Below are 54,976 nucleotides of genomic sequence, written 5' to 3'. Positions count from 1 at the left end.
CGTCTCCGTCGCAGCCGTCCTCGTCGGCGTCGCCGGCACCGGTGCCACCACCGGACCCGTCCTCGCCGCCGGCACCGCGGCACTCGTCGGTGGTGCCGTCTCGATGGCGCTCGGTGAGTACGTCTCGGTCAGCGGCGCGCGCGACGCCCAGCGCACGGGGCAGGCAGCACACCAGGCGCAGCTCGAGGCCGAGTCCGAGGACGCCGGCACCATCGCCGCCCACTACCGCGCGCTCGGTGTCGCTGACGACGTCGCCGCGTCCGTCGCCGCCGAACTCGCCCGTCCCGAGGTCCGGGACCGCCGCGCCGCCGCAGCACTGCGCGACGCCGAGGAGGAGGTCGTCAGCCCGTGGCGCGCGGCCTGGGTCTCGGCCGCGACATTCACCGCGGGCGCCGCGCTGCCCTTCCTCGCGATGCTCCTCGCCCCGACGTCGATCCAGATCGCGGTCACGGTGGTCGCCGTGCTCGTCGCACTCGCCGTGACCGGGACGACCGGCGCCGCACTCGGAGGTGCTCGTCGCGGCCGCGCCACCGTCCGCGTGGTGTTCGGCGGGGCGCTCGCGCTCGCCGCGACCTACGCCGCGGGGACGCTCCTCGGAGCACACGCGTTCTGACGCGCCCGGGCCCCGTCCCCGCGGTCCTGGGATCCGCGCACCTCGCGCGCGAGATGTTCGGATCGCGCAACCGGGACGGGCAACCGGCGGCGTGTTGCGGGACCTCGAACGCAAGCGAGCAAGCACGGACGCACCGCACGGGCGCACGCACGGACGCACGGACGCACGGACGGGAGGCCCGGACCGCGTGACCGACGTCGGTCACGCGGTCCGGGCCTCCCGTCCGGCGAGCGGCGGCCGGAGGCTACGGCGTTGCGGCCGGCTCCAGCACCGCCTTCGGCACCCGGTGCAGCGTCACCGCACCGACCGCGTCGAACGGGTGGAGCGGGTCCGGCGCACCGGAGCCCGTCGGCCCGCCGAGCTTCGAGTCACCCACGGCACTGAGCACCGCGTAGGCGTCGTCCCCGCTCCAGCCGTGCTCGTCGACCAGGAACGCGTAGGCGTCCTCGTACCCGCGGCGGATGCTCTCCTGGACGGGTTCACCGAGGCCGACGAACAGCCACTCGTCGGCGGTCTCGATGCGCGGGGCACGGAGAGCTGGTCCGCCCTTCACGAGGTCGACGGACACGACGGCGGTGCCCTGCGCCTCGATGGCGACGAAGGACGACTCGCCCTCGGCCATGATCGCGTGGATGTCGCCGATCGAGAGCAGCGCGCCGGGGACCCGGACCGGCAGGTACACCGTCGAGCCGGGGCGGGCCTCGGTGACGTCCATGTTCCCGCCCTCGGCGTAGGCCGGCATGATCGTCGAGTTCTCACCCTCGGCAGGGGCGGTCCCGATGCACCCGATCATCGGACGGACGGGGAACGCGTGCCGGTCGGTGACGTGCACGACGCCGTCCTCGATCGGGCAGCGGCGGGTGAAGACGCGGTCGCCCATCACGTGCTGCAGGGCGCCCGAGCCCGGCAGCGACACCGACCAGCCGTGTGTGGTGAGCTCGATGTCGTGGATCGTCACGGCGAGGGTGTCGCCCGGCTCCGCGCCCTCGACGTACACCGGGCCGGTGACCGGGTTGATCGGGGCCTGCAGCTGCGCCATGTCGTGGTGGTCGTCGAGCTCGGCGTAGACGGCGTCGGTCGTCTCGAACCCGATCGTCTCGCCGGTGCCGGGCGCGATGGTGAGCACGGGCTCGCGGTCGGCGGCGTAGCCGGGGCGGCCGAGGGTGTTCGGGAGGTGGTGGTCCGCGGTCATCGGTGGTCCTCGTCCTTCGTCACGGTCGTCGCGGCGGTGTGGTCGCCCTCACCCAGTGTGCCCGGCTCCTCCGAACCGACCTCGGTGGAGCGCCCCGTCGCCCGGTAGTAGAGGAACACGCCGGCTCCGACGACGAGCCAGATGATGCCGCCGACCTTCGCCTCGACGGCGGCGTTCAGCAGGACGTACCCGATGACCAGGAACCCGATGAGCGGCACGACCAGGTGGAGCAGCCAGTTGCGGGACTTCCCCTTCACGACGTGGTGCACGAACACCGACACGTGCAGGAGCATGAACCCGAACAGTGCGCCGAAGTTCACCAGCGACGAGATGGTGTTGATCTGACCGACGAAGAACAGCACCAGGATCGCGGAGAGCACCGAGACGACCAGGATCGCGTTCTGCGGGACCTGGCGGCCGTTGAGCTTGTGCAGGAACGCGGGCAGCTGCCGGTCGCGGCTCATCGAGAAGAGCAGGCGGCTCGTCGCTGCCTGCGCGGCCATGGCGTTCGCGATGCCCACCGCGAGCACGTTGACGGCGAAGAACGCGGTCGCCCAGCCGCTCGACGAGGCCTGCTCGACGACGGTGAAGAAGGCGTTCCCGGCCTCGCTGTCCGAGAACGAGTCGCGCCCGGCGGCGAGGGCACTGGCGAGCCAGGTCTGCAGGACGAACAGGAAGGCGACGATGACGAGCGCCAGGATCATCGCGAGCCCGGCACCGCCACGGCGGCCGGTGGACTCCTCGGACAGGGTCGAGATGCCGTCGAAGCCGAGGAAGCTCAGCACCGCGATCGACAGTGCCGACGCGATCAACGGCGCGGACACCTTCGACGGGTCGAACACCTGGTCGGTGCTGAACGAGGCGCCGGGCACCGTGCCACCGGTCAGCGCGACGATCGCGATGACGACGAAGACCGCGACGAACACGAGCTCGATGAGCAGGAAGACGCGGTTCGCCAGCTTGAGCGACGACACCCCGGCCAGGTTGATGACCGTGTTGATCACCACGAAGACGAGCGCCCACATCCACCGCGGGGTGCCGGGGAAGATGCCGACCATGCTCTCCGCCGCGAACACGTAGAGCAGCGTCGGGACGAGCAGGTAGTCGAGCAGGATCGCCCAGCCGGCGAAGAACCCGGCGGTGGGGTGGATGCCGCGGCCGACGTAGGAGAACACGCTGCCGGCGAGCGGGATCGACTTCGCCATCTGGGCGTACGCCAGGGCCGTGAAGATCATCGCCACGAGGCCGACGATGTAGACGAGCGGGACCATGCCGCTCGACGCGTTGTAGACGGTGCCGAAGATCGCCCACGGGGCGATCGGCACCATGAAGACGAGCCCGTAGACGAGCAGGTCGGTGGTGGAGACGGAGCGCTTGAGCTCCTGCTTGTAGCCGTAGGCCTCGAGCTGTTGCTGTGCGGAGAGTTCGCTCTGCTGCTGCGACATGTCGGTTCCGTTTCGGGGGAGGAGGGACGGTGCAGGGGATGGGGCGCCGGACGGGAGGCTCGTGACGGATGGGGACGAGCCTCCCGTCCGGTGCGCGGCCGGCCGGGGTGGTGCCGACGGTGCAGGGACGGTGTGGGGCGCGGCCGGTGGCCGCGGGTTGGTCAGACGGGAGGCTGGGCGTCGTGCTCGGCGAGGAACGCGCCGATGACGCGACGGAACTCCTCCGGCTGCTCCAGGTGGGTGCAGTGGCTCGCGCCGGGGAAGACGTGCTGGCGGGCACCCGCGATCCGCTCCACGAACGGCTGCCAGGTGGCGGGGGTGGCCTCGTCGTGCTCACCGGCGACGACGAGGGTCGGCACGTCGACCTGGTCGAGGCGGTCGATGACGGACCAGTCGCGGAGGGAGCCGATGACGTGGAACTCGTTCGGCCCGTTCATGGTGTGGTAGACGGTCGGCTCGGCCTCCATCTGCTCCTCGGACGCGACGAAGTCGGCCGGCATCGGGACGACGCGGCAGACGTGACGCTCGTAGAACACCTGCGTCGCGGCGAGGTACTCCGGGTCGTCGGTCGTGCCGGCGGTCTCGTGCCGGGTGAGTGCGTCCTGCACCTCCGCGGGCAACTGGGCGCGGAGCTCGGCGGCCCCGTCGACCCACAGCTGCATCGACGCCGGCGAGTTGCAGATCGACAGGCTCGCGATGCCGCCCGGCCGGCGGACCGCGATCTCGCTGCCGAGCATGCCGCCCCACGACTGCCCGAGCACGTGGTGGTCGCCGAGGCCGAGGTGGGCGACGAGCGCGCGGTACTCGTCGACGAACAGCTGCGGCTGCCAGGAGTCGGCGGGGGCGTCGGGCCGGTGGCTGCTCCGACCGCAACCGAACTGGTCGGAGTGGACGACCGTGCGGCCGGTCTCGTCGGCGAACGCCTCGAGGTTCCGCAGGTAGTCGTGCGCCATGCCGGGGCCGCCGTGCAGGACGACGAGGGGCAGCGCGCCCGCCACGGGGTGGTCGGGCTCGGTGATCCGGTACCAGGTCTCGCCGTCCAGGAACGGCATCGTGCTCTCGGTGATGCGGGACATGGGGTGAGCATGGCCCCTCGAAAGGTCCCAGGCAAGACCTTTTCTCCTCGTTTAACGTGGCCGTAACAGCACCGGGGCACGGTGGACCGTCGGAAGGGGTGCCGTGACGGATCGCGCGACGGAGACGCGGGTCGACGAGGTCGAGGACCGCCTCGTGACCGCGCTCGCCGTGGGGGAGTACCTGCCCGCGGCGCGTCTGCCACCGGAGCGCGAGCTCGCGGGGTTGCTCGGCGTCGGGCGTGTCACCGTGCGGAGCGCGCTCGCCCGCCTGGTCGACCGTGGGTTGCTCGAGACCCGACGCGGACGTGGTGGCGGCACGTTCGTCCGGACGCAGTGGCCGGCGAGCTCGTCCGAGTCGGTCGGCCGGACCCTGCTCGCCCGGTGGGCCGGCATCCAGGACACCGCCGACGCGATCGCGCTGCTGCACGGGGCCCTGGCCGCCGCCGCAGCCGAGCGGATCACCCCGGTGGAGGCGGCCGCGCTCCGGGACCGGCTCGACGCCTTCCGGCAGGCCTCGAGCGGCGCGGCGAAGCAGCAGGCGGACGCCGTTCTGCACCGGAGCATCATCGACGCGGCGCGCAACGACGTCCTCCGCGCGACCCTCGCGACCCTCGAGGCGCAGATCTCGATCGCGGCACCGGCACACCTCTGGGGGACCGAGGAGGGCATGGCGGACATGGAGGCACGTGCCACGCGGGACCACGAGGTCCTCGTCGAGGCGCTGTGTGCGGGGCGGGCGGTGGAGGCCGGCGAGGTCGCTCGCCGGCATGTCGGCATCGACGTGGAGTTGCTCGAACAGGCGATGCTGCGTGCGGGGCAGGTACCGACGGCGGATCCCGCACCACGGTGACGGACGGGAGGCCCGCGGCGGACTCGCCACAGGCCTCCCGTCGGCGGCGGCCGGTCACCGGTGTGCCGGTGAGCTCAGACGTCGCCGCCACGGGCCTCCCGTCGGCGGCGACCGGTCACCGGTGTGCCGGTGAGCTCAGACGTCGCGGCGTCGCGCGGCCACCATCGCGAGCGCGTTGACCACGACCACCTCGGCGAGGAGGACGCCCGCACCGCTCCACCCGTTCAGGTCGGAGCCACCCTCGGCCGTCGCCGGGGCCCCGGTCGCACCCGCCGGCGCGTCGGACGCGTACGCGTACAGCTGCGCGCCGGCCGCATCGGGCAGGTACCCGGCGGCCGTGCCGAGCCAGTCGATGCCCGCGAGCACGGACACCAGGCTGAGCACGATCGGCAGCACGAGCAGGATCCCGAGTGTGACGGCGATGCCGCCGGCACTGGAGCGGACGAGCAGACCGATGCCGAACGCGAGCAGCGCCACGAGCGTCACGTACACGGACGCACCGAGGAGCGGCATGAAGACCGCGGGGTCGGCGAGGTCCGGGTGGACCCCCTTGCCCGACTGCAGGGCGGTCGAGGCGGCCACGCCGATCCAGGTGGCGACGACGCTGACGAGGAACGTCGAGACGGCGAGCACGGTGGCCTTGGCGAGCAGGGCGCCGAGGCGTCCGGGGTCGGCGGTGAAGGTCGACCGGATCTGCCCGGTGGCGTACTCGCCCGAGATGATGAGGACGCCGAGCACCCCGACGACGAGGGCGGACAGGTACACGCTGATCGTGTTCATCCCGACGATCGCCTCGTTCGCGGCGGCGGTGGTCGGCGCGTCGCCCTCGGCCAGCGCGCCGATGAGGGTCGCCAGGCCGATCGTCAGCACGGCGATGACGGCGAAGCACCAGAACGTCGACCGGATGCTCCAGAACTTGATCCACTCGCTGCGGACCAGTCGCGGGAAACCGAGGCGCTTGCCCTCGAGCGAGCTCGGACCGCGGTGCCGGTGCTGCTTCGCCTCGTGGCGGTCGGTCTGCTGCGCGGCGCTCATCGCGTGCCCTCCGATCGGTACTCGACGTCGTCGCGGGTGAGGGCCATGTAGGCCTCCTCCAGGCTGGCGCCGGTCGGGGTGAGTTCGTGCAGGACGACGCCGGCGCGGGCGGCGATGTCACCGACCGTCGGTGCGTCCGGCCCGACCACGAGGAACGACCCGTCCTCGTGTCGGGTGACGGTGGCTGCCGGGCCGATCGCCGCGAAGAGCTGGTCCGGCATCGGCGTCCGGACGACGACCCGGGCGAGTGCCCGACTGCCGTCCGGGCCACCGGCACCTGCGACGAACTCCGCGATCGGGGCGTCGGCGAGCACCTTGCCGCGACCGAGGACGACCACGCGGTCAGCGGTCTGCGCCATCTCGCTCATGAGGTGGCTGGAGAGGAACACCGTCCGGCCCTCCGCTGCCATCCGGCGGGCGAGCTGTCGCACCCAGAGCACCCCGTCCGGGTCGAGTCCGTTCACCGGCTCGTCGAGGATGAGCGTGTGCGGGTCGCCGAGCAGTGCCGCTGCGATGCCGAGTCGCTGGCCCATGCCGAGCGAGAACCCGCCGACCCGCTTGCGCGCGACCGGTTCCAGGCCGGTCATCTCGATGACCTCGTGCACGCGCTGCTTCGGGATGCCGTGCGTCGCCGCGAGGGCGAGCAGGTGGTTGTGGGCGCTCCGCCCGGAGTGCACCGCCTTGGCCTCGAGCAGCGCCCCGACCTGGCGGAGGGGGTCGCGGAAGCTCTGGTAGGGCCGTCCGTTCACGGTCGCGCTGCCGGACGTCGGGCGGTCGAGGCCCATGATCATCCGCATGGTCGTCGATTTGCCGGCACCGTTCGGACCGAGGAAGCCGGTCACCATGCCGGGGTGCACGACGAACGAGACGTCGTCGACCGCGGTCTTCGGGCCGTAGCGCTTGGAGAGGTGCTGTACTTCGATCATCGCTGGCCACGCTAGGCGAGCCGGTCCCGTCGCTGCCTCCCCCTCGAGGGGGAGATCTGCGCCCGCGCCGCGGGCACGCGCGCGCTGCGGGTCAGGTCGCTCCTGGAACGATCGTTCCGACGCAGGTGTCATGTCACACGCTCGTCACACAGGGGAAACGGGCGGTGCGACCGGTGTCCGTAGCTTCCTTCCCAGGCAGACGCCGACCTCACCCTCTCCCACTCCGGAGGACGTCATGGCAACCGAAGTCGCGGCACCCGTCGCACCGCCCCACGCCCCCGTCACGTCGACCGCCCCCGCGGGCGCCGGCCTGATCAAGCCGGGGTACGACCCGGCCCTCACCAACGAGGACCTCGCACCGCTGCGGAAGCAGACGTGGTCGAGTTACAACGTCTTCGCGTTCTGGATGTCGGACGTCCACTCCGTCGGCGGGTACGTCACGGCGGGGTCGCTCTTCGCCCTCGGCATCGCGAGCTGGCAGGTGCTCGTCGCGCTGGTCGTGGGCATCCTCGTCGTGCAGGTGTTCGCGAACCTCGTCGCGAAGCCGTCCCAACGCACCGGGGTCCCCTACCCGGTGATCAACCGCGCGGTGTTCGGCGTGCTCGGCGCGAACGTGCCGGCGATCATCCGGGGCCTCATCGCGATGGCCTGGTACGGCGTGCAGACGTTCCTCGCCGCGCAGTCGCTGAACATCGTCTTCCTCAAGTTCATCCCGGGCGCCGCCGCACTCCTCGAACCGTCCTTCCTCGGCCTGGACGCGCTCGGGTGGATCTCCTACGCCGTGCTGTGGGTCGCCCAGGGCGCACTGTTCTGGATGGGCATGGACGCGATCCGGCGGTTCATCGACTGGGCCGGGCCCGCGGTGTACGTCGTCATGATCGCCCTCGCGGTGTACCTCGTCGCGCGCGCCGGCATCGGCAACATCTCGCTGACGCTGTCGGTCGGTGCGCCGATGTCCTTCGCGGAGAGCATCCCGGTGATGCTCTCCGCGATCGCCCTGGTCGTCAGCTACTTCTCCGGTCCCATGCTCAACTTCGGCGACTTCTCCCGGTACGGCCGGTCCTTCGCGGCCGTGAAGCGCGGCAACCTGCTCGGTCTGCCGGTCAACTTCCTGTTCTTCTCGATCCTGACCGTGCTGTGCGCGAGTGCCACGGTGCCGGTCTTCGGGGAGCTCATCACCGACCCGATCGCGACCGTGCAGGCGATCGACGCCCCCTTCGCGATCCTGCTCGGCGGGCTGACCTTCGTCATCGCGACCGTGGGCATCAACATCGTCGCGAACTTCATCAGTCCCGCCTTCGACTTCTCGAACGTGTCCCCGCGTCGGATCAGCTGGCGGGCGGGCGGCATGATCGCCGCGGTGGGGTCGGTGCTCCTGACCCCGTGGAACTGGTACGGCAACGACCAGGCGATCCTGTACACCCTGGGCGTGCTCGGCGCGTTGATCGGTCCGCTGTTCGGCATCCTCATCGCGGGGTACTACATCGTCGGGAAGCAGCGCGTGGCGGTCGACGACATGTACTCGATGGACCCCTCCGCGCGGTACTGGTACCGGAAGGGCTTCAACCCGAACGCGATCTGGACGCTCGTCCTCACCGGCGCGGTCTCGGTCGGCAGCGCGGTCCTCCCGCCGGCCCTCGGTGTCCTGCCCGAGCTGAGCACCTACAGCTGGTTCATCGGCTGCGGACTCGGACTCGTCGTCTTCTGGGCGCTGGAACGCCGCTCGCCGCGGATGCCCGTCCTCGCCGCGGACGACCCGACGGTGGACGACGGCGCGGCCCCGGGCCGCGCCTGACCGGCGGGCCTGTCGTCCACAGGGGAGCCGGCAGGGCACCCCAGTCGGTTCCCCTGTGGACAGCCGGGAGGCTCGCCGCCGCCCCGCCGAGGATCGTCACCACCCGGCACCACCAGCACCACCAGCACCACCGGCCAGCACCACCGGCCATCCCACCAGCTCCACCGGAAGGACCCGCGATGCGCATCCGGATCGTCAACCCGAACACCACCGCGACCATGACCGCCGCGATCGGCAGGGCCGCGGCCGCGGTCGTCGGCCCGGGCACGGTCGTCGAGGCCGTGCAGCCCACGATGGGGCCGGCCTCGATCGAGAGCCACTACGAGGAAGCGCTCGCCGTCCCGGGATTGCTCGAGCAGGTCGCCGCGGGCGAGCGCGACGGGGTGGACGCCACCGTCGTCGCCTGCTTCGGCGACCCCGGCATCGACGCCGCTCGGGAGCTCGCCAGCGGGCCGGTGATCGGGATCGCCGAGGGCGCCTTCCGGACGGCTGCGGTGCTCGGTCGGCGGTTCGGGGTCGTCACCACGCTCGCGCGGACGACCGGGCGCGCCCGTGAGCTCGCCGAGCGCTACGGGTACGCGTCGCTCCTGACCGAGGTGCGCGCGTGCGAGGTGCCCGTGCTCCGGCTCGAGGACCCGACCTCCGCCGCGCGGGACCTCGTCGTCGCCGAGTGCCGGCAGGTCATCGCGAACGGGGCCGACGCCGTCGTGCTCGGGTGCGCCGGCATGGCCGACTTCTGCGCCGCCGTCTCGGAGGAGATCGGGGCACCGGTCGTGGACGGTGTCAGCGCGACGACGCTCCTCGCCGAGTCCCTCGTCCGCCTCGGCCTGACGACCGGGAAACACGGCGAGTACGCCCCGCCACCGCGGAAGCCGTTCTCGGGCCTGCTGGCGTCCTTCGCGCTCGCCGACGCGCGCGAGCCGGTGGAGGTGGGCGCATGACGAGCCTCGGGTCCGTGACGGTGGACGAGGGCCTGGCGCCGGCCGACCTCGTGCTCCGCGCACAGCGCGCCTGGGTCGACGGTGCCTTCCGCCCCGCGGCGGTCGTCGTGCGCGACGGTCGGATCGCGTCCGTCGGACCGGTCGACGCCGGAGTCATCGCGGACCGCGACGAGACCGTGTCGGACGGGCACGTCCTGCTGCCGGGCCTCGTCGACACCCACGTCCACGTCAACGAGCCCGGCCGGACCGAGTGGGAGGGCTTCGCCTCCGCCACGCGGGCCGCCGCACTCGGAGGGGTCACGACGATCATCGACATGCCGCTCAACTCGATCCCGGCGACGGTCGACGTCCCCGCCCTCGCCGTCAAGCGGGCGAGTGCTGCCGGCCGGGTGGCGGTCGACGTCGGGTTCTGGGGCGGTGCGGTCCCGGGCAACGCCGGGTCCCTCGCCGACCTGCACGACGCCGGGGTCTTCGGCTTCAAGTGCTTCACGGCACCGTCCGGTGTCGACGAGTTCCCACACCTCGACCCCGGTGCGTTGCGGCAGGCGATGGCCGAGGTCGCGGCCCTCGACGCGCTGCTCATCGTGCACGCCGAGGACCCGGACCACCTCGTCGACCACGACGCCCTCGGCGGGCACTACGGCGACTTCCTCGCCACTCGACCGGCGCAGGCCGAACGATCGGCGATCGCCCGGGTGATCGACGGTGCCCGGGAGACCGGGGCCCGGGTCCACGTCCTCCACCTGTCGGACGCCGGAGCGCTGCCGATGATCCGGGCGGCGAAGGACGACGGCGTGCGCGTCACGGTGGAGACCTGCCCGCACTACCTGGCGTTCGAGGCCGGGTCGATCCCGGACGGGGCCACCGCCTACAAGTGCTGCCCGCCCATCCGCGACGACGCGAACCGTGACGCACTCTGGGCGGGACTCGTCGACGGCACGATCGACATGGTCGTGTCCGACCACTCGCCGTCGACCGCCGACCTCAAGGTCGACGACTGGGGTCTGGCGTGGGGCGGCATCGCCGGGCTCCAGGTCGGGTTCCGGGCGGTGTGGACCGAGGCCGTGCGCCGCGGCCTGCCGCTCGATGCCGTGGTGCCGGCGGTCACGACCGGACCGGCGGCGCTCGCAGGCTCCACCGACCGCGGTCGGATCGCGCCGGGTGCCCTCGCGCACTTCGCGGTGTTCGACCCGGACGCCGAGTCGACGGTCCGGGCCGACGCGCTCGCCCACCGCAACCCCGTCTCCGCCTTCGACGGGCTGTCGGTCCGCGGTCGGGTCACGGAGACCTGGCTGCGCGGGAGGCGGATCACCTCCACCACGGACGACGTCACGACCGTGGACGTGGTCGCCGGAGAGCTGGTGGACCGTGGCTGAGACGCTCGCCGCAGCCGACGTGCACCTCGGCGCCACGCCCGACGACGTCCTCTGGGGACGGCTGCCGAGTCGGGATGACGCACCGGTCCGCACCGTCGCGCCCGGGACCGTCGTGACGATCGACACCGTCAGCCACGAAGGCCTGCTGCCCGACCAGGGGTCCGATCCGGTGTCGTTCTTCGGGCGGCACGGGGTGGCCGCCGCGGACGTGCTCCCGGACGCGGTCGACATCGTCCGGCACCTGACGCGCGACGCTGCAGACGGTCCACACGTGGTGTCCCGTCCGGTCGCCGTGCACGGGGCCGAGCCCGGCGACGTGCTGTCCGTCACGGTCCTGGACGCCGTCCCGCGGGTGCCGTACGGCGTGATCTCCAACCGCCACGGTCGCGGAGCGCTTCCCGGGGAGCTCCCGCGCGGCGACGAGCCCGTCTCGGTCTTCGCGGACGTCGTGACCCGCGACGGGGTCGACTTCGGGCGACTGCCTGTCGTGGAGGGCGGGCCCCGGGTGGTCACGTTCCCACTCCGGCCGTTCCCCGGCATCGTCGGCGTGACCGTCGACAACGAGGTCCGGCCGCACTCCGTCCCGCCCGGGCCGCACGGCGGGAACGTGGACATCGCCCTGCTCACCGCCGGCGCCACACTGCACCTGCCCGTGCAGGTGCCCGGTGGCGGCGTCTCCGTCGGCGACCCGCATTTCGCACAGGGAGACGGCGAGGTCGCGCTGACCGCCATGGAGGCCTCGCTCCGGCTGACCCTGCGCCTCGACCTGGTCCCGCGGGCCACGGCGCTCGCGCGGTTCGGCGAGCTGGTCGGGCCCCTGGCGGAGACGACGGAGTACCTCGTCCCGACCGGCATGGACGCCGGCCTCGACGACGCCGTCCGTCGGTGCGTCCGGGCCGCGATCACGCTCCTCCGGGCACGGTGGGGGGTCGAGGAGCACCTGGCGTACGCCTACCTCAGCGCCGCGACCGACTTCCGGATCTCGCAGGTGGTCGACCTCGTGTGCGGCGTGCACGCGACCGTGCGGAAGAGCGACTTCCAGGCGGTGCCGGCGTGCGGGTGACCGGGTCGTGGCCGGACGGGCTGGAGTCCGCGTTCCGGGCATACGAGGACGCCCTCATGCGCGACGACACCGCCGAGCTGGACGCACTGTTCGAGCCCGGGCCGGACACCCTGCGCGGCGACGGGTCGGGGCTGCTCCGGGGGCACGACCGGATCAGCGCGTACCGATCCGCCCGCGGTGGTGTCGCACGACGGACGCTCGTCGGCCTCGACGTGCAGGAACTGGCTCCGGGCACGGTCCTCGTCGTCGGGGAGTCGCGGTTCGCGGGCGGCGGACGCGGGCTGCAGACACAGCTCTGGCGACGGACGACCGGTGCGTGGCGGATCCGGACGGCACACGTGACGGGTCGGGCGCCCGCGCTCGACCGGACCGTGTGGCGGGTCGTCGGCGACCCGCTCGTCCGGGCTCCCGGTGTGTCCACCGGCGGTCCGCTCGCCGGACTCCGGGTGGCCGTGAAGGACCTCGTCGCCGTCCGCGGCCATGTGGTCGGCGCCGGCAACCCGACGTGGGAGTCCGCCGCGCCCGTCGAGACCGAGCACGCGCCGGCCGTCGGGATGCTGCTGGCCGCCGGGGCGGAACTGACGGGGATCGCCCGGACGGACGAGTTCGCCTACGCACTCGCCGGGCGGAACGCCCACCACGGTGCGCCGCCGAACGGGGCTGATCCGGAGCGCATCAGCGGCGGGTCGACCTCCGGACCGGCGTCGGCCGTGGCGCTGGGGCAGGCGGACGTCGGGCTCGGTACCGACACCGCCGGGAGCATCCGCGTCCCCGCCTCCTACCAGGGACTCTGGGGCCTGCGGACGACCCACGGGCACGTGTCGCGCGACGGCGTGCTGCCCCTCGCGCAGAGCTTCGACACCGTCGGGTGGCTGGCGCGACGGCCTGAGACGCTCCGTGCGGTGGCGACCGTCGCGCTCGGTCCGGGAGCAGCCGGGCTCGGGTCGCCACTGCTGGTGTGCGACGCCCTGCTCACCGCGGCCGACCCCGCCACCCGGCGGGTGTTCGATGACTGGCTGGACCGGACGGGGCGCACCGTCGAGACGGTCGAGCTGCCGGCCCTCGACGACCTCGCCGAGACGCTGCGCATCGTGCAGGGTGCCGAGGCGCACCGGAACCACGGGGCGTGGGTCGCTGCGCACCCCGGTGCGCTCGGCGCCGACGTCGCCGAGCGCTTCGCCGTGGCGGCCCGGATCACCGCGGAGGACGAGGCCGCCGCGCGGGACGAGCTGGGGCGACTGCGCGCCGCCGTCCGGACCGTGGTCGCGGGTCGCGCAATGGCCCTCCCGACCGTGCCGGGTCCCGCGCCGCTGCGCACGGCGGACGGCCCGGACCTCCTCGCCACCCGGCGATCGACGCTGCGGATGACGGCGGTCGCGGGGATCGGCGGTCTCCCGGCGGTGAGCGCTCCGCTGTTGGCCGTCGACGGTGCCCCGGTGGGGGTCTCCCTCGTCGGGCCGGTCGGCTCGGACCTCGCGCTCGTCGACCTCGCGGCCGAGCTGGCTCCCGCAAACGAATCTGTAACAGACGTTCCAATAGGATCGTGAAAGGAACGGAAGGTACCGACATGCATCCCGTCAACCCGCCCGCGCGGCTCCTCATGGGGCCCGGACCGATCACCGCCGACCCCCGCGTGCTCCGGGCACTGTCCACACCCCTCGTCGGCCAGTACGACCCGTGGATGACCGAGACGATGAACCAGACGCAGGAGCTGTACCGGCAGGTCCTCGGCACGCGCAACGACGCGACCGTCCTGGTCGACGGCACCTCGCGCGCCGGCATCGAAGCCGCCCTCGTCTCCCTCCTCGCCCCGGGGGACGCCGTGCTCGTCCCGGTGTTCGGGCGCTTCGGACACCTCCTCGCCGAGATCGCCGGACGCGCGGGAGTGACCGTGCACACGATCGAGACCGAGTGGGGCCAGGTGTTCCCGACCTCCGTCATCGAGGACGCGATCGCCCGCGTCCGCCCGAAGGTCCTGGCGATCGTGCAGGGCGACACCTCGACGACGATGAACCAGCCGCTCGACGAACTCGGGGCGGTCTGCGCCCGGCACGGCGTGCTCTTCTACACGGACGTCACGGCCTCGGTCGGTGGCAATCCGCTCGAGGTGGACGCGTGGGGCATCGACGCCGTCAGCGCAGGCCTGCAGAAGTGCCTCGGTGGTCCCTCCGGCAGCGCGCCACTGTCCCTCTCCCCGGCCGCGGTCGCCGTGCTCGACACACGTCGGAGCATCGAAGCCGGCATCCGCGAGCCGGGCGACGACGTCTCCGACGACCCGATCCGGTCGAACTACCTCGACCTCGCGATGATCCTCGACTACTGGGGCCCCCGGCGCCTCAACCACCACACCGAGGCGGCGTCGATGCTCTACGCGGCGAACGAGTGCGCCCGCATCCTGCTCGAGGAGGGCCGCGACGCCGTCGTCGAGCGGCATGCCCTGGCCGGCCGGGCGATGCTCGAGGGCGTGACGGGACTCGGTCTGACGGTCTTCGGCGACGTCGGCCACAAGATGCACAATGTCGTCGCGGTGGAGATCCCGGACGAGGTCCGCGGGGACGCCGTCCGCGCAGCGATGCTCGAGGACCACGGCATCGAGATCGGTACCTCGTTCGGACCGCTGCACGGGCGGGTCTGGAGGATCGGGACGATGGGCTACAACGCGCGGAAGGACACCGTCGTGACGACGCTCGCCGCCCTCGAGCAGTGCCTGCGGCGCGGCGGGAAGCGGGTTCCGCAGGGTGGCGGCGTCGACGCGGCGCTCGACGTCTACGCAGCGGCGGACCGTGTGTCGGCGGCCGTGCCCTCGACCCCGCACGTGCCGGCGCTCGTCGCCTCCGGAGCGCCCGCGTGAGCACCGTCGTGCAGGTGCCGCTCGCGAGCGACCGGGCGCGGGCCGCAGCGGACGCCGTCGTCGCCCGCTGTGACGAACTCGCCGGTCTCACCGAGACGCCCGGTCGGATCACCCGCGTGTACCTGTCGCCCGAGCACGCCCGCGCGAACGAGACCGTCGGCGCGTGGATGCGCGACGCCGGGCTGCGGACGTGGCAGGACGCCGCCGGCAACCTGCACGGACGCGCAGCCGGCGCCGCGCCGGACGCCCCCGTGCTCCTGCTCGGCTCCCACCTCGACACCGTCGTCGACGCCGGCCGGTACGACGGCGTCGTCGGGGTCCTCATGGCCGTCGAGGTCGTCGCCCGCCTCGTCCAGGACCACGGGGCGCTGCCGTTCGCCCTCGAGGTCATCGCGTTCTCGGACGAGGAGGGCACCCGGTTCGGGAAGGCCCTGCTCGGGTCGTCCGCGGTCGCCGGCGTCTGGGACGAGTCGTGGTGGGACCTGCGCGACGGGGACGGCACCACGCTCCGGTCCGCCTTCGAGTCCTTCGGGCTCGATCCCGGACGGATCGCCGAGGCCGCGGTCGAACCGGCGTCGCTCGTCGGCTACCTCGAGGCACACATCGAACAGGGTCCGTACCTGGAACAGGCCGACCAGGCACTCGGTGTCGTCACGAGCATCGCGAGCGCCCGACGCTTCACCGTGCAGGCGGTCGGAGAGGCCCGGCACGCCGGCGGAACGCCCTACGAGCGACGCCACGACGCCCTGCTCGCGGCAGCTGAGGCGGCACTCGCCGTGGAGCGGATCTGCCGCGCCGAGCAGCACGTCGGCACGGTCGGCACCATGACGGTGGAACCCGGAGCCGTCAACGTCGTCCCGGGACTCGCGACCTTCGCGGTCGACCTGCGCGGGGAGTTCGACGACGGGCGGGACCGCGTGTGGGACGCCGTCGCCGACGCCTTCCGCGAGATCGGGGAGCGCCGCGGGGTCGACGTGACGCCGACCGAGGTGCACCGCGCCCCGGCGGTGTTCTGCGCGCCGCGGCTGATGGACGCCGTCCGCGCGGGGATCGTCGCGACCGGCGAGCCGGCACCCCTCGAGCTGTTCTCGCGTGCCGGACACGACGCGATGTCCCTCGGCCTCGTCACCGACGTCGCGATGCTGTTCCTCCGCAACCCGGACGGCATCAGTCACCACCCGGACGAGTTCGTCTCCGCGGGGGACGTCGCGCTCGGTCTCGACGCGCTCACCACGGCCGTCGAACGACTCGCACACGAGCACCGCCTCTCCTCCGGAGCGGACGCGTGACCGCCCCGGACGTCCGCGAGCGGATCGACCGGGTGTGGGAGCGGCTCTCGCCCGCCGAGCGCCGGGTCGCGGCGATGATCCGGCACGACCCGGAACTCCTGCTCGTCGGCACCTCGGCGCAGCTCGCCGCGGAGTCCGGTACCTCGAAGGCGACCGTGTCACGGCTCGTCCGGTCCCTCGGCTTCCAGGACGCCGCGGAGGTCCGGCAGAACCTGATGTCCGCCCGTGGCACCGGTCTGCCGTGGGCCGCCGAGGACGCCGCCCACGTCGACCAGCGCGCGGTCGAGGCGCGGAACCTCGACGCCGCGTTCGCCTCGCTCGCCCGGGCCGACCGGCCACGACTCGCCCGCCGTGTGATGCGCGCCCGTCGGGTCCTGGTGGTCGGCGAGCGCGGCGCGTACCCGATCGCCCTCCAGCTGCGCGCACAGCTCGCGCAGGTCCGTCCGGATGTGCGCATCGGTCCGTCACCCGGGCAGCGCCTCGGTGAGGAGGTCGCCGATCTCGACCGCCGGGACCTCGTGTTCGTCGTCACCGTGCGACGGCACGCCGCCGGCGTCGACCGCGTGGTGCGGCACTGCGTCGGGACGGGGGCCGACGTGGTCGTGCTCGGTGACCCCACCGCTGCGGTCATCGCGGCGCCCGCGGCCACCGCGGTCCTCTGCCCGGTGGACTCACCCTCGGCGTTCGACTCGATGTCGGCCCTGTTCGCCGTGGTCGCGGCCATCACGAACGACGTCTACGAGGCCTCCGGACCGGGAGGTCGGACCCGGGTCGAGGCGGTCGCGGCCGCCTACGACACGCTCGGCGAGCTCGCCGGCTCCTGAGGCACCGGCCCGGACCCCCGCTCGGCGCGGAGCTCGGACACGAGCGAGCGGTTCCGCTCGACGATGAGCTCCCGGAGGTACCGGCGCAGCACGAGCCCCTCGACGATCGTCCCGAGCGGCCCGAAGGGGGCCCGGAACGTGATCTCGTCCACCATCCGCGTCCCGTCAGGGGTGCGCTCGAACCGGTGCTCGTGCCGGAACCGGGTGAAGGGCCCGCGCACCTGTTCGTCGACGAACGTGTGCGGCACCTCCAGGACGGTGACCTGGTTCGTCATCCGCCAGACGACGCCGAGGTGGCGTGCCCGCCACGTCACGGTCTCACCGAGCCTGATCACCCCGCTCGTGCGTCCGGCCACCGCCCGCTCACCGCTCGCGGCCATGGAGCGGAGGTGCGCCCCGATGTCGAGGGAGAGCGCGAAGGCGCGCTCCGGCGGCACCGGCAGGTCGGTCACGATCCGGAAAGCAGCACCCACACGACGATCCTGCTCCACGGACGGCAGGATGGTCACGTGACCGATGCCGCCGTGCGCCCGCTGGACCGTGCCGGGAGGCTCCTGCCCGGACTCGCGCTCGCCACCGGCATCGCCGTGGTCGCCACCGTGGTCGGACGCTTCCTGCCCGTCGTCGGCGCTCCGGTCAGCGGCGTCCTCATCGGGACCGTCATCGGGTCGATCCGTCGTCCGGGCGCGGTGTTCCGGCCGGGCATCGCGACGGCGAGCAAGACCGTGTTGCAGTCGGCGGTGGTGCTCCTCGGCGCGCAGCTGTCCCTGGCGCAGGTCGCCCGCGTCGGCGCGGCGTCGTTGCCGGTCATGCTCGGCACCCTCGCCGTCTGTCTGCTCGCGGCGTGGGGGATCGGTCGCGCGCTCGGCGTCGTCGGCAACCTGCGCACCCTGATCGGGGTGGGGACGGGGATCTGCGGCGCCTCCGCGATCGCCGCCGTGTCCCCGGTGATCGGCGCGGTGTCGATCGAGGTGGCCTACGCCGTGTCGACGATCTTCCTGTTCAACGTGGCCGCGGTCGTCGTCTTCCCCGTGGTGGGGCACGCGCTCGGGATGAGTCAGCACGCGTTCGGTCTGTTCGCGGGCACGGCGGTGAACGACACCTCGTCGGTCGTCGCCGCGGCGACGACGTACGGGGCCGGCGCGGCGGAATCCGCGGTCGTCGTGAAGCTCGTCCGCACCCTGATGATCATCCCGGTCGTGCTCGCGCTGGCGTGGCTCGTCGGACGTCGCTCGAGCACCGGCACGGCGCCGGCCGACGGCGTCGCCCTCGACGGCGGCGCGCTGCCCGAACGAGCGCTGCCCGAGTCAGCGCTGCCCGAGTCAGCGCTGGCCGAGTCAGCGCAGGTGGAGTCAGCGCAGGCCCGCCCGACGACGCGCACGTCCCCGCGGTGGTCGCCACGTCGGGTCCTCCGCCTCGTGCCCTGGTTCCTCATCGGCTTCGTGCTGGCCGCCGCGGTGAACTCGACCGGTCTCGTCCCCGGGCCGGCGCACCCGGCGATCGCCGCGGTCGCCGCGTTCCTCATCACGGTCGCGCTCAGCGCGATCGGGCTCTCCACCGACCTGGCCGGGTTCCGCCGCGCCGGCGTCCGCCCGCTGCTGCTCGGCGGAGCCCTGTGGATCGTGGTGTCCGTGTCCAGCCTCGGACTCCAGGCCCTCACCGGCACCCTCTGACCTGCCGCTACGGTCGGGGCATGGACCTCGACGCCCTCGCCTTCCCCGTCATCGACGGACACAACGACCTGCCGTGGGAGCGCCGCGACACGCACGCGTCCGGCGTCGACGGCATCGACTCCGAGGACGGCTCGCTCCACACCGACCTGCCGAAGCTCCGCGCCGGCGGGGTCGTCGGTCAGTTCTGGTCCGTCTACGTGCCCGTCGAGGAGGCGGACCCGGTCCGGACCACGCTGCAGCAGGTCGACCTCGTGCACCGCATGGTCGACCGCTACCCGGACGACCTCGCCCTCGCCCGCACGGCGGACGAGGTCCGGGCCGCCGTCGCCTCCGGCCGCATCGCCTCGCTGCTCGGCGCCGAGGGCGGCCACTCGATCGGCGACGACCTGGCAGTGCTCCGTGACCTCGCCCGGCTCGGCGTCCGCTACATGACCCTGACGCACAACGAGGACACACCGTGGGCCGACTCGGCCACGGGTGCTCGGGCGCACGGCGGGCTGACCGACCGCGGGCGGCAGGTCGTCGCCGAGATGGAACGCATCGGCATGCTCGTCGACCTGTCGCACACCGCACCGGCGACGATGCGCGACACCCTCGACGTCGCCACCCAGCCGGTCGTGTTCAGCCACTCGTCGACCGTCGCGGTCGCCGACCACCCCCGGAACGTCCCCGACGACGTGCTCGGTCGCCTCGCCGACAACGGCGGCGTGGTGATGGTGACGTTCGTGCCGGCCTTCGTGTCGCGTGCGTGGGCGGACTGGGAGGAGGGCGGATCGGTCGGGGGACCGCCGCTCGTCACAGTGGCGGACGTCGCGGACCACGTCGAGCACGCCCGGGACGTCGCGGGAGCGGCGCACATCGGTCTCGGTGGCGACTACGACGGTACCCCGGTGCTGCCGCCGGACCTGCGGGACGTGTCCCGGTACCCGGTGCTGGCCGAGGAGCTGCGCCGCCGCGGGTGGGGCGACGCGGACCTGCGGGCGCTCGCCGGCGGCAACGTGCTGCGCGTGCTCGAGGCGACGGACGAGCGCTTCGCGCGGACGGCGCACGTCGCGGTCGCGCCGCGCTGACGGACGGGAGGCGCGGGGCGCCCGACTCGGTCGCCACAGCCCCTCGGACCGTGCCGTGTGGTCGTTCCGCGCTGACGGGCGGAGCCGCGGGTCGCCCGACTCCGCCCGTCACGACCACCGGGAGCGCACGTTCGCATCGCAGACGTCGTACATCCCGATTCCTGGACCGGCGGACCGATCGTCGGTCACCATCGGTCGATGGACGAGGAACCTCTGCTGCCCGCCGGGTACGGCGAGACACTGCACGCCATCCGTGAGCGCGTCCGCTGCACCCGGACGCAGGTGCAGCTCGCGGCAAGTTGCACCTTGAGGTCGAGGGCACCGACTTCTTCGTCGACCTGCTGTTCTTCCACGTCGAGCAACTGCGGTACGTGGTCGTCGAACTCAAGACCGGCGACTTCCGACCGGAGAACGTCGGCCAGCTGTCCTTCACCGTCACCCTCGTCGACGACCGGCTCCGGCGCGACCAGCACGCCGCGACCGTCGGACTGCTGCTCGTCGCCGGGAAGCACGACGCCGTCGTGCGGTACGCGCTGGGCACCTCGAACGCACCGGTCGGGGTCGCATCGTACGAGCTCCTGCCGCCGGAACTCCAGCGCTCCCTGCCGACGGAGGCGCAGTTGCGCCGTGCCTTGCTCGGATCCCGATGAGCTCACGACGACGCCCTCCTGGGGCAGGTGAACTCGGTCGCCACGGCACCGCGCAGCGCGCCGCCGCGAAGTCCCGCTGACCGTGCCGTCACGGAACAGGACCGCCCTGGGTGCGGTCGCTAGGATCGCCAGCGCACCGCGCCTCCACGGGAGGAGTCGCGGCAACCGACGTGAGGACGGATCCGATGAGCGGCACCATCTACGACGACATCTCGCAGGCCTTCGGCAACACCCCGCTGGTGCGGCTCAACCGGCTGCCGCAGGAGGGCGGGGCCGAGGTCCTCGCCAAGCTCGAGTTCTACAACCCCGGCGCGAGCGTCAAGGACCGTCTGGGCGTCGCGATCATCGACGCAGCCGAGGAGTCCGGCGAGCTGGAGCCCGGCGGCACGATCGTCGAGGGTTCGTCGGGCAACACCGGCATCGCCCTCGCCCTCGTCGGTGCGGCCCGCGGGTACAAGGTCGTCATCACGATGCCCGAGACCATGAGCGTCGAGCGCCGGGCCGTGATGCGCGCGTACGGAGCGGAGATCGTCCTGACCCCGGGCTCCGAGGGCATGAAGGGCGCCGTCGAACGCGCCGGTCAGATCGTCGACGAGACCCCGGGCGCGATCCTCGCCCACCAGTTCGAGACGACCGCGAACGCAGCGATCCACCGTCGGACCACGGCGCAGGAGATCCTCCGCGACACCGAGGAGCACGTCGACGTGTTCGTCGCGGGTGTCGGGACCGGCGGCACCATCACCGGTGTCGGGCAGGTCCTCAAGGAGCGCGTCCCCGGTGTGCAGGTCATCGCCGTCGAACCGGCCGACTCGCCCCTGCTCACGAAGGGCACGGCCGGGCCGCACAAGATCGCCGGCATCGGAGCGAACTTCGTCCCGGAGGTCCTCGACCGTTCGGTGATCGACGAGGTCATCGACGTCGAACTCGACGACGCCCTGCGGGTCGCCCGCGCGCTGGCCACGGAGGAGGGCATCCTGTCCGGCATCTCCTCGGGTGCCATCATCCACGCAGCCCTGCAGGTCGCGGCGCGTCCGGAGAACGCCGGCAAGCGCGTCGTCGCGATCGTCTGCGACACGGGGGAGCGCTACCTCTCGACGGTGCTCTTCGAGGGACTCTCTGCGTGACGAGCGCTCCACGCCGCGGCGTGCTGCGGACGGTCCGGGAGGACCTCGCCGCAGCACGCCGCGGTGACCCCGCCGCGCGCGGGGACCTCGAGAACGCGATCGTCTACTCCGGCCTGCACGCCATCTGGTCCCACCGTGTCGCGCACCGGCTGTGGCACGCCCGCGGCCTGCCCGGCTCCCGTGTGGTCGCGCGAATCCTGGCGCAGGCCACCCGCACCCTGACCGGGATCGAGATCCACCCGGGGGCGCGGATCGGACGCCGCTTCTTCATCGACCACGGCATCGGGGTGGTGATCGGCGAGACCGCCGTGATCGGCGACGACGTCCTCGCGTTCCACGGCGTGACGCTGGGCGGTCGGGGCGGAGGCCCGGGGCCGGGGTCGAAGCGTCACCCCACGGTCGGTGACCGGGTCGTCCTGGGCGCGGGGTCCGCCGTCATCGGCGGCATCACGATCGGTGACGACTCGGTCGTCGGCGCCGGCACGGTCGTCACGAAGGACGTCCCGCCTGGCTCGGTCGTCACCGGCGTCGCGGGGACGGCACGGCCGCGCTCCGGCCACGAGGGCGTCCCGGAGCTCTGACCGGCACGGCCGCGAACGGTCAGCTCTTCTCGCAGGCGATCCCGTCGGCGTCGCGGTCCATCTTCTTGTTCGCGTTGTAGAGCGCGTCGTCCTTCTTGACGGTGCCCTTGAGCGGGCGGTACGACGTCGTGCCACCGGAGGTGACCTTGTTCTTCGTGACCGACTTCTTCGCGATGCCGCCCGAGTACACCTTGTTGACGGCGGCGCAGTTCGCGTAGGCCTTCGGGGCCGCGGAGGCGCTGGTCGCGGTGCCGACGACACCGCCGACGGTGAGGGCGAGCGCGAGGGCGGTGACCCCGAGGGTGCGGGTGGTCTGCATGGTGGTTCCTCCAGGACGGTGACCGGCGTCGGGCACGTCGGCAGGACGAGGGTACTGCCGGACAATGAGGTTCTTTCACCCCCCGAACGAGGCCCGAACGAGCCCGAACGCAGCCGGCGCGTGCCCGGTGCGTCGGCGCGGCCCCGTCCCGCCGCTGTCCCCGGTCCCGGGCATCATGGGCGCATGGACGGCAGCACCCTGCAGACGGTCGCCGCTCGGACGGCGGTGGCACTCCCCGCCGTGACCGAGACGCAGCCGTTCGGCGACGGTACGGACGTCTACAAGGTGGTCGGGAAGATGTTCGTGATGACCACGGAACTCCGTGGTGTCCCGATCGTCACCCTGAAGTGCGCGCCGCCGCACGGCGCCGCGCTCGTGCGGGACCTCGCCGAGGTCACCCCCGGCTGGCACATGGACAAGCGGCACTGGATCACGCTCTCGCCGGGGACGGGCCTCGACGAGACGCTGGTCGAGGACCTCGTCGCGAACGCCTGGGACCTCGTCGTCGCGGGCCTACCCCGGACACGCCGTCCACTCGACCCGACCCGGGGCGGACCGCAGCCCTGAGAGCGAGCGCGCCAGGGTCACGCCGGCCGCCCGCGGTCAGACGGCGGTGCGCCGGAGCGCGAGCTGGGCCTCCCGGACGACCTTCGGCGCGAGCCCGTCACCCGAGGCGAGCACCGCAGCTGCCTGGTCCGCGCTGAGTCCGGCGAACATCTGCCCGATCGTGACGCCGTGCTCGGGGCGCGCCAGCACCGTCACGGTGTCGCCCGCGGCCACGGGGCCGGAGCGCTTGACGCGGAAGTACGCACCGGGGCGGCCCTCCTCCGCGAAGCGCTTGACCCACTTGTCGATCCCCATCCGCCGGGCGAAGGTGCCGCATGGGGTCCGCGGGATCGTCGCCTCGAGTTCCAGGACCTCACCGATCCGCCACCGCTCGCCGATCACGAGGCCGGTGACGTCGATGCCGGAGGTGCGCAGGTTCTCGCCGAAGAGCCCGGGCGGGATCGGCCGGTCGAGCTGCCCGGCGAAGTACGCGGCGTCCTCGTCGGCGTACACGTAGACGGCCTGGTCCTCACCGCCGTGGTGCTTCCGGTCCGCCTGCACGTCGGCGTGCAGGCCGAGGGGACGGACGCGGACCGGACCCGGCACCGGTCGCTTGTCGATCGCGGTGACGCCGATCGTGCCGGAGTCCCGGAGCAGCTGGTCGACGCGGCAGACGGCGGTGACGACGGACATGGGGACAGCCTGCCGTACGTCGGCCCGCTCGTGCACCCCGGTCCGTCGCGGGTCGGTGCCGGACCCGGTGTGACGATCCGGCTCCGGCGTCCGTCCCACTGGTGACCGGACGCCCCGACACGCGGGCCGTCCGCACCCACTCCCGGTAGAAGGAACACGTGCAGCCCCAGCAACACCGGACGGACCTCGTGGACCTCGACGACGAGGTGCTCGCCGACCGTGCCACCGACGGTGACGTCCGGGCGTTCGAGGTCCTCATCCGACGACACACGCCGCTGCTCCGGGCCTACGCGCGACGAACGCTCGGGTCAACGGACGAGCTCGACGACGTGGTCCAGGAGACCTTCATCACCGCCTGGGACCGGCTGGACGGGCTCGAGGACCGTCGACGGGTGAAGGCCTGGCTCATGCGCATCCTCAGCCGGAAGTGCCTGGACCGCATCCGGTCGCGCCGGGACCACGACGACGTGACCGAACTCGAGATCGCCGCACCGTCCGACGGCGCCCCCGAGCGGGTGGCCGAGGCCCGGTCCCGTGAGGACGCGGTCGACCGCGCGCTCCGCGAACTGCCCCTCGACCAGCGCCGCTGTTGGGTGATGAAGGAGGTCCTCGAGTACCGCTACGAGGACATCGCCGCGGAACTCGGCCTGCCGACGTCGACCGTCCGCGGGCTGCTGTCACGTGCCCGGAAGAACATGATCCGACTCATGGAGGGATGGCGATGACCGCCGCACCCGAACCGACCGCCGCGTCCGGATCGACGGGGAGGCCCGAGCCGGACGAGCCGGACCTCGCGACCCTCGAGCCCGAGGACCTGGACGGGCACACCATCGACGAGCTCGCCGACTACCTCGACGCCGGGATGCGCCCCGCGGACCCCACGATCGACGACAGCCCCGCGTGCCAGAACGCCCTCGCCGCGATCATGCGGCTGCGGCAGGCGTCGCTCGCGTCCCTCGACCGGGCGGCCGAGGCGGAGCCGCCGGCCGACGAGTCCTGGATCGGCGGGGTCCTGGCGAACATCTCCCTCGAGGCCCGTGCCGGTCGGGACATCCCGCTGTGGCCCGCGGCTCCGACCGAGCGCCCGGTCCTGACCGAGGGCGCCGTCCGGTCGCTCGTCCGGCGTGCCGGCGACGGCGTGCCCGGTGTCGTCGTGTCCCGCTGCGTCCTCGACGGCGACGTGGGTGCACTCGCTGCGCCCGTCCGCGTCTCGGTGGAGATCGCGGTGGTGGCGGGGATCCCGCTCGTCCCGGTCGCCGACGTCGTGCGGCGGGCCGTCGAGGAGGCCCTCGCCACCCAGACCGACCTGACGGTGCAGGCCGTGGACGTCGTCGTCCGCGACCTCATCACCCCGCGGACCACGGACGAGGAGACAGCCGGATGACCGACCACACCACCCCCGGCGGCGACGTCGCCGAGGAGACCGCCGCCCCGTGGACCGTCGAGGCGCTCCTGGCGGTCGAGGCCGCCGTCCTCGCCGTCCCCGGCGTCACCGACCTCTACCGACCGCGGCCGACCATCGGCGGCGCCGTCGCGGCCGTGCGCCGCCTCGCCTCGGGTCGTGCGGGTGCCGCCGGCGCACGCGTCGGCGTCGACGGGTCGGTGCTCCGCCTGGCGATCGGGACGGACGGGACCGCACCCGCGCCCGGCGTCGCGCACGCCGTGCACGACGCGGCGCTCGAGGCTGCACAGGCCGGTGGGCGGACGCCCACCCGCATCGACGTGCGGGTGGCCCGGATCGGCTGACGGCGACGCGGCCGCAGGGAGCGGCCCGCGCCGGACGGGAGGCCCGACCCCGCCCGTCCGCGCCGGCTCACCCCGCGGTGTGGCTCAGTACCAGTTGACGGCCTGCGAGTGGGACCACGCGCTGCACGGGGTGCCGTAGGACGCGTCGATGTAGCGCAGCCCCCAGGTGATCTGGGTGCTCGCGTTGGTCCGCCAGTCTGCGGCGACCGTCGCCATCTTGGAGCCGGGGAGCGCCTGCGGGATGCCGGTCGCACCGCCGTCCGGGTTGACGGCATGGTAGTCCCAGCCGGACTCCTTCGTCCACAGGCTGTCGAGGCAGCGGAACTGGTCCGCGCCCCAGCCGTACTCGGACGACGCCATCGACGCGGCGACGGACTTCGCCCCGGCGGGGGTGTTCGCCCGTGCCTGCGCTTCCGCGGCTGCCCGTTCCGCGGCCGCACGAGCGGCGGCTGCCTCGGCGGCGGCCTGCTCCGCTGCCCGCTCCGCCGCGGCCGCGCGCGCCGCGGCGTCCCGCGCGTCCTGGTCCGCGCTCGCCTGCGCGACGTCCTGCGTGGTGTCGACGGTCGCCGCGATGCGCTCGGTCAGCGCCGAGCCGGACAGGGAGCGCACGTCGGCGAGCGACGCGATGTGCTGCTCGAGTTCCGCGGTGTCGGTCTCGGCGTTGGCGTCCTGCACGACGGTCCGGGCGGTCGCCACGGTCGCCGCGGCCTGCGCTCGGTCGAGGTCGGTTCCGGCCAGGCCGGGCGTCGCGGAGGCGCTGGGCACGCCGAGCGCCTCGCCGAGCGCGGGCTGCGTCACGGTGAGCGCACCGCCGGCGATCGCGACGACCGCGGCACCGCCGGCGAGGAGGACGCCGTGCCGGCGCAGGGTCCGACGCATCCGACGGGACGGGGTGTCGAGGGCGGCGCGCCGGGTACCGGGGACGGGGGCGCTGGAGCGGGGAGGAGTTCGCGTCATGGGTTCCGGGGGTCGGCCGGCTCGTGGTGCGGGTCCTCGGGACGACGGTGGTGCCCGGACGGGGTGCGCGGGTGGAGCGCACGCCGGACACCGGTGCGACCGGTCGTCGGGACGGCCGGGTGCACCGGGGAGACGGCAGCGGTGGGGGACCCTGCCGTCCGCGTCGTCGCGTGGACCCGCGAGCCGGGGGAGGACCGGACGGTGGTGTGGGGACCCGTCCGTTCCGCCGCGGCACGGTGACGGTCAGGTCACTCGCGGGGCGAAGCGGCCACGATGACCCGCCATCCTGGACGCGTCGTCAGCAACGGCTCCCCAGGAACCCGTCCGGAGCGCCGGTGACGGTTCGGTGACGAGCCGGAGACGGTCAGGACGGGGTGCCCGCCCGGACGGTGGGGCTCTGCGCGACGCGCTCCAGGGCGTCGAGCGCTCGGGCGATCGCGTCGACGTCGTCGGGGGACAGCTCCGCGATGAGCCCGGCGACGATGCCGGTGCGTTCGGAACGGGCTGCGTCGACGGCGTCCACCCCGGCCGGGGTGGCGCTCACCATGAACGCCCGACCGTCGCGCGGGTCCGCATCGCGCTCGATGAAGCCGCGCTGCTCGAGTTCCGTCAGGATGCGGGTCATGGTCGGCTTCGTGACGACCTCGATCCGCGACAGGTCGCCGGGCCGGAGGGGTCCGTGCTGGACGATCGAGGCCAGCGCGGACACGATGCCGTACCCGAGCGACGCCGAGTCGGTACGGGCCCGCCGGTTGATCCGACCGACGGCCGCGGCGAGTCGTGCGGCGACCTCGGTGCGGTCCGGGTCGAGGTCGGTCATGGCTGCTCCGCGGGGCTCGGATCGGGTGGTGAGCACGATCGTAGCGGTCGACGGGGTGCCGCAGACGGGGGACACGGGTGCCGTCGTCGCGCACGGCCCCGCCGTGCCGCCGGACGGCGTCGTGCCACACGGACCGGTGCTCCTGACCGAAGCTGTACGGATGCTCAGACAGGCGGGCGTCGAGCGGTCAGCGCTTCTCGCCCGGGAGCAGGTGGATCGCCTCCGTCGCGAGCTCGGCCCCGACGTTGTCCCCGTCCGCCGTCGCCGTCCGGAGCCGCCGGAAGTCCTCGGTCATCCGGTCCCAGTCGACGAGCTGGTCGAGGTCCGGCAGGCGCAGTCGGAACGCCAGGCCGTCCATCGTGTCGCGGCAGACCCGCTGCAGGTCGGCGTTCCCGCACTCGTCGACGTAGCGCGCGAAGACGCCGAGTGCGTCCCGGTTGACGGCCGGGACGTCGTGCGCCTCGAGCTCGGCGATGGTCGCGTCGAGTGCCGACAGGATCCGCTTCCGTGCGGCGGGCGACAGACGCGGCACCGCCAACCGGACGACGCCGCCGAACAGCACGCCGAGCGTCTGCATGGCCTCGACGACCTGGGCCGGGTCCGGGGTCGTCACCCGCGTGTACCGGTTCGGTGCCATCTCGATGAGCCCGGCGCGGGCGAGCTGGCTCAGGGCCTCACGGATCGGGGTCCGGGAGACGCCGAGCCAGGCGATGAGCTCGTCGTCGTTGAGGCGCTCCCCGGGCTCGAGGGTCCCGTCCATGATCGCCTCGTGGATCTTCTGCCGGACGGTGTCGCGGAGCAGCTTGTGCTCGGTCGGGGCGGAGCTGGGGACCGGCATGCGGGGACCTTCCGGGATCGGGGACGGACCCCCTCACCGTACCTGATGTGCTACCGGCAGGATGCGCCGCTCAGCTCGGGCCGAGCAGGCGCAGCGTCGCCGGGTCCTCGACCCCGCCGAACCAGCGCTCGAGGACGGACCGGAACGGGGCCGGGGCGTCGGCGGCGCGGGCGAACAGGGTCATCGACGACCGGGCCTTCACCGCGTCGATGCCGCCGAACAGCTCCTCGGCCGAGCGGGCGGGCGCGTCGCGGGCCGCGGCAGCGGCCTCGAGCAGTCGCGGTCTGAGCACCGGGTGCGCGAGGTACGCGCGGGCTTCCGGCAGGCCCGACACCGCGTAGTGCTGCGCCGTGGCGCTGCGACCGAGCCCGCTGACCTGCGGGAACACGAACCACATCCAGTGCGAGCGCTTCCGCCCGGCCCGGAGCTCGGCGAGCGCGGTCTCGTGCACACCGCGCTGGGCGGCCACGAACCGGGCGAGGTCGAACGGGTCGTCACCGTCCGGAGCCGCGGACGCCGTGCTCATCGGACGACGTCCCCCCAGGCGTACCGGACCGTCGTGCCGTCGACGACGAGCACCGAGTCGGGCGCCCGGTCGAACAGGCCCGGCAGCCCGACCGCCTCGGGCAGGTCGCCCTCGAGCCGTTCGAGTCGGGCGCTCCGCACGGTGAGCGGTGGGTGCTGGCGTTGCCAGAACAGCGTCTGGGCGAGCAGCCGCGCGTGGATCCCGGCGCGGGTGGTCAGCTCGGCGGCGAGCGGTGAGCGGTCGACCGCACCGGCCACGGCACGGACCGAGGCGGCGTGACGGGCGCCGGACGGGCCTCCTGTCCGACGGGCCGTCCGCGCCAGCCGGACCGTGCGGATCGGGTGCCGGACGCGTCCCGGGTGCCGGACGGACCGGTGCGCGACGACCTCGCCGCGACGACGGGAGCCCGCCCGGGCGAACGTGTACGGCACCCCGAGCAGCGCGTGGGCGGCGACGATGGCGGGCACGTTCGGCGTGTCCACGGTCAGGTAGGCGATCCCGCGACGGCCGGCGTCGTCGACCGTGAGGACCTCGATCGTGACCTCGGTCATCGAGCCGAGTCGGGTGGACGGCGGGAACGGCGGGACCTGCGTCTCGCGGAACACGTACGCGACGAGCCCGACCCACGCGCTGCCGTCGACGATGTCCGGGCGGGTGCCGCGCGGCACCAGACGTGCGAGCGTCTCGGGCTCGCAGCGCCAGTGTGCGAAGACGATGTCGTCCCAGGCGTGCACCGTCACCGGGCGGTGCAGCAGCGCGACGGAGGCCCGGGTCCGGGGAGCGCCCCGTCCGGGCGCAGGTGTGGGGGCCGCTTCGCTCATCGGCGCGGGGCGTGTCGGGCGACCCGTACCGCCCAGGCGACGAGCGGGAGCTGCAGGGGCAGACGGAGGACCGCGACCAGGCGCGCCACCCGACCGGAGCGGGGGCTGTCGAGCAGGTCCTCCGCCATCTTCAGGTTGGCGGGGAAGACCGCGACGAAGAGCGCGGCAGCCGCCCACCCGGCGGCACGCCGGGTGGGCGGCACGAGCAGTCCGGCGGCGATGCCGAGTTCGGCGATGCCCGACCCGAGGGTCGTCGTCCGCGGTGGGAGGGCGTCCGGCACGATGCGGTCGTAGCCGCGCGGCCGGAGGAAGTGCGTCACGCCCGCACCACCGAGGAGGAGGGCGAGGGCCGAGGCCGTCCTCGTCGCCCGTCGTGCACGTCTGGTCCGCCGTCGCATCGCCCCATCGTGCCCGTCGTACTCCGGCGGACACCCAGGTCGAACCCGGTCCGCACCACCGCCCCGGTCCACACCACCGCTCGGGGCAGCGCCACCGCTCAGACCAGCACCACCGGTCAGGTCAGCACCACCGGTCAGGTCAGCACCACCGTTCAAGTCAGGGCGGTCGCGACCAGGTCGAGGACGGCGGTGGCGACGTCCGCCTTCGACCCGGAGGTCTCGCGGACGACCTCGCCGCCGGGCACGAGGACCTCGATCGCGTTCTCCTCGCGTTCGAACCCGTGCGACCAGCCGACGTGGTTCACGACGAGCAGGTCGGCCGGCTTCCGGGCGATCTTGGCGCGGCCGAGCTCGATGCGGGCCGCGCGGTCGGGTTCGGTCTCCGCGGCGAAGCCGACGATGACCTGGCCGACCCGCCGAGCGGCGACGAGCTCGGCCAGGACGTCGGGGTTCCGGACGAGCTCGAGCGTCATCCGGTCGCCCTGCTGCTCCTTCTTGATCTTGGCGTCGAGCACCTCGGCCGGCCGGTAGTCGGCCACCGCCGCGGTCATCACGAGGACGTCGGCCTCGGGCGCGGCGGCGTGCATGGCCGCGGCGAGTTCCTGTGCCGACCCGACGCGGACGACCTCGACCGGCAGGTCCGCGGTGAGCCCCGGGTCGGTGTTCGCCGCGACGAGGGTCACGTCGGCGCCCCGCCGGGCTGCCTCCGCGGCCAGCGCGACACCCTGACGACCGCTCGAGCGGTTGCCGACGAACCGCACCGGGTCGAGCGGCTCGCGGGTCCCGCCGGCGCTGACGACGACCCGGACGCCGGCCAGGTCGCCCTGCTCGCCGCGCGCGCCGGTGTGCGGGTCGGCGGTCGGGTGCGGCGCGGCGGTCGTGCCGGCCGCGTCGGTCGTCACGGCGTCCGTGCCGTCCAGCACGGCGAGCGCGGCGCGGACGATGTCCTCGGGCTCGGACATCCGGCCGATGCCGGCGTCGTCCCCGGTGAGCGCCCCCACGACGGGACCGACGACGTGCACCCCGCGGGAGCGCAGGGTGGCGAGGTTGGTGCGGGTCGCCGGGTGCTCCCACATCTGCGGGTGCATCGCCGGCGCGACGACGACCGGCGCCTCGGTCGCGAGCAGCGTGGTGCCGAGCAGGTCGCCCGCGAGGCCGGCCGCCATCTTCGCGAGGCTGTCCGCGGTCGCCGGGGCGATCACCACGAGGTCCGCACGACGACCGAGGGCGACGTGCCGGACCTCGGCGACGTCGTCCCAGACGCTCGTGGAGACGGGGTTGCGGCTGAGGGCCTCCAGGGTGGGCAGCCCCACGAAGCGGAGCGCGCCCTCGGTCGGGACCACGTGCACGTCGTGCCCGCGCTTGACGAGGTCGCGGACCACGCCGACGGCCTTGTACGCGGCGATCCCGCCGGTGATGCCGACGACGACGGTGCGGGGACGGGCGGACTGCGGGGCTGCGTCGTTCACGACGCTCACGCTACCCGGCGCCTCCGGGGCCGCGACGGTGACCGGACGCCGCGGCCGGGATGCCGGTGCCGCGGTGGCGTGGAGCGTCGGCCCCGGGTGGCAGGATCGCCGTCATGTGCACCGTCGTCGTCCGTGTCGATCCCGCCGCTGCCTGGCCCGTGACGATGCTCGCGCTGCGGGACGAGTCGCCGGAGCGGCCCTGGGACCCGCCGGCGGCGTGGTGGCCGGACCGCGACCCGGACGTCCGTGGCGTCCGCGACCAGCAGGCCGGCGGAGCGTGGCTGGCGGCGTCGGACCGCGGCGGACTCGCGGTCGTGCTGAACCGGTGGGAGTCCACCCCCGGCGTCGACGGCGCCTGGACCACCCGCGGGACGCTGCCGCTCGACGCGGTGGTGGACGGCCTGCTGCCGGGTGCGGACGGCACGGCGCCGACCAGCCGGGCGTTCAACCTGGTGCGCGCGACCGCCGGCGGGGCCGAGGTCGTCACCTGGGACGGGACGACCGTCCGCACGACGGCGCTCGGACCCGGCGTGCACATGGTCACGCACGGCGAGCCCGACGACCCGGCCGCACCTCGGGTCGGCCGGTGGCTCGGGGCCTTCCGGGCCGTGCCCGCCCCTGCGGGGCCGCCTCCACGGGACCCGTCCGACGCGGTCGGCGCGACGGGGTCGGCTCCGGACCCTGACGGATGGGGACCGTGGTTCGGCGTGCTCGAGGGCTCGGCCACCGTGCCCGCCGACGACCCGGACGCGATCCTGCGGGACACGGTCGAGCCGGAGGGACACGTCGCCACCCTCTCGATCGTCGCCGCGGCGGTCGGCCCGGACCGGACGGTGCTGCGCCACACCCGGCTCGCGCAGCCCGGTGTCCTGCACGGTCCGCTGACGCACGACCACGCGTAGGCGTCGGACGGGCTGCCCCTCCGGCCCGCAGGTGTCCTGTCCGGTCGGGAGGCCCGTCCCGCGTCGCGCAGACCGGTCTCAGTCCGGCAGACGGGTCCCCGTCAGGTCCTCGGCGACGGCCCAGAGCGAGCGCGCCAGGTCGACTCCGCGGGCCGAACGGGGCACCGTGGCGAGCGTCGTCGGTCCCGTGATGCCGAACAGGCCGGCGGGCCCGTAGTACGCGCCGGAGGCGGCGTTCCGCCCGACGGCCGCGTAGAGCAGGGGCTCCGTGCCCTGCTCGACGTCCTGGGTGAACGGCAGCGCGCGGTCGCTCGTCGTCACCGGGCGGTCACGGCCGAGGGAGCGCCCGGCGGACTGCAGGTTCGTGCGGGTGTACCCGGGGTGCGCGATCGTCGAGGCGAGGTGCCAGTCGCGCGTGACGGCGACCTGGTGCAGGTGCAGGCCGAGCAGCAGGTCGGCGAGCTTCGACTGCGCGTAGGCGAGCCACGGCTGGTAGCCCCGCTGCCACTGCAGGTCGTCGAAGTGGATCTTCCCGGGCACGGCCGCGATGCTCGACATCGTCGCGACGCGTGGTGCCTCGGCGCGGAGGAGCGTCGGCAGGAGCAGGTTCGTCAGGGCGAACGGGCCCAGGTAGTTGGTCCCGAACTGCAGTTCGAAGCCGTCGGCGGTCTCGAAGCGCTGCCGCGGGGCCATCACGCCGGCGTTGTTGACGAGGACGTCGAGCGGTCGGTCGTCGGCGATGATCCCCTCGGCGAAGCGGTGCACGCTCGTCATGTCGGCGAGGTCGAGCTGTCGGACCTGGAGGTCGGCGTCGGGGTGCTCGCGACGGATCTCCGCGGCCGCGTCCTCGCCCTTCGACGGGGTGCGGACCGCGAGCACGACGCTCGCGCCGGCTCCGGCGAGCCGGCGGGCGGCCTCCTTGCCGGTGCCGCTGTTGGACCCGGTGACGACGATGCGTCGGCCGGTCTGGTCGGGGAGGGTCGCGGGCTGCACCATGGGGTGGACCGTACACAGCGGAACTGGGCCGCGCCGCGCCTCCCGTGCTAGGTTGTATGCATACGCATTGATTGCGCGATCCCAGGAGGGTCCCCATGAGCAACGCCTTCGGCACCGACCGCCCCTCGGACGTTCCGCCGCCCGCACCCGACCGGATCGGCCCCGTGCAGCTCGGCCTCGACACGTTCGGCGACGTCACCGACGGCCCCGACGGCAGTCCGCTGACGCACGCGCACACGCTGCGGAACCTGCTCGACGAGGCCGTCCTCGCCGACCAGGTGGGCATCGACTTCATCGGCGTCGGCGAGCACCACCGGGCCGACTACTCGGTGAGCGCGCCCGAGGTCGTCCTCGCCGCGATCGCCGCCCGGACGGAGCGCATCCGGATGGGCTCCGCCGTCACCGTGCTGTCCTCGGACGACCCGGTGCGCGTGTACGAGCGCTTCGCCACCGTCGACGCGATCTCGGACGGGCGCGCCGAGGTCGTCCTCGGTCGTGGGTCCTTCACCGAGTCCTTCCCGCTGTTCGGCTTCGACCTGCAGGACTACGAGGCGCTCTTCGAGGAGAAGCTGCAGCTCTGGAGCGCCCTCCGCAGCGGCGACACCGTCACGTGGCAGGGCACGAAGCGCGCCCCGCTCGTCGAGCAGGACGTCTTCCCGAAGCTCGAGCACGGCCCCATCCCGACGTGGATCGGCGTGGGCGGGTCCCCGCAGTCGGTGATCCGTGCCGCGTCGTACGGCATGCCGCTGTTCCTCGCGATCATCGGTGGGCAGCCGGCGCAGTTCGCCCCGTACGCCCGGCTCTACCGCCAGGCCCTCGACCAGCTCGAGCTCCCGCAGCAGCCGATCGCGATGCACTCGCCCGGGTTCGTCGCGGAGACCGACGAGGAAGCCGCCGAGCGCTACTGGCCGTTCCACAAGGCCGTCACCGACCAGCTCGGCCGGGAGCGTGGCTGGCCGCCCCTCGACCAGGCGGGCTACCGCGCCGGGCTCTCCGCGGGCGGGTCGCTCTACGTCGGATCGCCGGAGACCGTGGCGCGGAAGATCGCGCGGAACATGCGCATCCTCGGCGTCACCCGGTTCGACATGCGGTACGCGACGGGTCGCCTGCCCCACGAGGACATGATGCGGTCCATCGAGCTGTACGGCACCCGGGTCGCACCGAGGGTCCGTGAACTGCTGGCGGAGCCGGTCCCCGTCCCCTGACCCGGCGACGGACGGAGCTCCGCGTCCGGCGGTTCCCGGGCTGCCCCGCGTACCGTCGGGCGCATGTCGTCGAGCAACGAGACCACCGAACGACGGTTCCGCGGGCGGATCCTCGGCGCCGGGAGCACCTCCGGCGTCCGGTTCGTCGTCGGCATGTGGGAGTCGTCCCCGTTCGGCGCCTTCACCGACGTGTTCGTCGAGTTGCCGGACGGGTCGAGCGTGCTCCTCGCGCCCGACGAGATCGTCGCCGCGTACGTGTCCGGCACCTACCGGTTCGACGCGGTCTCCGTCGTCGACATCAGCGCCCGGCGCACCGCCCGCGGCCTCGAGCTCGACGCCGGGCCCCTCGTCGCCTCGGTCGACGTCGGCATGATCTCACCGCTCGGGCGGGTGCTCCGCATCGTGCCGAAGCGCATCGCCCGCGACCCGCGTTGGCTCACCGTGATCGACCCGGTCGCGAAGCTCGTCGCTCCCGGAGCCGGGACCGCCGGCACCGCGGGCAACGGCCGCCGCGAGTACTACGGCGTCACCGGAGCGCACGACGTCGTCGGTGTCCGCGGTACCTGGGCGGGGGAGCCGCTCGGGGACCTCGCGCCCCTGGACCCGCCCGTGCGGTTCGGGTTCGCGTCGCTGCCGAAGGTCCCGCAGGTCGTCGACGTCGAGACGACGATCCGCGAGCGCGCCTGACCGCCGGCCCCGCCGCCGGTGGGCCGACCTGCCCGAGCCTCGGCGTGGCGGACGACCCTCGCCGCCGGAGGGCCGCACGGCGTCCGCCCGGCCGAGCCTCGTGCCCGGCCGAGCCTCGGCGTGCCCGGCCCGCTCCGTGGCGCGCCCGGTCCGCTCCGTGGCGGACGGAGGGCGCGCCTCCCGGCAGGTGCCCCTCGCGGATCCCGAGCCGATCGGAGCACACTGGGAGGCAACGGTTCGCGTCCCGGTGCCGGCCCCCGTGTCGGCCGTCGGGACGCACGACGCAAAGGAGCATCATGACCGACACCCAGACCGACCACCGCGCCGCCATCTCGGACATCGTCCACGGCGCCCGGACCGCGCTGCTCACCACCGTGAGCGAGGACGGCCAGCTACACGCCCGACCCCTCGCCGTGCAGGACAAGTCGTTCCACGGGACGCTGCGGTTCCTCGTGCAGGACGGCAGCGAGAAGGTCGAGGACATCGCCCGCAACCCGCACGTCAACGTCGCCATCGAGTCGCAGGGCGGGTACCTCTCGATCGCCGGCACCGCCACCGTCACCGAGGACCGCGCCGTCGTCGACGAACTCTGGTCGCCGTTCGCCGAGGCGTGGTTCCCGGACGGGCGTGACGACCCGTCGATCCGTCTGCTCACCGTGCAGGGGGTGTCGGTCGAGTACTGGACGCAGGACACCGGACCCGTGGGGAGCCTCGTGCAGACCCTCAAGGCCGCGCTCGGGCACCAGTCGCAGCCGGACGTCGGCAGCCACGGCACCGTCGAGGTCTGACGGTCGTCGCCGCCGAACCCTCGCCGCCGAACCCTCGCCGCCGGACCCTCGCCGCCGAGCCCCTCTCCGTCGGACCCGTCGCCGCCCGGCCGTGCTTGTCGCGGACCCGGGCGGCGGCGGCGCCGGGTCCTCACGGCGCGCCGGGTCCGTCGGGCAGGCCGGGCCGGGCCGGGCCCGGCGGGCCGGTCGTCGTCAGGGTGGGCCGAGCAGCCAGAGGAGCGCGACGAACACCGGCTGCAGCACCAGGGCGCCGGTCACGAGCGTCCACCGCAGTGCCGGCTTCGCGACCAGCTCCGGCGACCCCATGAGGGGTGCGAGCGGCATGAGCAACCGGGGCGTGGACGCCATCGGCAGCGACACCGCGAAGACGTACAGCGCGTACCCCGCGGCGAACACGACCGTGGTCGGACCGAGCAGCCGGGTCGAGCGGCGGGACAACCACAGCGGGTAGAGCACGAGCAACAGCACGACGAGGAGCACGCCGCCGACGCCGAGCCACTTCGCGGTGGTGAGGAACCACGGCGACAGCGGGACGAAGTGCACCCGGCCGATGAAGTTCACCCACCAGGACATCTCGGTGGCGAGGTACGCGTCGGGTCGTCCGGTCGCCCACGCCGCGATGACCGGCCACGCGGACCCCGCCGCTGCCATCACGAGCCCGGCGACGACGACCTTGACCCGCTCCGCGACCGGGAACTCGTCGAACGACCGGGAGCCCGACCGCCGAGCCGCGACGTACCGGAGGAGCGCGAGCACGCCGAGGGTCAGCGGGATGGCGAGTGCGCCCGGCCGGGTGAACGCGGCGACGACCCCGAGCACGGTGAGCAGCCCGTACCGCCGTCGTTCCATCGCGAGCAGCGCCCCGAACGTCAGCGCCAGGAAGGCGGTCTCGGCGTACCCGACCTGCAGGAGGAACGACAGCGGACCGCACGTGAAGAAGAAGACCGCCCACAGTGCGGCCGTCGCGCCGGCGTGCTCCTGGACGAGGCGGTGGAGCAGGAAGGTGGCGACGAGGCCGGCGAGGATCGCCACGGTCGGGGCGCCGATCGTGAACGGCAGCCCGGTCGACACGGTGAGGAGCCGGATGGTGAACGGGAACGCGGGCAGGAAGGCCCAGGCGTTCTGCGCGACGTGCCCGGTCGCGTCGAGCGGCAGGACCGAGGGGTACCCGTGCAGCGAGATCGCCTCGTAGTACTGCCCGTCCCACGAGGTGAGGAACGCCGTGAAGCCGTGGTCGTTGCCCCAGATCGCGTTGTCGGGCTGCACGCGGGAGACGAGCGGGTAGACGACCATCAGCCACATCGTCGACACGAGCCGTCCGACGGTCCAGAGCAGCAGCACCGCCGACCACGCGGGCAGACTGACGACCGTGTCGACCACGCGACGACGACCCGCGGCGACCGAGCCGGTGAGGACCCCGTCCAGGCGGCTCATGCGCGCGGTCCGCAGGGGTCGAGGTGGGCAGCCGGCACGGCTCCACGCTAGTCGTCGCTCGCTGGGGACCTGGCCCGCCTCGCGTCGCGGACACCTGCGTGTCGCCGCACGGCCTCCGCATCGCGGTGCCGCAGGACCTCCGTGTCGCGCACGCCGTGCGGCCGACTAGCATCCGGAGCGATGACGACGACGACACGACGGACGAGCAGCACGGCGGTCGCCGTGCTCGTGGCGGGCACCTTCTTCATGGAGCTCCTGGACGGCACGATCCTGGCCACGGCCGCGCCGGCGATGGGGCGCGACCTCGGCGTCGACTCCGCCGCCGTCGGCGTCGCGATCACCGCCTACCTCGTCACCCTGGCGGTGTTCATCCCGGTCAGCGGGTGGATCACCGACCGCGTCGGGTCCCGCACGGTCTTCGTGGGTGCGATCGCGCTGTTCACCGTCGCGTCGGCGCTCTGCGCCGCCTCGACCGGGCTCGTCGAGCTGACGCTGTGGCGGATCCTGCAGGGTCTCGGCGGGGCGCTCATGGTGCCGGTCGGGAGGCTCGTGGTGCTCAGGAGCGCCGGTCGCGACCAACTCGTCACGGCGATCGCCATCCTGACGTGGCCGGCGCTCGCGGCGCCGATCATCGCGCCCTTCCTCGGCGGCGTGCTCGTCGACACCCTGTCCTGGCACTGGATCTTCCTCGTGAACATCCCGCTCGGGGTCGTGGCGCTCGTCGCGGCGCTCGTCCTCGTCCCGCAGGAGCGTGCGCCCGAGCGCGTGCCGTTCGACTGGCGCGGGTCGGTGCTCGCCTGCCTCGGGCTCGGCGCGCTCGTCGTGATGGCGTCGCTGCTCGCCCTCGAGACCGTGCCCGTCCTGCCGGCCGTGCTCGCCGGGGTCGTCGGCGCGCTCTGCACCTGGCTCGCGATCCGGCACTTCCGTCGGGCTCCGCACCCCATCATGGGGTTGGACGCGTTCCGGCTCGAGACGTTCCGGGTCTCGCACGCCGGCGGCAGTCTGTTCCGGCTGGCGGTGTCCGCGGTGCCGTTCGTGTTGCCGCTGCTCTTCCAGGACGCTTGGGGTTGGACCGCCCTCGAGGCCGGGTCCGCCGTCCTCTGGGTCTTCGTCGGCAACCTCGGCATCAAGCCCGCGACGACGCCGTTCCTGCGCTGGTGGGGGTACCGGCCGGTCATCGTGGTGTCCTCGGCGCTCGCGGCGCTGTCCGTCGTCGCGATGGTGTTCCTCACGCCGGAGACACCCTTCTGGCTGCTCGCCGTCCTCCTCGTCGTCAGCGGTGCGGCTCGGTCGGTGGGCTTCACCGCGTACAACACCATCGCGTTCGCCGACGTGGAACAGCCGGACATGACGGCCGCGAACACCCTGTCCTCGACGCTGCAGCAGACCGCGGCCGGGTTCGGGGTCGCCGTCGTCGCCGTCGTGCTCCGCGCTGCGTCGGGTGTCGGCGGGGACGGGCTCGCCGGGACCGCCCCGTACGCGGTGGCCTTCGGTGTGATCGCGGTCCTGCTCCTCGTCGCCTGCGTCGAGGGGCTGCTCATGAGCCGGACCGCGGGCGAGACGGTCCGCCCGGTCCGTCGCGCGCGGGCGTCGGCTGGCCGCTGAGGGGCGGCGTCCGGGCCCGGGGACCGGATCCGGCATCGGGTCGGACGCGCCGCGGTCGGCTCGTCACCGATCGTCCATCCCCGGGTCACGTGTCCGCGATCCGCACCGCGCTACAGTCTCAGCTACCTGCTGCGGTGTCCGAGTACCGTGACCGCCGCAGGAGAGAGGGCCGATCAGTGCCCGGAACGGAAGGCAGCATGGCGGCGCCACAGGAACAGGCAACGACAGACTCGACCACCGAGGTCCGGCAGGCCGCCCTGCGTGTCGTGAGCTACAACCTCCGCGAGCACACCGCGAACAGCGAACTCGCCGCACTCGCCGAGTCGTCGCAGGCCGACGTGCTCTGCGTGCAGGAGTGCGACAGCACCGACCTCGCCACCTCCGTCGGCGGACTGACCCTCGCCGCGTCCACCCAGGCGAACCGCCTCGGTCTCGCCATCTACAAGCGCGACGACCGCTTCGAGGTCCGCGACCTCGGCATCCACTCGCTGCAGAAGTCGCTGCACGACCGCGTGCTCTCGCCCGCGCACGAGCGACTCATCGCGATGCACCTCTACGACAACCAGGCCGAGACCGAGGTCATCGTCGCCTCCTTCCACGCCTCGCCCCTGACGGCGACGAACTCGTTGCGCCGCAAGCAGATCGAGGCTGCGCACGACTTCGTCCGCGACCTGTCGAGCGAGGCGCCCGCGATCATGGTCGGTGACTTCAACTACCCCTGGTTCCAGACGAACCTGCGCCGGAAGATCGAGGAGTCCGGCTTCGCGCTGTCGCTCTCCGACCAGCCGACGTACCTGCGGTACCGCAAGTTCACCGGCCACTTCGACTTCGCCACGAGCGTCGGCCTGCACATCGCCGGTGTCGAGACCCTGCCGGCGGGCATCTCCGACCACCGCCCGATCCTCGTCCGCGCGGACTACGAGGAGCCCGCCGCGGCTGGCGCCCCGGCCACGGAGGACGCGCCCGCCGCGTAGCCGCCCACGACCTCGGCGGCCGTCCGCCCGGCGCCCGCGGACGTCGGACGACCCGCTGCCGCCCTGCTCCTGCTCCGGCCATCCACGTCGAGCGGTCACGACACCCCGCTCGGCCCGTGTCGACCGGTCGCGTTCCGTCGCTCCGGTGGGTGCGGAACGACGGATCGTGTCCGCTCGGCGGCGGACAGGCCGGCGCCGACCGGTCACGTTCCGTCGCTCTGGTGCGCGCGGAACGACAGGTCGTGACCGCTAGGCGGAGGTCAGCGGCGGAGCGTCGCCCGGGCAAGGCGGTTGCCGACGAACTGCCCGAGCTGCACGATCACGACGATCGCCGCGACGGACACGTAGACGACCCACCAGTCGTACCGCTGCGACCCGTACGTGATCGCGTACTCACCGAGGCCACCGCCACCGACGAGCGCACCCTGCGCGGTCATGTCGACGATGCCGATGTAGATGAACGTGTAGCCGAGGATGAGCGGCCCGAGGCCCTCGGGGATGAGCACGGTCAGCAGGATCGACACCGGGTGCGCTCCGGAGGCCCGTGCCGCCTCGACCACGCCGGGGTCGACCGCCAGCAGGTTCTGCTCGACGATGCGGGACACCGCGAACGCCGCGGCGAGAGAGATCGCGAACGTCACCGCGGGGACACCGATCGTCGTCTGCACGACCACGCGCGAGAGCGGCGCGATCGCGGCGAGGAAGATCACGAACGGGATCGGTCGCACTAGGTTCACGACCAGGTTGATGGCCGTGTACGCGCCGCGGTTGCCGAGCAGGTTGCCCGGTCGGGTGGCGTAGAGCAGCAGGCCGAGCGCGAGGCCGATGACGCCGGCGATGACGAGCGACACGAGGGACATGACGATCGTGTCGCGGATCGCGGCGAGGAACACGTCGAAGGTGTCGATGACGCTCTGGAACGAGTTGTTCATGCGCGTGCCTCCTCGTCGACGGTGATGCCACCGGCTCGCAATGCGGCGACGGCCCGCTCCGTGGCGGTGTCCGATCCGCCGAGTTCGTACGTGAGCGAGCCGATGCGGCGCTCCCGGATCTCGGTGACCCCGCCGAACACGAGCTCCGCGGTGACACCGGCGTCGCGGAACGCCTGGTCGATACGCGCCTGCAGCCCGGTCTCGTCGGTGATCCGGACGGACACGAGCCGTCCGGGGTGGCGCTCGCGCAGCCTCGTCACGGTCTCGGCCGACGGACGGTCGTGGAGTGCGGTGCGCACGAAGCGCTGGGCGGCGCCGGTGGTCGGTGCGGAGAACACGTCGTACACGTCCCCGACCTCGACCACACGACCCTGCTCCATCACGGCGACCCGGTCGGCGATCCGGCGGACGGCGTCCATCTCGTGCGTGATGACGATGATCGTCACCCCGAGCTCGCGGTTCACGCGGCGGAGGAGCGCGAGCACCTCGGACGTGGTCTCCGGGTCGAGGGCGCTCGTGGCCTCGTCGGCGAGCAGCAGCTCGGGGTTCGACGCGAGCGCCCGGGCGATGCCGACGCGCTGCTTCTGCCCGCCGGACAGCTGCTCCGGGTAGGCGTGCGCGCGGTCGAGCAGGCCGACGAAGTCGAGCAGCTCGGCCACCCGGCGGTCCCGTTCCGCCTTCGGCACGCCGGCGACCTTGAGCGGGTACGCCACGTTGCCCGCGATGGTGCGGGAGCGGAACAGGTTGAACTGCTGGAAGACCATCCCGATCCGGCGACGTGCGGTGCGCCGGTCGCGCTCGGGGATCGCGGTGAGTTCCTGACCGGCGACCGTGACCGTGCCCGAGGTGGGCAGCTCGAGTGCGTTGACGAGCCGGACCAGGGTGGACTTGCCGGCACCGGAGTACCCGATGACGCCGAGGACCTCTCCCTGGTGGACGTCGAGGTCGACACCCTCGACCGCGGTGACGGTCTCTCCGGTGTCGGCGCGGCGGTAGCTCTTGGTGACGCCGCGGAGCTCGACGAGGGCGGCCACTACTCCGCTGCCGCCTTCGCGTCCTGCTCGACCGTGGCGAGCTCGTCCTGCAGCTCCTCGGCGTCCTGGTCGCGGGAGACCGCGTCCGGGTAGTCCTGCTTGAACGCCTTCTGCACGGCCTCGTCCTGGAACAGCTCGGCCAGTTCGCGGTACGTCGTGTTCGTCTTGTCCTCGTTGCGGACCGCGAAGACGTTCACGTACGGGGCGGCGGAGGAGCTCGTCGGGTCGTCGGTGAAGACCTTGTCCGACGCGGGGAGTCCGGCGGCGGTCGCGAAGTTGTTGTTCACGACCGCGGCCTGCACGGAACCCTGCTGCAGGGCGTTCGCGGTCTGCGAGGCGTCGAGCGGCTGCACGTCGACCTTCGCCGACTCGATGTCGTCCGTGGTGGAGAAGGCGCTGCCGCCGTCCTGCAACTCGAGCAGCTCCGCGGCCTGCAGCACGAGCAGGGCGCGGGCTTCGTTGATGGCGTCGTTCGGGATGGCGACCTTCGCGCCCTCGGGCAGGTCGGACGGCTCGTCGACCTTCGTCGCGTACAGCGGGAGCGGGTAGACGGCGGTGGAGCCGATCGGCTGCAGGTCGTCGTCCGAGGTCACGTTGTAGTTCGCCAGGTACTGGATGTGCTGGAACTGGTTGATGTCGACCTGCCCGTCCTTCAGCGCGGGGTTCGGCAGCGAGTAGTCGGCGAAGTTCGTCAGCTCGACGGTGACGTTCAACCGTTCCTTCGCGAGCTCGGTGTACGTCTTCCAGTAGGGCAGCGCCTTGTCCGCGACGCCGATGGTGACGGTCTGGGCCTTCCGGTCGGACCCGGACCCGGCGGCACCGGCCTGCTCGGAGCCGCCACCGCGGACGGCGACGACCACGAGGGCGACGACGATCGCGACGACGACGACTGCGGCCGCGACGATCCACCCGATGGGGCGCTTGCGCTTCGGACGGTCGGGCAGGACGGGTGCGGCGGTCATGGGTGCTCCTCGAGAAGGGGTCGCCCTGGTGGCAGGGACGGTGCTGTGGGGTCCGACGCCGGGGGGTGGCCCGACGGGACTCCACGAGTGTGCACGCCGGGCCCCGACGTGGTCGATTCGCGTTCCGCAGTGTTACGGGCGGCGTCCTCGGCGGGCAGGCTCGGGGTGTGCGCAGCATCGAACTCGTCCTCGATCCGGCCGCCGAGCGGGCGGTCCGCGCCGCGTGGGACGCCCTGGTCGCCGCGGACTTGCCGAGCCTGGGTCGGCACACCGCGGCGACGAACGCACCACACGTCACGCTCGCGGCGGGGCAGGCCCTGCCCGTACCGGTCGGCATCGACGCGCCAGTGCCGACGACCGTCCGACCTGCCGGGCTCCTGCTCTTCCCGGCCGGTCCCGGTCGGCACGTGCTCGGGATCGGCGTCGTGGTGGACCGCGCGCTCGCCGCCTTCCACGAGGCGGTGCACCGCGTGGCCCCCGGCGGCGTCGACACCTCGCTGCCCGGGCGGTGGGCACCGCACCTGACGCTCGCCCGGCACCCGCGGGACGTCGACCTGCCCCGGATGCTCGAGGTGCTCGCGGCCGTGCCGCTCCCCGAGGAGCTCAGTGTCGCGGGGGTGCGTCACTGGGACGGGGAGACGAAGACGGTCACCGCCGTCGGCTGACACGGCCAGCCGTCGACGCGCCGGTCGCACCGGACGCACCGGGGGTGCCGGACGCGCCACGGGCCTCCCGGGAGGCCCGCCTCAGGTCCCGAGCACCCGCTCGCCGAACGCGGACGCGAACTTCCGCTCCGGGTCCCGGGTCGCCACCAGGTCGCGGAAGTCCGGCAGTCGCGGGTACAGGGCGGCGACCGCCGTGGCGTCGAGGGAACTCATCTTGCCCCAGTGCGGGCGACCGCCGAACGGGGCGAGTCGCGCCTCCAGGTCGGGCAGCAGGGCGGCCACCTGGTCGGGGTGCTTCTTCCAGGTGAAGGCGATGCAGAGCACGTCCTCGCCCTGCGTCGGGCTGAGCCAGAGGTCGTCGGCGGCCATGGTGCGGAGCTCCGACACGTGCAGGTGCGGCTGGATCCGGTCGGCGAGTCCGCGCAGGGCGTCGAGCGCGGCCGCGGCGTGCCGGAGTGGGACGAAGTGCTCGCTCTGCACCTCGGAGCCGACGGACGGCACGGCCTCGATCGGGAAGTGCGGCAGGCGGTCCCACCACGGCCCGACCGAGCCGTCCCGCGCGGTGTGGTGGCCGTTCCCCGGCGTACCCGGCAGCCGCGGGGCGCCGAGGAGATCCGGGGGGACCGCGACGTCGTCGGCGCCGTCCGGCACGCGGGACTTCACGAGCACCTCGGAGACGGTGTCGCCGAACACCGTGTACGCGCAGACCGAGTACCCGGCCGCGAAGACCTCGGCGGCGCGGGCCGTGAACGTGTCCCAGGCGATCGGGCCGTACGTGTCCTGCCGCATCCGGTACGACGGCTGCACGTCGACGGTGACCCGCGTCACGACGCCGAGCAGGCCGAGGTGGATCGCGGCGCCCTGCATCGCCGGGTCGCCGCGGCGGATCGTGCTCGTGGCGCCGTCCGGCCCGACGACCTCGAGGGCGGCGACCGCGGAGCTGAGCGACCCGAGCGTCGTGCCGGAGCCGTGTGTCCCGGTGGCGATCGCACCGCCGAGCGAGATGTGCGGGAGGGAGCCCTCGTTGTGCAGGGCGACCCCGGCGGCGTCCAGGTCGGGTGCGACGACGCCGTACCGGGTGCCGGCGCCCATGGTGGCCGTGCGGCGGTCCTCGGCGACGACGAGGTCGGTGGGCACGGCGGTGAGGTCGAGCAGGACGCCGGGGGTGTCCGCGACGTCGTTGAACGAGTGCCGTGTGCCGAGTCCGTGGACGCGCGGGCTGCGGGCGACGAGGTCGGCGACGTCGTCCAGCGAGGTCGGTCGGACGACGCGCTCGGCCGTGTAGGTGACCGTGCCGGACCAGTTCAGCTCGCTCGTCGTCGACCGCATGCGCCCACGATGCCACGGCGTGACCCGGGCTCGCGCCCCCGGACGCACATCGCGCCCCGTCGGGACGGGGCGCGATGTGCGTGCCGGGGCGCGTGGTGCGCCTCGTGTGCGGTGGAGAGCGTCAGTGCATGACGGGTGCCGGGGCGCCCTCGGGGGTGACGGGCTTCCGGACCATCGACGAGGCGACGATCCCGAAAAGGGAGATCACCGCGCCGACCAGGAACGCCAGGTGCACACCGGACGCGGTGGCCGTCGCCGTGTCTGCGGCGTCACCGCTCGTGGCCGCGCTGGTGGCCCCGATCGTGAGGAGCGTGACGAACAGTGCCGTGCCCGCGGCGCCCGCGAGCTGCTGGGCGGTACCGAGCACTGCGCTGCCGTGCGAGTACAGCCGCGGCGGGAGTCCGCCGAGCGCCGAGGTGAACAGCGGCGTGAAGGTGAGCGCGAGGCCGAGGCTCAGCACGACGTGGGCGCCGAGCACGAACCACACGCTGGTGTCCGCCGTGACGGTCGAGAGCGCCCAGAGCACGGCGCTGATGATCACCGAGCCCGGGACGAGCAGGACGCGCGGTCCGTGGCGGTCGTAGATGCGACCGACGATCGGGGACAGCAGGCCCATGAGCAGCCCACCCGGGAGCAGCAGCAGGCCGACGCTGAGGACCTCGAGACCGAGCACGCGCTCGAGGTAGATCGGCAGCAGGATGAGCGTGCCGAACATCGCCATGAAGCTGATCGCCATCGCGACGATCGGGATCGTGAAGCCCTTCGTGCTGAAGGTGCGGAGGTCGAGCAGGGCGGCGTCGCGACGCTGCAGTCGGGTCTGGCGGACGATGAACACCGCGAGGGCTGCGAACCCGACGACGAGCGAGGCGATCGGCAGCGCCGGGCCGGTGGTGCCGCTCTCGCCGATGCTCGACAGGCCGTAGACGATCCCGCCGAACGCGAAGGCCGACAGGATGACCGAGGCCACGTCGATGGCCGACTTGCGGGGCGTCGAGACGTTGCGCACCTTGACCATGCCGAGCACGAGCGCGGCGAGCGCGATCGGGAGCACGAAGCCGAACAGCCAGCGCCACGAGAAGGCGTTGAGGATGAGGCCCGAGATCGTCGGCCCGATCGCCGGGGCGACCGAGATGACGATCGAGATGTTGCCCATGACGCGGCCGCGGTGCGCGGGCTCGATGAGGGTGAGGACGGTGGTCATGAGCAGCGGCATCATGATCGCGGTCCCGCTGGCCTGCACGATGCGCCCGACGAGCAGCATCGTGAAGCCCTGCGCGAGCAGCGCGATGAGCGTGCCCGCGGAGAACAGGCTCATCGCCCAGACGAACACCGGGCGGGTGTCGAACCGCTGCAGCAGGTAGCCGGTGACCGGGATGACCACGGCCATCGTCAGGAGGAAGCCGGTGGTGAGCCACTGGCCGGTGGCGGCGCTGATGCCGAGGTCGTCCATGAGCCGCGGCAGCGCCACACCCATGATCGTCTCGTTGAGGATGACGACGAACGCGGAGACGAGCAGCAGCCCGATCACGAGTCGCGTTCCGGCGGGGGAGGGGGCTTCGAGGCTCCCGGTACGGGGCGCGGAGTCGACGGCCTGGGTCAAGAGGGCTCCTGGAGGATCGTGGTGTGGCGCGCACCCGGACGGACGGGTACCGAGGCTGGAAGCACTGACGGGTCCCGATCATTCCCGAGCCGGGGAACCTCGGGTGGAACGGCGTGTGGACGGTCAGTGCAGGATGCGGAAGCCGTCCTCGTCGCCGTGCGGCTCGACCTCCCGCACGGCCACGTCGGTGACGCTCGCCGAGGGCGGGCCGGAGCGGAGCATGACGACCAGCGCGTCGACCGCGGGGGCGGGTCCCTCGGCCTCGACCTCGACGGTGCCGTCGAACAGGTTCCGGGCGTACCCGGCGAGCTCGAGTCCGTCGGCCTTCCGCGCGGTCCACCACCGGAACCCGACGCCCTGCACCGTGCCACTGACGACGGCGTGCTTCCTCGTGGTCGCGCTGCTCATGCCGCCGATGCTAGGCGCGGCGTGTTTCCCCGGCGTTCCGACAGCGTTCCGGTCCGGTGACCACCGTGATACGGTCAGCTGTACCCGAACACTTCGGGTCAGCATGACCAGAAGACGAGGAGGCGCGGAGATGTCCGACCAGGGGATCCGCGTCGCCGTGTCGACCGTCATCGTGGCGCTGCGGCCCCACCCCGACACCGGCGTGCCTGCGCTCTGGATGCCGCTCGTGCGCCGTGTGACCGAGCCGCACGAGGGCTCGTGGGCGCTGCCGGGCGGATGGGTCGGCGCCGACGAGGGCCTCGACGACTCCGCGGCCGCACGCCTCCGCGAGACGACGAAGGTCCAGCCGCGGTACCTCGAGCAGCTCTACGCGTTCGGGGACGTCGGTCGTTCCCCGGACCGCGTCGTGTCGGTCGTGTACTGGGCGCTGGTGCACCCGGACGAGGCGAACGTCGTGCCCGACGACTGGAACGTCCGGTGGTTCCTCGCCGACGAGCACCCGCCGCTCGCGTTCGACCACGACCGCATCGTGGAGTACGCCCTCTGGCGGCTCCGGAACAAGGTGTCGTACTCCCGGATCGCGCAGGCGTTCCTCGGCGACCGGTTCACCCTCGCCGAGCTCCGCGGTGTCTACGAGGCCGTGCTCGGCCGGACGCTCGACCCGGCGAACTTCCGGCGGCAGGTCGCGCAGGGCGACGCGGTCCTGCCCACCGACGAGACCACGAGCGGCGACCGGCACCGACCGGCCCGCCTGTACCGCTCGAACCCCGACCTGTCGTACGCGGACAACGGCCCGCTGACGACCCGACCACCCACCGCGCACTGAACGGGGACGGAACCGTGTCCATCGCGACCACCATCGAACTGATCTCGAACGGCCGGGCGGCCGGCACCACCTGTACGCCCGACCTCGCCGCTCCCACCTGGGACTTCGACGCCGTGCCCGGGTACGGCCCCGGGTCGTCGATGTCCGACGTCATCCTGACGACCGCGCCCCGCCAGGGTGTGCTGCCGGACGAGTACAAGCACGCGCCCGACGAGGAGTTGCACGAGCGGATCGAGCGGGCGAAGGCCACCCTCGGCGACCGGGTGGTCGTCCTCGGGCACTTCTACCAGCGGGACGAGGTCGTGCGCCACGCGGACTTCCTCGGCGACTCGTTCCAGCTCGCGAACGCCGCCCTGACCAAGCCCGACGCCGAGGCCATCGTGTTCTGCGGTGTGCACTTCATGGCCGAGACGGCGGACATCCTGGCGCGGGACGACCAGCGCGTCATCCTGCCGAACCTGGCAGCCGGGTGCTCGATGGCGGACATGGCCGACATCGACAGCGTCGAGGCAGCCTGGGCGGAGCTGACCGCGCTGTACGGCTCCGAGCCCGACGCCGACGGCCGTGTCCCGGTCATCCCGGTCACGTACATGAACTCCGCCGCGGACCTCAAGGCGTTCTGTGGTCGGAACGGCGGGATCGTGTGCACGTCGTCGAACGCCGCGACGGTGCTCGAGTGGGCGTTCGAGCGGGGGCAGCGCGTGCTGTTCTTCCCCGACCAGCACCTGGGCCGGAACACCGCGAAGGCGATGGGGATCAGCACCGACCGGATGCCGATGTGGAACCCGCGCCTTGCCAGGGGCGGCAACAACGCCGCCGAGCTGCTCGACGCCCAGGTGGTCCTGTGGCACGGTTTCTGCTCCGTCCACCGCCGCTTCACGGTCGACCAGATCGAGCAGGCCCGCCGCGAGGACCCCGACGTGCGCGTGATCGTGCACCCGGAGTGCCCGATGGCCGTGGTCGACGCCGCGGACGTCGCCGGCAGCACCGACCTCATCCGGAAGACCGTCGCCGCGGCCACCGAGCCGACGTCGTTCGCGATCGGCACCGAGGTCAACATGGTCAACCGGCTCGCCGCCGAGTTCCCGCAGCACACGATCACGTGCCTCGACCCGGTGGTGTGCCCGTGCTCGACCATGTACCGCATCCACCCCGGCTACCTGGCGTGGGTGCTCGAGGCGCTCGTGGACGGTGTCGTGCTCAACGAGATCGTGGTCCCCGCCGACGTCCAGGTCGACGCGAAGGTCGCACTGGAACGCATGCTCGCCGCGAAGCCCCGCCCGCTGGGGACCCGGGCCTGATGCACGTCGTCGTCGTCGGGTCGGGCATCGCCGGGCTGACCGCCGCGATCCGCGCGAGCACCGAGCACGACGTCACCCTCGTCACGAAGGGCACCCTGACCGACGGCGCCACGGCGTCCGCGCAGGGTGGCATCGCGGTCGCCCTGGGGGCCGACGACACCGCCGCCCTCCACCAGCACGACACGCACGTCGCGGCCGCGGGCACGGCGGACGCCCGCGCCGTCGACGTCCTCTGCACCGACGGTCCGGCCCGCGTGCGCGACCTGCTCGCCCTCGGGGTGCCGTTCGACCGGACGGCGGACGCGGCCGCACTCGACCGGTACGGCGACGACCTGGCGCGGGGGCGCGAGGCCGCCCACGGGCGCTGGCGCGTCCTGCACGCGGGCGGCGACGCGACCGGGGCCGCGGTCGAACGGACCCTCGTCGCCGCCCTGCACCGCCGGCACGTCACCATCCTCGAGCGGACCTGCCTCACCGACCTCGTCGTCCGCCACGGACAGGTCGTCGGCGTGGACGTCCTCGACCTGCTCGGCGAACCGCGGCGGATCGAGGCGGACGCGGTCCTGCTCGCATCCGGGGGAGCGGGCCACCTCTACCGTGACACCACCAATCCGCTCGTCGCGACCGGGGACGGCGCCGCCGCGGCCTGGCGGGCCGGCGCCGTGCTCGCAGACCTCGAGTTCGTCCAGTTCCACCCGACGCGTCTCGCCGTCCCCGGCGGCGGGCTGGTCTCCGAGGCCGTCCGCGGTGAGGGAGCCGTCCTGCGGGACGAGCGCGGGCACCGCTTCATGCGCGACGTGCACCCGGACGCCGAGCTCGCCCCGCGGGACGTCGTCGCGCGAGGGATCGCGAGCGCCATGCGTGCCCAGGGTGGACGGCCCGTGCTCCTCGACGCGACCGGGCTCGACCCCGCGTTCCTGCGCGCCAGGTTCCCCGGCCTCACCCGGGCCACCCGCGCGGCCGGCTCCGACTGGACCCGGGAGGGCGTCCCGGTCGCACCCGCCGCGCACTACGCCATGGGCGGCGTCGCGACCGACACCGAGGGTCGCACCAGTCTGCCCGGGCTCTCGGCCGTGGGCGAGGTCGCCTGCACCGGTGTGCACGGTGCGAACCGCCTCGCCTCGAACTCGCTGCTCGAGGGGCTCGTCTTCGCGGTCCGGGCGGCCGACGCCCTCGGCACACCGCGCCCGGCCCGGCTGCGGCTGCGCGGGGACGCGACGCTCGCACCGACGGTCGTGACCGACGCCTCCGACGACAGGCGGGCCTCCCGTCCGGTGTCCGGCGCGCGCCCGCCGGTCGGGGTCCGGCCGGGAGGCCCGGGTCGCGTCGGGCCCGGTGCCGCCGTCCGCCACGTGGTCCAGTCGGCGATGACCGAGCACGTCGGCCTGCTGCGCGACGCCGGCAGACTCGCCGCGGCCCGTCGGGTGCTCGCCGCGCTGCCGCTGCCGACCCCGACGACCGTGCGCGACGCCGAGGACCGGGCACTGCTCGACCTGGCCCGCGTGACGGTCCTGGCCGCCGACGCCCGGACCGAGTCCCGCGGCGCGCACGCCCGCACCGACCACCCGGACCCCGACCCGTCCGCGCCGCCGTCGATCGCCTGGGTCCGGGCTCGTCCCGCGGACCCCGCCGACGCTCCACCCACCGTCCTGCAGGAGGCACTCACATGACCGTCCGGACCGCTCCAGCCACGCCCGTCGCTGCCGTCGCTGCCGTTGCACCCGCCGTCGTCGACCCCGGGGCCGTCCCGCCGCACGTGCTGCGCCGGGTGATCGAGACGGCGCTCGAGGAGGACGCGCCGTGGGGCGACGTCACGAGCGAGACGCTCATCCCCGCCGCGGCCACCGCGACCGCGACCCTCGCGGCGCGCGAGCCCGGCGTGCTCGCCGGCGGTGCGGTCTTCGTCGCCGTGATGCACGCCGTCGACCCCGGCCTCGCCGTGTCCGTCGCGCTCCGGGACGGACACGCGTTCGCCGCGGGGGACGTCCTCGCGAGCGTCACCGGGTCGGCCCGGTCGGTGCTCCGCGCCGAGCGCGTCGCCCTCAACCTCGTGCAGCGGATGTCCGGGATCGCGACCCTCACCGCCCGGTACGTCGACGCCGTCGCCGGGACCGGCACCCGGATCGTCGACACGCGGAAGACCACGCCGGGCCTCCGCGCCCTCGAACGGCACGCGGTGCGCTGCGGGGGCGGCCACAACCACCGGACGTCCCTGTCGGACGCCGTGCTGGCGAAGGACAACCACCTGGCGGTGCTCCTCGCCGGCGGGACGGACGTCGGGGACGCGATCCGGGCTGCGCGGCAGCGCCTGGGGCACACCGTGCACCTCGAGGTCGAGGTGGACCGCCTCGACCAGGTCGAACCCGTCGTCAGCGCGGGCGTCGACACGGTCATGCTCGACAACTTCACCGTGCCGATGCTCGAGGAGGGTGTGGCACTCGTGGCGGGTCGCGCGCTCGTCGAGGCCTCGGGCGGAGTCACCCTCGACACCGTGGCCGCCATCGCCGCGACCGGGGTCGACCTCGTGTCCGTCGGCGCCCTCACACACTCGGCGCGGGCGCTCGACCTCGGGCTCGACGTCGACGTCCGTCCGGTCTGACGCCGTGTCCTACCTCGACCGTGCCGCGACGACACCCGTGCGCCGTGAGGTCCTCGAGGCGATGTGGCCCTACCTGACCGGGACGTTCGGCAACCCCTCGTCCACCCACGAGGTCGGGCACGCTGCGGCCCGGGGTCTGGCGGACGCGCGCACGGTGGTCGCCCGCGCCCTCGGCTGCCGACCCGGCGAGGTCGTGTTCACGAGCGGTGGCACCGAGGGGGCGAACACGGCGGTGAAGGGCATCGCCCTCGCCACACCACGCGGGCGGCACGTGGTGACGAGCGCCATCGAGCACGAGGCCGTCCTCGAGAGCTGCCGGTACCTGGAACGACACCACGGCTTCACGGTCACGGTGGTGCCGGTGACACCGGACGGCAGCGTCCTGCCCGAGGCCCTGCGTGCCGCGCTCCGTCCGGACACGACCCTCGTCTCCGTCGCGCACGCGGACAACGAGATCGGCACGGTGCAGGACGTGCGGGCACTCGCCGCGGTCGCGCACGCCGTCGGCGCCCGGTTCCACACCGACGCCGTGCAGTCCGCGCCGTGGCTGCCGGTCGGGCTCGACGCGCTCGGCGTGGACGCGGTGTCGGTGTCGGGGCACAAGCTCGGCGCGACGAAGGGCACCGGGGCGCTGGCGGTCCGGGCCGGGGTCACGCTCGAGCCCCTGCTGCACGGTGGCGGACAGGAGCGCGGCCGACGCTCGGGCACCGAGGACGTCGCGGGCGCGGTCGGACTGGCTGCCGCGTGGCGGGGCGTCCTCGCCGGACGGGACGCCGCTGCTGCGACGGCCACCGCCGTCCGGGACGCCCTCGTGGCCGGGGTGCTCGACCGGGTCCCCGGCGCCGTGCTCACCGGGTCGCGGGACCACCGGCTGCCGGGGCACGCGTCGTTCTGTTTCCCGGGCGTGCACGGGGAGACCGTGTTGCTCGAACTCGAACGTCGGGACGTCGTGTCGTCGTCGGGGAGCGCCTGCGCCGCGGGCAGCACCGAGGCCTCGCACGTGCTGACCGCGCTCGGGCTGGCCGAGGACGTGGCACGGTCCGCCGTCCGGTTGACCTTCGACGAGACGCTCACCCGGGCGGACGCCGAGCGCGTGGTCGACGCGCTCGTGGCGGCGGTCTCGACCGTCCGGGCGATGGGCTGAGAGCATGTACTAGACGTTCTACTCCATCTCTGGGGCCGAGTCCCCCCTTCTGCGGACAGGCGGTGTCCGGCAGAGTGGACTCATGGCCAACGTGACGATCCGACCGGTGCCGCAGGACGACCGCTTCCGCGCGGTCCAGCTCCTGCCCGCGCCGGCCACGGTCCTCGCGCTCGCCGTCGGTGCCACGCACGGCCTCGGAGCGCTGCCGCTCGGCGTCATCGCCGTCGTCGGCGCCCTCGCCACCCTCGCGAGCGCCCTGCTGCCGGCACACCTGGCCCGGGCGGGACGGGCGATGGCGGCACCGGCGGAGGCCGACCGGTACCGGGAGGGCCGGCTCCACCCCTGAGCACCCGAGGTCTGCACCGTCGGAACGGCGGTGCGCTGGACCGGACGCACCCCTGATCTGCGTCCGGCCGGGACGCCGGCCCCTGCCGGGCTCCCGGAACGACCGGCCCCGCCACGGATCCGGGACGATCGACCCCTGAACGATCGTTCCCGTTCCCCTGAGATCCGTGGCGGGTCCGGCCCGTCGGGTCCGGCCCGTCGGGTCCGGCCCCGTCGACTCGGGTCAGGCCGAGGTGCGGTGCTCCACCGTGCCGGGCCAGTGGTAGTCGAGGTCGTCCGGCACGTCGGGGAACAGCGGACGGTAGTGCTCGGGTGCCTTCTGCACGAGCTTCGAGCGGTGCGACAGGTGCACGCGCTCGTCGGTGTTCCACGACGGGACCTCGAAGTCCCCGCGCTCGTACGCCACCAGGTCCTCCGGCACGCGTGCCAGGTCCGCCAGGGTCTTCTCGAGGCACGTGTCGGCGTGCCCACGCTCGAGCCAGACCCGGCACGTGGCGTCCTGGTACGCCATCAACGCCGGCCGGAAGCCCCGCCACATCGCCGTGACCGGGTGGTGCTGCCAGCCGTAGTCGGGGAGCGTCAGCGCACGCATCACCTGCAGCGTCTCGACCCGTTGCTTGCCGAGGCGCTTGTCGTCGAGCACCTCGGCGGAAGCGCGGAAGTCGGCGAACGGCAGGAAGGTCTGCATCTGTCGGACGGTACGCCGGCGGGCCGGGAACCGACACAAGTCGTCACAACGGCACCGTGCTCCGCGGACACGTGTGAGCATCGACTGCATGAGCGGAACCCTCGTCGTCGGAGTCAGCGGCAGCCCTTCGGACCCGTCCCGGACCTCGACGCTGGTCGGGGCGACGGTGGAGCGGCTCGTGGCCGAACTGCCGGACGCCGAGTCGCAGGTCGTCGAGATCGGGCCGCTCCTGGCCGACCTCGGTGCCGCCGCCGGGCGGGAGCAGATGTCCGCCCGGACGCAGGACGCGCTGGCGGCGGTCGAGGCCGCGGACGTCCTGGTCGTCGGGAGCCCCGCGTTCCGTGCCGCCTACTCGGGTGCGTTCAAGCTGTTCTTCGACTGGATCGGCCAGTACGACCTCGTCGACACCCCGGTGCTGCTCACGGCCACCGGTGGCAGCGACCGCCACGCGCTGCTCGTCGAGCACCAGATGCGCCCGCTGTTCGGGTTCTTCCAGTCGACGACGCTGCCGCTCGCGGTGTTCGGGAACGAGCGCGACTTCACGAAGCGGGTCGGCGGCTACGACATCGCGAGCGTCGACCTCGAGCTGCGGATCGACCAGGCCGTCCGTCGGGCGCTGCCGATCATCCGCGGCGGGTTCGTGGCTGCCGGCGTCGACGACGTGCGGCGGCCCGCGGACTTCTGACGGGCCTCCCGGCCGCCCCGGCCGCGCCGAACGCCCCCGTCTGCGCCGAACGCCCCCGTCTGCGCCGAACGCCGCGCCCACGTCGAGACGTCGCCGGAGGTGGCGGCGTCTCGGCGTGCTGAAGGTGTCTCGGCATGGACGCCGGTGTCTGTGGGTCCGCGCGGCTCGTGGCTTCCGGAACGCCCCTGTCTGCACTGGACGCCGCGCTGTCGCGGAGACACCGCCGGATGTGGCGGCGTCTCGGCGTGCTGGGGGTGTTTCGGCCAGACGCCGTCGTCTGCGGGTACGCGCGGCTCGTGGCTTCCGAGACGCCCCTGTCTGCACTGGACGCCGCGCTGTCGTCGAGACGCCGCCGGATGT

The 54,976-nt window shown here is 73.3% G+C and carries 57 protein-coding genes (1 of these 57 cut by a window edge); 33 read left to right on the top strand and 24 right to left on the bottom strand.

The window, feature by feature from the left end:
* A protein-coding gene (locus DEI91_RS07120; RefSeq protein ID WP_111051601.1) for a VIT1/CCC1 transporter family protein crosses the window boundary here: on the top strand, positions 1–613 show its 3' portion. The gene continues 110 nt to the left of window position 1, outside the view; the window shows 613 of its 723 coding nt (coding positions 111–723); its start codon lies off the left edge, out of view; its stop codon occupies positions 611–613.
* Positions 614–857: 244 nt separating this feature from the next.
* Here DEI91_RS07120 and DEI91_RS07115 read toward each other — a convergent pair whose 3' ends face one another.
* The 3 genes from DEI91_RS07115 to DEI91_RS07105 all read right to left on the bottom strand — a co-directional run bounded on the left by DEI91_RS07115 (position 858) and on the right by DEI91_RS07105 (position 4,326).
* Positions 858–1,805, bottom strand: a complete 948-nt coding sequence (locus DEI91_RS07115; RefSeq protein WP_111051600.1) for an acetamidase/formamidase family protein — start codon at positions 1,803–1,805, stop codon at positions 858–860.
* Positions 1,802–3,250 (bottom strand): APC family permease, encoded by a 1,449-nt coding sequence (locus tag DEI91_RS07110; RefSeq protein ID WP_258374321.1) that lies wholly within the window; start codon positions 3,248–3,250, stop codon positions 1,802–1,804. Before DEI91_RS07110 ends, DEI91_RS07115 begins: the two co-directional genes overlap by 4 nt.
* Before the next feature lie 161 nt (positions 3,251–3,411).
* A complete protein-coding gene (locus DEI91_RS07105; protein WP_111051599.1) occupies positions 3,412–4,326 on the bottom strand; it encodes a proline iminopeptidase-family hydrolase in 915 nt (304 codons plus the stop codon).
* A gap of 103 nt (positions 4,327–4,429) precedes the next feature.
* On the opposite strand from DEI91_RS07105, the gene DEI91_RS07100 reads away from it, so the two are divergent.
* Positions 4,430–5,176, top strand: coding sequence for a FadR/GntR family transcriptional regulator (locus DEI91_RS07100; protein WP_111051598.1), 747 nt, complete (start codon positions 4,430–4,432; stop codon positions 5,174–5,176).
* A gap of 135 nt (positions 5,177–5,311) precedes the next feature.
* Here DEI91_RS07100 and DEI91_RS07095 read toward each other — a convergent pair whose 3' ends face one another.
* Positions 5,312–6,211 (bottom strand): ABC transporter permease, encoded by a 900-nt coding sequence (locus DEI91_RS07095; RefSeq protein WP_111051597.1) that lies wholly within the window; start codon positions 6,209–6,211, stop codon positions 5,312–5,314.
* Positions 6,208–7,137 carry an ABC transporter ATP-binding protein gene (locus DEI91_RS07090; RefSeq protein ID WP_111051596.1) on the bottom strand — a complete coding sequence of 310 codons (930 nt, stop codon included), beginning with the start codon at positions 7,135–7,137 and terminating at the stop codon, positions 6,208–6,210. The genes DEI91_RS07095 and DEI91_RS07090 overlap by 4 nt, the downstream gene beginning before the upstream one ends.
* A gap of 235 nt (positions 7,138–7,372) precedes the next feature.
* On the opposite strand from DEI91_RS07090, the gene DEI91_RS07085 reads away from it, so the two are divergent.
* From DEI91_RS07085 to DEI91_RS07050, 8 genes are all read left to right on the top strand, one after another.
* Positions 7,373–8,932: an NCS1 family nucleobase:cation symporter-1 gene (locus DEI91_RS07085; RefSeq protein ID WP_111051595.1), complete on the top strand. Its 1,560-nt coding sequence runs from the start codon at positions 7,373–7,375 to the stop codon at positions 8,930–8,932.
* A gap of 179 nt (positions 8,933–9,111) precedes the next feature.
* Positions 9,112–9,873, top strand: a complete 762-nt coding sequence (locus tag DEI91_RS07080; protein ID WP_111051594.1) for an aspartate/glutamate racemase family protein — start codon at positions 9,112–9,114, stop codon at positions 9,871–9,873.
* Complete coding sequence (allB, locus tag DEI91_RS07075; RefSeq protein WP_111051593.1) at positions 9,870–11,249, top strand: allantoinase AllB; 1,380 nt, start codon at positions 9,870–9,872, stop codon at positions 11,247–11,249. Before DEI91_RS07080 ends, allB begins: the two co-directional genes overlap by 4 nt.
* Positions 11,242–12,312, top strand: coding sequence for an acetamidase/formamidase family protein (locus DEI91_RS16650; RefSeq protein WP_111051592.1), 1,071 nt, complete (start codon positions 11,242–11,244; stop codon positions 12,310–12,312). Before allB ends, DEI91_RS16650 begins: the two co-directional genes overlap by 8 nt.
* Positions 12,303–13,859, top strand: coding sequence for an AtzH-like domain-containing protein (locus DEI91_RS07065; RefSeq protein WP_375537673.1), 1,557 nt, complete (start codon positions 12,303–12,305; stop codon positions 13,857–13,859). Before DEI91_RS16650 ends, DEI91_RS07065 begins: the two co-directional genes overlap by 10 nt.
* Positions 13,860–13,879: 20 nt before the next feature.
* Entirely contained in the window at positions 13,880–15,163 is a 1,284-nt protein-coding gene (locus DEI91_RS07060) for an alanine--glyoxylate aminotransferase family protein (protein WP_111051590.1), read from the top strand.
* The gene (locus DEI91_RS07055) at positions 15,160–16,452 is read left to right on the top strand and encodes an allantoate amidohydrolase (protein ID WP_111051589.1); all 1,293 of its coding nucleotides are present in this window, start codon (positions 15,160–15,162) and stop codon (positions 16,450–16,452) included. The genes DEI91_RS07060 and DEI91_RS07055 overlap by 4 nt, the downstream gene beginning before the upstream one ends.
* Complete coding sequence (locus tag DEI91_RS07050) at positions 16,449–17,276, top strand: MurR/RpiR family transcriptional regulator (protein ID WP_111051588.1); 828 nt, start codon at positions 16,449–16,451, stop codon at positions 17,274–17,276. The genes DEI91_RS07055 and DEI91_RS07050 overlap by 4 nt, the downstream gene beginning before the upstream one ends.
* On the opposite strand, the gene DEI91_RS07045 is transcribed toward DEI91_RS07050, so the two are convergent.
* A complete protein-coding gene (locus tag DEI91_RS07045) occupies positions 17,243–17,749 on the bottom strand; it encodes an SRPBCC family protein (protein ID WP_111051718.1) in 507 nt (168 codons plus the stop codon). The genes DEI91_RS07050 and DEI91_RS07045 overlap by 34 nt on opposite strands.
* Before the next feature lie 36 nt (positions 17,750–17,785).
* Between DEI91_RS07045 and DEI91_RS07040 the strand changes: the two genes are divergently transcribed.
* The 5 genes from DEI91_RS07040 (at position 17,786) to epsC (ending at position 22,374) form a co-directional block, all read left to right on the top strand.
* Positions 17,786–18,949: a YeiH family protein gene (locus DEI91_RS07040; RefSeq protein ID WP_258374319.1), complete on the top strand. Its 1,164-nt coding sequence runs from the start codon at positions 17,786–17,788 to the stop codon at positions 18,947–18,949.
* A 20-nt stretch (positions 18,950–18,969) separates the two neighbouring features.
* Positions 18,970–20,019, top strand: a complete 1,050-nt coding sequence (locus DEI91_RS07035; protein WP_111051587.1) for a dipeptidase — start codon at positions 18,970–18,972, stop codon at positions 20,017–20,019.
* A gap of 299 nt (positions 20,020–20,318) precedes the next feature.
* Entirely contained in the window at positions 20,319–20,669 is a 351-nt protein-coding gene (locus DEI91_RS07030) for a DUF1016 domain-containing protein (protein WP_258374318.1), read from the top strand.
* 185 nt (positions 20,670–20,854) lie between these two features.
* On the top strand, positions 20,855–21,793 hold the full coding sequence (gene cysK, locus DEI91_RS07025; protein ID WP_111051585.1) for a cysteine synthase A: 939 nt from the start codon (positions 20,855–20,857) through the stop codon (positions 21,791–21,793).
* Positions 21,790–22,374, top strand: coding sequence for a serine O-acetyltransferase EpsC (gene epsC, locus DEI91_RS07020; protein WP_258374317.1), 585 nt, complete (start codon positions 21,790–21,792; stop codon positions 22,372–22,374). Before cysK ends, epsC begins: the two co-directional genes overlap by 4 nt.
* 19 nt (positions 22,375–22,393) lie before the next feature.
* On the opposite strand, the gene DEI91_RS07015 is transcribed toward epsC, so the two are convergent.
* The gene (locus DEI91_RS07015) at positions 22,394–22,693 is read right to left on the bottom strand and encodes an excalibur calcium-binding domain-containing protein (protein ID WP_111051584.1); all 300 of its coding nucleotides are present in this window, start codon (positions 22,691–22,693) and stop codon (positions 22,394–22,396) included.
* 183 nt (positions 22,694–22,876) lie between these two features.
* Between DEI91_RS07015 and DEI91_RS07010 the strand changes: the two genes are divergently transcribed.
* Entirely contained in the window at positions 22,877–23,260 is a 384-nt protein-coding gene (locus DEI91_RS07010) for an MmcQ/YjbR family DNA-binding protein (RefSeq protein WP_111051583.1), read from the top strand.
* 36 nt (positions 23,261–23,296) lie between these two features.
* Here the strand turns inward: DEI91_RS07010 and DEI91_RS07005 are convergent, their stop codons facing one another.
* Complete coding sequence (locus DEI91_RS07005; RefSeq protein ID WP_111051715.1) at positions 23,297–23,932, bottom strand: MOSC domain-containing protein; 636 nt, start codon at positions 23,930–23,932, stop codon at positions 23,297–23,299.
* 158 nt (positions 23,933–24,090) lie between these two features.
* Between DEI91_RS07005 and DEI91_RS07000 the strand changes: the two genes are divergently transcribed.
* The 3 genes from DEI91_RS07000 to DEI91_RS06990 are packed head-to-tail and all read left to right on the top strand — an operon-like array spanning position 24,091 to position 25,678.
* The gene (locus DEI91_RS07000; RefSeq protein ID WP_111051582.1) at positions 24,091–24,657 is read left to right on the top strand and encodes an RNA polymerase sigma factor; all 567 of its coding nucleotides are present in this window, start codon (positions 24,091–24,093) and stop codon (positions 24,655–24,657) included.
* Positions 24,654–25,316, top strand: a complete 663-nt coding sequence (locus tag DEI91_RS06995; RefSeq protein ID WP_146244229.1) for a hypothetical protein — start codon at positions 24,654–24,656, stop codon at positions 25,314–25,316. Before DEI91_RS07000 ends, DEI91_RS06995 begins: the two co-directional genes overlap by 4 nt.
* Positions 25,313–25,678: a hypothetical protein gene (locus DEI91_RS06990; protein WP_111051580.1), complete on the top strand. Its 366-nt coding sequence runs from the start codon at positions 25,313–25,315 to the stop codon at positions 25,676–25,678. The genes DEI91_RS06995 and DEI91_RS06990 overlap by 4 nt, the downstream gene beginning before the upstream one ends.
* Positions 25,679–25,762: 84 nt before the next feature.
* Here DEI91_RS06990 and DEI91_RS06985 read toward each other — a convergent pair whose 3' ends face one another.
* From DEI91_RS06985 to DEI91_RS06955, 7 genes are all read right to left on the bottom strand, one after another.
* Positions 25,763–26,635, bottom strand: a complete 873-nt coding sequence (locus tag DEI91_RS06985) for a phospholipase (RefSeq protein WP_258374316.1) — start codon at positions 26,633–26,635, stop codon at positions 25,763–25,765.
* A gap of 364 nt (positions 26,636–26,999) precedes the next feature.
* Complete coding sequence (locus DEI91_RS06980; protein ID WP_146244228.1) at positions 27,000–27,455, bottom strand: MarR family winged helix-turn-helix transcriptional regulator; 456 nt, start codon at positions 27,453–27,455, stop codon at positions 27,000–27,002.
* Between the two features lie 187 nt (positions 27,456–27,642).
* Positions 27,643–28,293, bottom strand: coding sequence for a GntR family transcriptional regulator (locus DEI91_RS06975; protein ID WP_111051577.1), 651 nt, complete (start codon positions 28,291–28,293; stop codon positions 27,643–27,645).
* A 70-nt stretch (positions 28,294–28,363) separates the two neighbouring features.
* The gene (locus DEI91_RS06970; RefSeq protein ID WP_111051576.1) at positions 28,364–28,819 is read right to left on the bottom strand and encodes a DUF1810 domain-containing protein; all 456 of its coding nucleotides are present in this window, start codon (positions 28,817–28,819) and stop codon (positions 28,364–28,366) included.
* Positions 28,816–29,640, bottom strand: coding sequence for a YqjF family protein (locus DEI91_RS06965; protein ID WP_111051575.1), 825 nt, complete (start codon positions 29,638–29,640; stop codon positions 28,816–28,818). The genes DEI91_RS06970 and DEI91_RS06965 overlap by 4 nt, the downstream gene beginning before the upstream one ends.
* Entirely contained in the window at positions 29,637–29,960 is a 324-nt protein-coding gene (locus DEI91_RS06960) for a hypothetical protein (protein ID WP_309148047.1), read from the bottom strand. Before DEI91_RS06960 ends, DEI91_RS06965 begins: the two co-directional genes overlap by 4 nt.
* A 230-nt stretch (positions 29,961–30,190) precedes the next feature.
* Complete coding sequence (locus DEI91_RS06955; protein ID WP_111051714.1) at positions 30,191–31,507, bottom strand: phosphopantothenate--cysteine ligase family flavoprotein; 1,317 nt, start codon at positions 31,505–31,507, stop codon at positions 30,191–30,193.
* Positions 31,508–31,620: 113 nt separating this feature from the next.
* On the opposite strand from DEI91_RS06955, the gene DEI91_RS06950 reads away from it, so the two are divergent.
* Positions 31,621–32,409: an NRDE family protein gene (locus DEI91_RS06950; RefSeq protein WP_181439515.1), complete on the top strand. Its 789-nt coding sequence runs from the start codon at positions 31,621–31,623 to the stop codon at positions 32,407–32,409.
* Positions 32,410–32,487: 78 nt separating this feature from the next.
* On the opposite strand, the gene DEI91_RS06945 is transcribed toward DEI91_RS06950, so the two are convergent.
* Entirely contained in the window at positions 32,488–33,405 is a 918-nt protein-coding gene (locus tag DEI91_RS06945) for an SDR family oxidoreductase (RefSeq protein ID WP_111051572.1), read from the bottom strand.
* Positions 33,406–33,500: 95 nt separating this feature from the next.
* Between DEI91_RS06945 and DEI91_RS06940 the strand changes: the two genes are divergently transcribed.
* From DEI91_RS06940 to DEI91_RS06930, 3 genes are all read left to right on the top strand, one after another.
* Positions 33,501–34,610, top strand: coding sequence for an LLM class flavin-dependent oxidoreductase (locus DEI91_RS06940; RefSeq protein WP_111051571.1), 1,110 nt, complete (start codon positions 33,501–33,503; stop codon positions 34,608–34,610).
* Positions 34,611–34,673: 63 nt separating this feature from the next.
* Positions 34,674–35,297: a hypothetical protein gene (locus DEI91_RS06935; RefSeq protein WP_111051570.1), complete on the top strand. Its 624-nt coding sequence runs from the start codon at positions 34,674–34,676 to the stop codon at positions 35,295–35,297.
* Between the two features lie 296 nt (positions 35,298–35,593).
* Positions 35,594–36,085 (top strand): pyridoxamine 5'-phosphate oxidase family protein, encoded by a 492-nt coding sequence (locus DEI91_RS06930; RefSeq protein WP_111051569.1) that lies wholly within the window; start codon positions 35,594–35,596, stop codon positions 36,083–36,085.
* Between the two features lie 192 nt (positions 36,086–36,277).
* Here DEI91_RS06930 and DEI91_RS06925 read toward each other — a convergent pair whose 3' ends face one another.
* On the bottom strand, positions 36,278–37,519 hold the full coding sequence (locus DEI91_RS06925; RefSeq protein WP_111051568.1) for a hypothetical protein: 1,242 nt from the start codon (positions 37,517–37,519) through the stop codon (positions 36,278–36,280).
* A gap of 180 nt (positions 37,520–37,699) precedes the next feature.
* Between DEI91_RS06925 and DEI91_RS06920 the strand changes: the two genes are divergently transcribed.
* A complete protein-coding gene (locus DEI91_RS06920) occupies positions 37,700–39,124 on the top strand; it encodes an MFS transporter (protein ID WP_111051567.1) in 1,425 nt (474 codons plus the stop codon).
* A gap of 197 nt (positions 39,125–39,321) precedes the next feature.
* On the top strand, positions 39,322–40,098 hold the full coding sequence (locus tag DEI91_RS06915) for an endonuclease/exonuclease/phosphatase family protein (protein ID WP_181439514.1): 777 nt from the start codon (positions 39,322–39,324) through the stop codon (positions 40,096–40,098).
* Positions 40,099–40,358: 260 nt separating this feature from the next.
* On the opposite strand, the gene DEI91_RS06910 is transcribed toward DEI91_RS06915, so the two are convergent.
* Genes DEI91_RS06910 through DEI91_RS06900 form a run of 3 tightly spaced genes read right to left on the bottom strand, consistent with a single transcriptional unit; the run spans position 40,359 to position 43,026 of the window.
* On the bottom strand, positions 40,359–41,030 hold the full coding sequence (locus tag DEI91_RS06910; RefSeq protein ID WP_111051566.1) for a methionine ABC transporter permease: 672 nt from the start codon (positions 41,028–41,030) through the stop codon (positions 40,359–40,361).
* A complete protein-coding gene (locus tag DEI91_RS06905) occupies positions 41,027–42,064 on the bottom strand; it encodes a methionine ABC transporter ATP-binding protein (RefSeq protein WP_111051565.1) in 1,038 nt (345 codons plus the stop codon). The genes DEI91_RS06910 and DEI91_RS06905 overlap by 4 nt, the downstream gene beginning before the upstream one ends.
* Entirely contained in the window at positions 42,064–43,026 is a 963-nt protein-coding gene (locus DEI91_RS06900; RefSeq protein WP_111051564.1) for a MetQ/NlpA family ABC transporter substrate-binding protein, read from the bottom strand. Before DEI91_RS06900 ends, DEI91_RS06905 begins: the two co-directional genes overlap by 1 nt.
* A gap of 167 nt (positions 43,027–43,193) precedes the next feature.
* On the opposite strand from DEI91_RS06900, the gene DEI91_RS06895 reads away from it, so the two are divergent.
* A complete protein-coding gene (locus DEI91_RS06895) occupies positions 43,194–43,691 on the top strand; it encodes a 2'-5' RNA ligase family protein (protein WP_111051563.1) in 498 nt (165 codons plus the stop codon).
* An 81-nt stretch (positions 43,692–43,772) separates the two neighbouring features.
* Here the strand turns inward: DEI91_RS06895 and DEI91_RS06890 are convergent, their stop codons facing one another.
* The 3 genes from DEI91_RS06890 to DEI91_RS06880 all read right to left on the bottom strand — a co-directional run bounded on the left by DEI91_RS06890 (position 43,773) and on the right by DEI91_RS06880 (position 47,028).
* Complete coding sequence (locus DEI91_RS06890; RefSeq protein WP_111051562.1) at positions 43,773–45,020, bottom strand: D-arabinono-1,4-lactone oxidase; 1,248 nt, start codon at positions 45,018–45,020, stop codon at positions 43,773–43,775.
* 121 nt (positions 45,021–45,141) lie between these two features.
* The gene (locus DEI91_RS06885; RefSeq protein WP_111051561.1) at positions 45,142–46,620 is read right to left on the bottom strand and encodes a DHA2 family efflux MFS transporter permease subunit; all 1,479 of its coding nucleotides are present in this window, start codon (positions 46,618–46,620) and stop codon (positions 45,142–45,144) included.
* 123 nt (positions 46,621–46,743) lie between these two features.
* Positions 46,744–47,028, bottom strand: a complete 285-nt coding sequence (locus DEI91_RS06880; RefSeq protein ID WP_111051560.1) for an acylphosphatase — start codon at positions 47,026–47,028, stop codon at positions 46,744–46,746.
* A 130-nt stretch (positions 47,029–47,158) separates the two neighbouring features.
* On the opposite strand from DEI91_RS06880, the gene DEI91_RS06875 reads away from it, so the two are divergent.
* The 6 genes from DEI91_RS06875 (at position 47,159) to DEI91_RS06850 (ending at position 53,244) form a co-directional block, all read left to right on the top strand.
* Positions 47,159–47,854 carry an NUDIX domain-containing protein gene (locus DEI91_RS06875; RefSeq protein ID WP_111051559.1) on the top strand — a complete coding sequence of 232 codons (696 nt, stop codon included), beginning with the start codon at positions 47,159–47,161 and terminating at the stop codon, positions 47,852–47,854.
* Positions 47,855–47,868: 14 nt separating this feature from the next.
* Positions 47,869–49,155, top strand: coding sequence for a quinolinate synthase NadA (gene nadA, locus DEI91_RS06870; protein WP_111051558.1), 1,287 nt, complete (start codon positions 47,869–47,871; stop codon positions 49,153–49,155).
* Positions 49,155–50,825 carry an L-aspartate oxidase gene (locus DEI91_RS06865; protein WP_111051557.1) on the top strand — a complete coding sequence of 557 codons (1,671 nt, stop codon included), beginning with the start codon at positions 49,155–49,157 and terminating at the stop codon, positions 50,823–50,825. Before nadA ends, DEI91_RS06865 begins: the two co-directional genes overlap by 1 nt.
* Positions 50,822–51,754 (top strand): carboxylating nicotinate-nucleotide diphosphorylase, encoded by a 933-nt coding sequence (gene nadC, locus DEI91_RS06860; RefSeq protein WP_111051556.1) that lies wholly within the window; start codon positions 50,822–50,824, stop codon positions 51,752–51,754. Before DEI91_RS06865 ends, nadC begins: the two co-directional genes overlap by 4 nt.
* Before the next feature lie 4 nt (positions 51,755–51,758).
* Positions 51,759–52,898 (top strand): cysteine desulfurase family protein, encoded by a 1,140-nt coding sequence (locus tag DEI91_RS06855; RefSeq protein ID WP_111051555.1) that lies wholly within the window; start codon positions 51,759–51,761, stop codon positions 52,896–52,898.
* Positions 52,899–52,980: 82 nt separating this feature from the next.
* Positions 52,981–53,244: a hypothetical protein gene (locus tag DEI91_RS06850; protein WP_111051554.1), complete on the top strand. Its 264-nt coding sequence runs from the start codon at positions 52,981–52,983 to the stop codon at positions 53,242–53,244.
* 222 nt (positions 53,245–53,466) lie between these two features.
* Here DEI91_RS06850 and DEI91_RS06845 read toward each other — a convergent pair whose 3' ends face one another.
* Positions 53,467–53,931, bottom strand: coding sequence for an MSMEG_6728 family protein (locus tag DEI91_RS06845; protein ID WP_111051553.1), 465 nt, complete (start codon positions 53,929–53,931; stop codon positions 53,467–53,469).
* 88 nt (positions 53,932–54,019) lie between these two features.
* On the opposite strand from DEI91_RS06845, the gene DEI91_RS06840 reads away from it, so the two are divergent.
* On the top strand, positions 54,020–54,616 hold the full coding sequence (locus DEI91_RS06840; RefSeq protein ID WP_181439513.1) for an NAD(P)H-dependent oxidoreductase: 597 nt from the start codon (positions 54,020–54,022) through the stop codon (positions 54,614–54,616).
* The last annotated feature ends 360 nt before the right edge of the window (positions 54,617–54,976 follow it).

This window comes from Curtobacterium sp. MCBD17_032 (genome assembly GCF_003234855.1).
Classification (GTDB): Bacteria; Actinomycetota; Actinomycetes; order Actinomycetales; family Microbacteriaceae; genus Curtobacterium.
Note: the sequence above shows the minus strand (reverse complement) of the source record. Positions and strands in the feature narration are given on the sequence as shown.

Bases quoted from the DNA above. Each gene is read 5' to 3' on its own strand.
- DEI91_RS07110 (WP_258374321.1), bottom strand. From the start codon at position 3,250: ATGTCGCAGCAGCAGAGCGAACTCTCCGCACAGCAACAGCTCGAGGCC.
- DEI91_RS07080 (WP_111051594.1), top strand. From the start codon at position 9,112: ATGCGCATCCGGATCGTCAACCCGAACACCACCGCGACCATGACCGCC.
- DEI91_RS06915 (WP_181439514.1), top strand. From the start codon at position 39,322: ATGGCGGCGCCACAGGAACAGGCAACGACAGACTCGACCACCGAGGTC.
- DEI91_RS06945 (WP_111051572.1), bottom strand. From the start codon at position 33,405: ATGGTGCAGCCCGCGACCCTCCCCGACCAGACCGGCCGACGCATCGTC.
- nadC (WP_111051556.1), top strand. From the start codon at position 50,822: ATGACCGTCCGGACCGCTCCAGCCACGCCCGTCGCTGCCGTCGCTGCC.
- DEI91_RS06990 (WP_111051580.1), top strand. From the start codon at position 25,313: ATGACCGACCACACCACCCCCGGCGGCGACGTCGCCGAGGAGACCGCC.
- DEI91_RS06935 (WP_111051570.1), top strand. From the start codon at position 34,674: ATGTCGTCGAGCAACGAGACCACCGAACGACGGTTCCGCGGGCGGATC.
- DEI91_RS06865 (WP_111051557.1), top strand. From the start codon at position 49,155: ATGCACGTCGTCGTCGTCGGGTCGGGCATCGCCGGGCTGACCGCCGCG.
- DEI91_RS06925 (WP_111051568.1), bottom strand. From the start codon at position 37,519: ATGAGCCGCCTGGACGGGGTCCTCACCGGCTCGGTCGCCGCGGGTCGT.
- DEI91_RS06880 (WP_111051560.1), bottom strand. From the start codon at position 47,028: ATGAGCAGCGCGACCACGAGGAAGCACGCCGTCGTCAGTGGCACGGTG.
- DEI91_RS06965 (WP_111051575.1), bottom strand. From the start codon at position 29,640: ATGAGCGAAGCGGCCCCCACACCTGCGCCCGGACGGGGCGCTCCCCGG.
- DEI91_RS06980 (WP_146244228.1), bottom strand. From the start codon at position 27,455: ATGACCGACCTCGACCCGGACCGCACCGAGGTCGCCGCACGACTCGCC.
- allB (WP_111051593.1), top strand. From the start codon at position 9,870: ATGACGAGCCTCGGGTCCGTGACGGTGGACGAGGGCCTGGCGCCGGCC.
- DEI91_RS07105 (WP_111051599.1), bottom strand. From the start codon at position 4,326: ATGTCCCGCATCACCGAGAGCACGATGCCGTTCCTGGACGGCGAGACC.
- DEI91_RS07095 (WP_111051597.1), bottom strand. From the start codon at position 6,211: ATGAGCGCCGCGCAGCAGACCGACCGCCACGAGGCGAAGCAGCACCGG.
- DEI91_RS06850 (WP_111051554.1), top strand. From the start codon at position 52,981: ATGGCCAACGTGACGATCCGACCGGTGCCGCAGGACGACCGCTTCCGC.
- DEI91_RS06975 (WP_111051577.1), bottom strand. From the start codon at position 28,293: ATGCCGGTCCCCAGCTCCGCCCCGACCGAGCACAAGCTGCTCCGCGAC.
- DEI91_RS06900 (WP_111051564.1), bottom strand. From the start codon at position 43,026: ATGACCGCCGCACCCGTCCTGCCCGACCGTCCGAAGCGCAAGCGCCCC.
- DEI91_RS07090 (WP_111051596.1), bottom strand. From the start codon at position 7,137: ATGATCGAAGTACAGCACCTCTCCAAGCGCTACGGCCCGAAGACCGCG.
- DEI91_RS07015 (WP_111051584.1), bottom strand. From the start codon at position 22,693: ATGCAGACCACCCGCACCCTCGGGGTCACCGCCCTCGCGCTCGCCCTC.
- DEI91_RS06875 (WP_111051559.1), top strand. From the start codon at position 47,159: ATGTCCGACCAGGGGATCCGCGTCGCCGTGTCGACCGTCATCGTGGCG.
- DEI91_RS06950 (WP_181439515.1), top strand. From the start codon at position 31,621: ATGTGCACCGTCGTCGTCCGTGTCGATCCCGCCGCTGCCTGGCCCGTG.
- DEI91_RS06840 (WP_181439513.1), top strand. From the start codon at position 54,020: ATGAGCGGAACCCTCGTCGTCGGAGTCAGCGGCAGCCCTTCGGACCCG.
- DEI91_RS06940 (WP_111051571.1), top strand. From the start codon at position 33,501: ATGAGCAACGCCTTCGGCACCGACCGCCCCTCGGACGTTCCGCCGCCC.
- DEI91_RS06970 (WP_111051576.1), bottom strand. From the start codon at position 28,819: ATGAGCACGGCGTCCGCGGCTCCGGACGGTGACGACCCGTTCGACCTC.
- DEI91_RS06890 (WP_111051562.1), bottom strand. From the start codon at position 45,020: ATGCGGTCGACGACGAGCGAGCTGAACTGGTCCGGCACGGTCACCTAC.
- DEI91_RS07115 (WP_111051600.1), bottom strand. From the start codon at position 1,805: ATGACCGCGGACCACCACCTCCCGAACACCCTCGGCCGCCCCGGCTAC.
- DEI91_RS07060 (WP_111051590.1), top strand. From the start codon at position 13,880: ATGCATCCCGTCAACCCGCCCGCGCGGCTCCTCATGGGGCCCGGACCG.
- DEI91_RS07035 (WP_111051587.1), top strand. From the start codon at position 18,970: ATGGACCTCGACGCCCTCGCCTTCCCCGTCATCGACGGACACAACGAC.
- DEI91_RS06985 (WP_258374316.1), bottom strand. From the start codon at position 26,635: ATGACGCGAACTCCTCCCCGCTCCAGCGCCCCCGTCCCCGGTACCCGG.
- DEI91_RS07085 (WP_111051595.1), top strand. From the start codon at position 7,373: ATGGCAACCGAAGTCGCGGCACCCGTCGCACCGCCCCACGCCCCCGTC.
- DEI91_RS06920 (WP_111051567.1), top strand. From the start codon at position 37,700: ATGACGACGACGACACGACGGACGAGCAGCACGGCGGTCGCCGTGCTC.
- DEI91_RS06995 (WP_146244229.1), top strand. From the start codon at position 24,654: ATGACCGCCGCACCCGAACCGACCGCCGCGTCCGGATCGACGGGGAGG.
- DEI91_RS06910 (WP_111051566.1), bottom strand. From the start codon at position 41,030: ATGAACAACTCGTTCCAGAGCGTCATCGACACCTTCGACGTGTTCCTC.
- DEI91_RS06930 (WP_111051569.1), top strand. From the start codon at position 35,594: ATGACCGACACCCAGACCGACCACCGCGCCGCCATCTCGGACATCGTC.
- DEI91_RS07010 (WP_111051583.1), top strand. From the start codon at position 22,877: ATGGACGGCAGCACCCTGCAGACGGTCGCCGCTCGGACGGCGGTGGCA.
- DEI91_RS07005 (WP_111051715.1), bottom strand. From the start codon at position 23,932: ATGTCCGTCGTCACCGCCGTCTGCCGCGTCGACCAGCTGCTCCGGGAC.
- cysK (WP_111051585.1), top strand. From the start codon at position 20,855: ATGAGCGGCACCATCTACGACGACATCTCGCAGGCCTTCGGCAACACC.
- DEI91_RS06845 (WP_111051553.1), bottom strand. From the start codon at position 53,931: ATGCAGACCTTCCTGCCGTTCGCCGACTTCCGCGCTTCCGCCGAGGTG.